At 72.1% G+C, this 57671-nt stretch carries 46 protein-coding genes and 5 pseudogenes (2 of these 51 cut by a window edge); 25 read left to right on the top strand and 26 right to left on the bottom strand.

Annotated features, from left to right (window positions below; all coding sequences use genetic code 11):
* Positions 1-8 carry the 3' portion of a MarR family winged helix-turn-helix transcriptional regulator gene (locus tag ACWEK3_RS12325; RefSeq protein WP_453249636.1) on the top strand. 451 nt of this gene lie to the left of the window's left edge, so the window shows 8 of its 459 coding nt (coding positions 452-459); its start codon lies off the left edge, out of view; its stop codon occupies positions 6-8.
* Positions 9-59: 51 nt separating this feature from the next.
* A complete protein-coding gene (locus ACWEK3_RS12320; RefSeq protein ID WP_453249635.1) occupies positions 60-1799 on the top strand; it encodes an MFS transporter in 1740 nt (579 codons plus the stop codon).
* 72 nt (positions 1800-1871) lie between these two features.
* On the opposite strand, the gene sbnA is transcribed toward ACWEK3_RS12320, so the two are convergent.
* From sbnA to ACWEK3_RS12295, 5 genes are read right to left on the bottom strand one after another with little or no spacing between them, the layout of a single operon-like run.
* Positions 1872-2924: a 2,3-diaminopropionate biosynthesis protein SbnA gene (gene sbnA / locus ACWEK3_RS12315; RefSeq protein WP_453249634.1), complete on the bottom strand. Its 1053-nt coding sequence runs from the start codon at positions 2922-2924 to the stop codon at positions 1872-1874.
* 37 nt (positions 2925-2961) lie between these two features.
* Positions 2962-4041 (bottom strand): 2,3-diaminopropionate biosynthesis protein SbnB, encoded by a 1080-nt coding sequence (gene sbnB, locus ACWEK3_RS12310; protein WP_453249633.1) that lies wholly within the window; start codon positions 4039-4041, stop codon positions 2962-2964.
* Entirely contained in the window at positions 4038-5042 is a 1005-nt protein-coding gene (locus ACWEK3_RS12305) for a TauD/TfdA family dioxygenase (RefSeq protein WP_450539792.1), read from the bottom strand. Before ACWEK3_RS12305 ends, sbnB begins: the two co-directional genes overlap by 4 nt.
* 53 nt (positions 5043-5095) lie before the next feature.
* On the bottom strand, positions 5096-8365 hold the full coding sequence (locus tag ACWEK3_RS12300; RefSeq protein ID WP_450539794.1) for a non-ribosomal peptide synthetase: 3270 nt from the start codon (positions 8363-8365) through the stop codon (positions 5096-5098).
* A 14-nt stretch (positions 8366-8379) separates the two neighbouring features.
* Positions 8380-10908, bottom strand: coding sequence for a Pls/PosA family non-ribosomal peptide synthetase (locus tag ACWEK3_RS12295; RefSeq protein WP_450539795.1), 2529 nt, complete (start codon positions 10906-10908; stop codon positions 8380-8382).
* 510 nt (positions 10909-11418) lie between these two features.
* Here ACWEK3_RS12295 and ACWEK3_RS12290 point away from each other — a divergent pair.
* Positions 11419-12363 carry an MIP/aquaporin family protein gene (locus tag ACWEK3_RS12290; protein WP_384091712.1) on the top strand — a complete coding sequence of 315 codons (945 nt, stop codon included), beginning with the start codon at positions 11419-11421 and terminating at the stop codon, positions 12361-12363.
* Positions 12364-12491: 128 nt separating this feature from the next.
* Here ACWEK3_RS12290 and ACWEK3_RS12285 read toward each other — a convergent pair whose 3' ends face one another.
* Positions 12492-12986, bottom strand: a complete 495-nt coding sequence (locus ACWEK3_RS12285; protein WP_453249632.1) for a lamin tail domain-containing protein — start codon at positions 12984-12986, stop codon at positions 12492-12494.
* A gap of 194 nt (positions 12987-13180) precedes the next feature.
* Between ACWEK3_RS12285 and ACWEK3_RS12280 the strand changes: the two genes are divergently transcribed.
* On the top strand, positions 13181-13831 hold the full coding sequence (locus ACWEK3_RS12280) for a class I SAM-dependent methyltransferase (RefSeq protein WP_453249631.1): 651 nt from the start codon (positions 13181-13183) through the stop codon (positions 13829-13831).
* A gap of 48 nt (positions 13832-13879) precedes the next feature.
* On the opposite strand, the gene ACWEK3_RS12275 is transcribed toward ACWEK3_RS12280, so the two are convergent.
* Entirely contained in the window at positions 13880-14905 is a 1026-nt protein-coding gene (locus ACWEK3_RS12275; RefSeq protein WP_453249630.1) for an alcohol dehydrogenase, read from the bottom strand.
* Between the two features lie 100 nt (positions 14906-15005).
* Positions 15006-15812, bottom strand: coding sequence for a thioesterase family protein (locus ACWEK3_RS12270; protein ID WP_453249629.1), 807 nt, complete (start codon positions 15810-15812; stop codon positions 15006-15008).
* Between the two features lie 132 nt (positions 15813-15944).
* Here ACWEK3_RS12270 and ACWEK3_RS12265 point away from each other — a divergent pair, with 132 nt between their 5' ends.
* Positions 15945-16460 carry a GNAT family N-acetyltransferase gene (locus ACWEK3_RS12265; RefSeq protein ID WP_450539803.1) on the top strand — a complete coding sequence of 172 codons (516 nt, stop codon included), beginning with the start codon at positions 15945-15947 and terminating at the stop codon, positions 16458-16460.
* Between the two features lie 11 nt (positions 16461-16471).
* Here the strand turns inward: ACWEK3_RS12265 and ACWEK3_RS12260 are convergent, their stop codons facing one another.
* A complete protein-coding gene (locus ACWEK3_RS12260; protein ID WP_450539804.1) occupies positions 16472-17626 on the bottom strand; it encodes a Gfo/Idh/MocA family protein in 1155 nt (384 codons plus the stop codon).
* A 159-nt stretch (positions 17627-17785) separates the two neighbouring features.
* Between ACWEK3_RS12260 and ACWEK3_RS12255 the strand changes: the two genes are divergently transcribed.
* From ACWEK3_RS12255 to ACWEK3_RS12245, 3 genes are all read left to right on the top strand, one after another.
* Positions 17786-18793 carry a LacI family DNA-binding transcriptional regulator gene (locus tag ACWEK3_RS12255; RefSeq protein ID WP_453249628.1) on the top strand — a complete coding sequence of 336 codons (1008 nt, stop codon included), beginning with the start codon at positions 17786-17788 and terminating at the stop codon, positions 18791-18793.
* A gap of 306 nt (positions 18794-19099) precedes the next feature.
* Complete coding sequence (locus ACWEK3_RS12250) at positions 19100-20191, top strand: PP2C family protein-serine/threonine phosphatase (RefSeq protein WP_450539895.1); 1092 nt, start codon at positions 19100-19102, stop codon at positions 20189-20191.
* A gap of 188 nt (positions 20192-20379) precedes the next feature.
* Entirely contained in the window at positions 20380-20787 is a 408-nt protein-coding gene (locus ACWEK3_RS12245) for an SseB family protein (RefSeq protein ID WP_141364137.1), read from the top strand.
* A gap of 61 nt (positions 20788-20848) precedes the next feature.
* Here ACWEK3_RS12245 and ACWEK3_RS12240 read toward each other — a convergent pair whose 3' ends face one another.
* Positions 20849-21193, bottom strand: coding sequence for a VOC family protein (locus ACWEK3_RS12240; RefSeq protein WP_225077712.1), 345 nt, complete (start codon positions 21191-21193; stop codon positions 20849-20851).
* A 348-nt stretch (positions 21194-21541) separates the two neighbouring features.
* Between ACWEK3_RS12240 and crcB (ACWEK3_RS12235) the strand changes: the two genes are divergently transcribed.
* From crcB (ACWEK3_RS12235) to ACWEK3_RS12215, 5 genes are all read left to right on the top strand, one after another.
* A complete protein-coding gene (crcB, locus tag ACWEK3_RS12235; RefSeq protein WP_450539808.1) occupies positions 21542-22003 on the top strand; it encodes a fluoride efflux transporter CrcB in 462 nt (153 codons plus the stop codon).
* Positions 22000-22380, top strand: coding sequence for a DUF190 domain-containing protein (locus tag ACWEK3_RS12230; RefSeq protein ID WP_361410956.1), 381 nt, complete (start codon positions 22000-22002; stop codon positions 22378-22380). Before crcB (ACWEK3_RS12235) ends, ACWEK3_RS12230 begins: the two co-directional genes overlap by 4 nt.
* Positions 22377-22742 carry a fluoride efflux transporter CrcB gene (gene crcB / locus ACWEK3_RS12225; protein WP_450539811.1) on the top strand — a complete coding sequence of 122 codons (366 nt, stop codon included), beginning with the start codon at positions 22377-22379 and terminating at the stop codon, positions 22740-22742. Before ACWEK3_RS12230 ends, crcB (ACWEK3_RS12225) begins: the two co-directional genes overlap by 4 nt.
* 98 nt (positions 22743-22840) lie before the next feature.
* Positions 22841-23677, top strand: a complete 837-nt coding sequence (locus ACWEK3_RS12220) for an undecaprenyl-diphosphate phosphatase (RefSeq protein WP_361410953.1) — start codon at positions 22841-22843, stop codon at positions 23675-23677.
* A gap of 87 nt (positions 23678-23764) precedes the next feature.
* The gene (locus ACWEK3_RS12215; protein WP_453249627.1) at positions 23765-24697 is read left to right on the top strand and encodes a glutaminase; all 933 of its coding nucleotides are present in this window, start codon (positions 23765-23767) and stop codon (positions 24695-24697) included.
* A 49-nt stretch (positions 24698-24746) separates the two neighbouring features.
* Here the strand turns inward: ACWEK3_RS12215 and ACWEK3_RS12210 are convergent, their stop codons facing one another.
* Both ACWEK3_RS12210 and rho read right to left on the bottom strand, forming a co-directional pair.
* On the bottom strand, positions 24747-25949 hold the full coding sequence (locus ACWEK3_RS12210; RefSeq protein WP_453249626.1) for a D-alanyl-D-alanine carboxypeptidase family protein: 1203 nt from the start codon (positions 25947-25949) through the stop codon (positions 24747-24749).
* 151 nt (positions 25950-26100) lie between these two features.
* A complete protein-coding gene (gene rho, locus ACWEK3_RS12205) occupies positions 26101-27249 on the bottom strand; it encodes a transcription termination factor Rho (RefSeq protein WP_453249625.1) in 1149 nt (382 codons plus the stop codon).
* Between the two features lie 509 nt (positions 27250-27758).
* Between rho and ACWEK3_RS12200 the strand changes: the two genes are divergently transcribed.
* A complete protein-coding gene (locus ACWEK3_RS12200) occupies positions 27759-29936 on the top strand; it encodes a peptidoglycan recognition protein family protein (RefSeq protein WP_450539819.1) in 2178 nt (725 codons plus the stop codon).
* A gap of 98 nt (positions 29937-30034) precedes the next feature.
* Here the strand turns inward: ACWEK3_RS12200 and ACWEK3_RS12195 are convergent, their stop codons facing one another.
* Both ACWEK3_RS12195 and ACWEK3_RS12190 read right to left on the bottom strand, forming a co-directional pair.
* Positions 30035-31003, bottom strand: a complete 969-nt coding sequence (locus ACWEK3_RS12195) for an acetylxylan esterase (RefSeq protein WP_450539821.1) — start codon at positions 31001-31003, stop codon at positions 30035-30037.
* A gap of 115 nt (positions 31004-31118) precedes the next feature.
* On the bottom strand, positions 31119-31607 hold the full coding sequence (locus ACWEK3_RS12190; protein ID WP_450539823.1) for a MarR family winged helix-turn-helix transcriptional regulator: 489 nt from the start codon (positions 31605-31607) through the stop codon (positions 31119-31121).
* Positions 31608-31878: 271 nt separating this feature from the next.
* Between ACWEK3_RS12190 and ACWEK3_RS12185 the strand changes: the two genes are divergently transcribed.
* Positions 31879-32706, top strand: coding sequence for a putative protein N(5)-glutamine methyltransferase (locus ACWEK3_RS12185; protein ID WP_450539824.1), 828 nt, complete (start codon positions 31879-31881; stop codon positions 32704-32706).
* Between the two features lie 254 nt (positions 32707-32960).
* Here the strand turns inward: ACWEK3_RS12185 and ACWEK3_RS12180 are convergent.
* A pseudogene (locus tag ACWEK3_RS12180) lies at positions 32961-33434 on the bottom strand (PAS domain S-box protein); the annotation flags it as partial.
* 306 nt (positions 33435-33740) lie between these two features.
* Here ACWEK3_RS12180 and ACWEK3_RS12175 point away from each other — a divergent pair.
* From ACWEK3_RS12175 to ACWEK3_RS12165, 3 genes are all read left to right on the top strand, one after another.
* Positions 33741-34112, top strand: coding sequence for a hypothetical protein (locus ACWEK3_RS12175; protein WP_361410936.1), 372 nt, complete (start codon positions 33741-33743; stop codon positions 34110-34112).
* A 78-nt stretch (positions 34113-34190) separates the two neighbouring features.
* Positions 34191-36206: an oxidoreductase gene (locus ACWEK3_RS12170; protein ID WP_453249624.1), complete on the top strand. Its 2016-nt coding sequence runs from the start codon at positions 34191-34193 to the stop codon at positions 36204-36206.
* A gap of 66 nt (positions 36207-36272) precedes the next feature.
* Positions 36273-36824, top strand: coding sequence for a PadR family transcriptional regulator (locus tag ACWEK3_RS12165; protein WP_453249623.1), 552 nt, complete (start codon positions 36273-36275; stop codon positions 36822-36824).
* A 52-nt stretch (positions 36825-36876) separates the two neighbouring features.
* On the opposite strand, the gene ACWEK3_RS12160 is transcribed toward ACWEK3_RS12165, so the two are convergent.
* Positions 36877-37521, bottom strand: a complete 645-nt coding sequence (locus ACWEK3_RS12160) for a hypothetical protein (RefSeq protein WP_453249622.1) — start codon at positions 37519-37521, stop codon at positions 36877-36879.
* Between the two features lie 382 nt (positions 37522-37903).
* Positions 37904-38914 (bottom strand): fibronectin type III domain-containing protein, encoded by a 1011-nt coding sequence (locus ACWEK3_RS12155; RefSeq protein WP_453249621.1) that lies wholly within the window; start codon positions 38912-38914, stop codon positions 37904-37906.
* A gap of 394 nt (positions 38915-39308) precedes the next feature.
* Here ACWEK3_RS12155 and ACWEK3_RS12150 point away from each other — a divergent pair, with 394 nt between their 5' ends.
* Positions 39309-40112: a glycoside hydrolase family 75 protein gene (locus tag ACWEK3_RS12150; protein ID WP_450539897.1), complete on the top strand. Its 804-nt coding sequence runs from the start codon at positions 39309-39311 to the stop codon at positions 40110-40112.
* Here ACWEK3_RS12150 and ACWEK3_RS12145 read toward each other — a convergent pair.
* The 4 genes from ACWEK3_RS12145 to ACWEK3_RS12130 form a co-directional block, all read right to left on the bottom strand.
* Complete coding sequence (locus ACWEK3_RS12145) at positions 40097-40507, bottom strand: PTS-dependent dihydroxyacetone kinase phosphotransferase subunit DhaM (protein WP_390874430.1); 411 nt, start codon at positions 40505-40507, stop codon at positions 40097-40099. The two genes, ACWEK3_RS12150 and ACWEK3_RS12145, sit on opposite strands and share 16 nt — an antisense overlap.
* A gap of 1 nt (position 40508) precedes the next feature.
* Complete coding sequence (gene dhaL, locus ACWEK3_RS12140; RefSeq protein ID WP_376401714.1) at positions 40509-41114, bottom strand: dihydroxyacetone kinase subunit DhaL; 606 nt, start codon at positions 41112-41114, stop codon at positions 40509-40511.
* Between the two features lie 44 nt (positions 41115-41158).
* Positions 41159-42151 (bottom strand): dihydroxyacetone kinase subunit DhaK, encoded by a 993-nt coding sequence (gene dhaK / locus ACWEK3_RS12135; RefSeq protein WP_450539836.1) that lies wholly within the window; start codon positions 42149-42151, stop codon positions 41159-41161.
* A 506-nt stretch (positions 42152-42657) separates the two neighbouring features.
* Positions 42658-43431 carry a polysaccharide deacetylase family protein gene (locus ACWEK3_RS12130; protein ID WP_453249620.1) on the bottom strand — a complete coding sequence of 258 codons (774 nt, stop codon included), beginning with the start codon at positions 43429-43431 and terminating at the stop codon, positions 42658-42660.
* Positions 43432-43827: 396 nt separating this feature from the next.
* On the opposite strand from ACWEK3_RS12130, the pseudogene ACWEK3_RS12125 reads away from it, so the two are divergent.
* Both ACWEK3_RS12125 and ACWEK3_RS12120 read left to right on the top strand, forming a co-directional pair.
* Positions 43828-44010: pseudogene (locus ACWEK3_RS12125) on the top strand (DUF5707 domain-containing protein); the annotation flags it as partial.
* Positions 44011-44117: 107 nt separating this feature from the next.
* The gene (locus ACWEK3_RS12120; protein WP_453249619.1) at positions 44118-44261 is read left to right on the top strand and encodes a DUF5707 domain-containing protein; all 144 of its coding nucleotides are present in this window, start codon (positions 44118-44120) and stop codon (positions 44259-44261) included.
* Between the two features lie 87 nt (positions 44262-44348).
* Here ACWEK3_RS12120 and ACWEK3_RS12115 read toward each other — a convergent pair.
* From ACWEK3_RS12115 to ACWEK3_RS12095, 5 genes and pseudogenes are all read right to left on the bottom strand, one after another.
* A pseudogene (locus ACWEK3_RS12115) lies at positions 44349-45849 on the bottom strand (catalase).
* 121 nt (positions 45850-45970) lie between these two features.
* Positions 45971-46242: pseudogene (locus ACWEK3_RS12110) on the bottom strand (alanine--tRNA ligase-related protein); the annotation flags it as partial.
* Positions 46243-46282: 40 nt separating this feature from the next.
* Positions 46283-46381: pseudogene (locus tag ACWEK3_RS12105) on the bottom strand (DUF2238 domain-containing protein); the annotation flags it as partial.
* A 282-nt stretch (positions 46382-46663) separates the two neighbouring features.
* A complete protein-coding gene (locus ACWEK3_RS12100) occupies positions 46664-48040 on the bottom strand; it encodes a glycosyltransferase (protein WP_453249618.1) in 1377 nt (458 codons plus the stop codon).
* Positions 48041-48249: 209 nt separating this feature from the next.
* On the bottom strand, positions 48250-50439 hold the full coding sequence (locus ACWEK3_RS12095; RefSeq protein ID WP_453249617.1) for a chorismate-binding protein: 2190 nt from the start codon (positions 50437-50439) through the stop codon (positions 48250-48252).
* 849 nt (positions 50440-51288) lie between these two features.
* On the opposite strand from ACWEK3_RS12095, the gene ACWEK3_RS12090 reads away from it, so the two are divergent.
* From ACWEK3_RS12090 to ACWEK3_RS12075, 4 genes are all read left to right on the top strand, one after another.
* A complete protein-coding gene (locus ACWEK3_RS12090) occupies positions 51289-51735 on the top strand; it encodes a MarR family winged helix-turn-helix transcriptional regulator (protein ID WP_453249616.1) in 447 nt (148 codons plus the stop codon).
* Positions 51732-54578, top strand: coding sequence for a helix-turn-helix transcriptional regulator (locus ACWEK3_RS12085; protein WP_453249615.1), 2847 nt, complete (start codon positions 51732-51734; stop codon positions 54576-54578). The genes ACWEK3_RS12090 and ACWEK3_RS12085 overlap by 4 nt, the downstream gene beginning before the upstream one ends.
* Before the next feature lie 70 nt (positions 54579-54648).
* Positions 54649-57426 (top strand): AAA family ATPase, encoded by a 2778-nt coding sequence (locus tag ACWEK3_RS12080; RefSeq protein ID WP_453249614.1) that lies wholly within the window; start codon positions 54649-54651, stop codon positions 57424-57426.
* A gap of 5 nt (positions 57427-57431) precedes the next feature.
* A protein-coding gene (locus ACWEK3_RS12075) for an ATP-binding protein (RefSeq protein ID WP_453249613.1) crosses the window boundary here: on the top strand, positions 57432-57671 show its start. Its footprint extends 2550 nt past the window's final position; only the first 240 of its 2790 coding nucleotides appear in the window; its start codon is at positions 57432-57434; the stop codon falls past the right edge of the window.

Below are 57671 nucleotides of genomic sequence, written 5' to 3'. Positions count from 1 at the left end.
GCTCCTGACCCGCCGCGCCGCCACCGCTCACCTCAGCCCACCTCACAGGAGAGGCGCACATGAGTGCACCGCACGGAAAGACCGCCGGTCACGGAAAGGTCGCCAGCCCTTTCAAGCAGCCCAAGGCCGTCTGGGCCGTCGCGTTCGCCTGCGTCATCTCGTTCATGGGCATCGGCCTGGTCGACCCGATCCTGCCCGCCCTGGCCGAGAGCCTGCACGCCACGCCCAGCCAGGTCTCCCTGCTGTTCAGCAGCTACCTGATCGTCACTGCGGTCGCGATGCTGATCGTCGGCTGGTTCTCCAGCCGCTTCGGGGCCAAGCGCACCCTCGTCACCGGCCTGGCCGTCATCGTCGTCTTCGCCGCCCTGGCCGGCTCGTCGGGCTCCATCAACGGCATCGTCGGCTTCCGCGCCGGCTGGGGGCTGGGCAACGCCCTGTTCATCGCCACCTCGCTGGCCGTCATCGTCGCCTCGGCCAGCGGCGGCTTCGGCGGCGCGATCATCCTCTACGAGACCGCGCTCGGCCTCGGCATCGCCGTGGGCCCGCTGCTCGGCGGCGAACTGGGCGCCATCAGCTGGCGCGGCCCCTTCTTCGGCGTCGCCGTCCTCATGGCCGTCGCCCTCATAGCCACCCTGGCCTTCGTCCCGACCCTGCCGAAACCCGAGCGTCGCACCTCGCCCCTCGCCCCCCTCAGGGCACTGCGCCACCGCGGCCTGCTGACGATGGGCATCATGGCCCTGCTGTACAACTGGGGCTTCTTCACCATGCTCGGCTACGCGCCGTACCCGATGGAGCTCAGCGCCCACCAGCTCGGGCTGGTCTTCACCGGATGGGGCCTGCTCGTGGCCGCCTTCAGCGTCTTCTTCGCCCCGCGCCTTCAGGCCCGCTACGGCACCGCCCCCGTGCTCTACGCCAACCTGCTCGGTCTGAGCATCGTGATGGCCGTCATCGCGGCCGGCGTCGCCACGCCCACTGTGGTCATCGTGGCGGTCGTCGCCAGCGGCGCCTTCATCGGCATCAACAACACCCTGACCACCCAGGCCGTCATGCTCGTCTCCCCGGTCGAGCGGCCCGTCGCCTCCTCCGCGTACGGCTTCCTGCGGTTCATCGGCGGCGGCCTGGCACCCTACGTCGCCGGCAAGCTCGCCGACGCCACCGACCTCAGCGTCCCGTTCTACCTGGGCGCCGCCACCTTCCTCCTCGCCATTCCGGTGCTGGCCTGCGGCCACCGGCTGCTGCGGGAGGCCGAGGCGCGCACCGGGGAAGGGGAGCCCGTCACACCGACGTTCACGCCCGTCGGCACGGCGGCGTCCACCGGCACGGCGCCCGTGGTCGTCGCCGTCGGCGCCCACGATGGTGCCGCCGTGATTGTCGACGCCGCGGCACGGCTCGCCCGGGACACCGGCAGCCCCCTGGAGGTCGTGCACGTCCAGCAGATCGCCGTCGTCGAGGAACAGGCGGCCGACGCAGAGGACTTCGCGCAGGCCCGCGCCACCGTCACCGCCCACCTCGACCGGCTCGCCGCCCATGGCGTCGTCGCGCGGGGCCAGATCCTCGGCAGCGTCGGCGACCACGCGGCGGCCGGCCGCGCCCTGGCCCGGCACGCCGCCGAGGTGGGCGCGCGTGCCGTGGCGGTGGGCCGTTCGCCGCGTGGCCCGCTCGCCCAGTTCGCCGACGGCAGTTTCACCGCGGCCCTGACCCACACCGCCACCTGCACCGTGGTCCTGGTCGACCCCGACAGCGAGCCGCGGCCGCTGACCGCGGCCGCGTTGTCCGAACTCCGGGGCGCGGCGGGCTGACCGGCGTCCGATGCACGGACGGGGACCGCGTGGCGAACGTCCGCCACGCGGTCCCCGTCCGTGCGGCGGGCGCTACCGGTCGCGGGGGGCGCGCCGCGTGTGCGAGCGGGGGTCGACGGCCAGGGAGCCCGCGGTGACCTCCTCGGGGTCGAGTTCCTGCCGGCCGTGCCGGTCGCCGCGGAACACGTCGCCGTACAGGTCCTCGAGCCAGGAGGACTGGTAGATCGTGTCGAGGTAGCGCTCCCCGAGGTCCGGGGCGATGGCCACGGCGGTCAGGTCGCGGGCGTCGTTGCGCGACAGCCAGTCCATCGCGCCGCTGACCACCGTCCCGGTGGAGCCGCCGAACAGGAAGCCGCGCTGGGCCAGCCGATGGCAGGCGCGGATGGTGTCCGCCTCCTCGACCCGGACCACCTCGTCGACGAAGGACTCGTCGAGCAGTGGCGGGCGCATGCTCATGCCCAGTCCGGGGATCATCCGCCGGCCCGGCTTGCCGCCGAAGGCCACCGAGCCGACGGTGTCCACCGCGACGATCCGCACCGGCCGGTGCCACTCGCGGAAGAAGCGGGCGCAGCCCATCAGTGTGCCCGTGGTGCCCGAGCCGACGAACAGCACGTCGAGACGGGGGAACTGGCGGGCGATCTCCGGCGCGGTCCTGCGGTAGTGGGCCCCCCAGTTGTTCGGGTTGGTGTACTGGCTGAGCCAGACGTACCGCTCGTCGGAGGCGCACAGCGCGCGGACGTAGTCGATCCGCGCGCCGAGGAAGCCGCCGTTGGCGTCCAGGTCGGCGATGACGTGCACCTCGCTGCCCAGCGCCTCCATCAGCAGCCGGGCGGACAGGTTGCAGCGGGAGTCCGTCACGCAGAGGAACCGGTAGCCCTTGCTGGCGGCGATCATGCTGAGCGCCACACCGAGGTTGCCGGACGAGGACTCGATGAGGATCGAGCGGGGCGTCAGGAGGCCGTCCCGTTCCGCGGCCTCCACCATCTCTGTCGCGGCCTTCATCTTGATCGAGCCGGCGAAGTTGAAGCCCTCGCACTTCAGGTAGAGCGAGCGCCCGAATATCGGCCGGAGATCAACATAGAGTTGGCCTTCGTTGAAGGCGTGGGGGGCTGAGATGACGGGCACGCTGGCCTCCTGATGCCTGGGCCGAGGGTAGGAACGTTCAGCCGTACCGGCGCAGCTCATGGAAGAAGTCGTCGATGACGTGCAGGTTTTTGGCGCGGGCCACCTCGTCGTAGACGTACTTGCCGACGGCGAGGTCGAGGACCCCCAGGCCGAACGGCGAGAAGATCACCGGCCGGTCGGCGGGCGGATCCACCCGCCCGGTCATGACGTCGTCGAGGGTGCCGTGCAGGAAGTCCCGGCCTCCGGTGAGCTGCTCGGTCAGGTGCGGCGAGGTGCCGGCCTTCAGGCAGTGCTCGACGTCGTCGACGAAGTTGGCGGCGGAGAGCAGCACCTGGGGGGCGAGGTCGCGCAGCGACACGTGCAGGACGACCGGATGGTGGGTGAACCAGGCCGGGTCGGTGACGTGCGGCTCGCCGGCGATCGTCGCGAAGACCACCAGGTCGCTGGAGCGGATCAGGTCCTCGCCGCTCTCGTGGACGGTGACCTTCGGGGCGTGCCCGGCGGCACCGCTCTGGCCCAGGTAGCCGCAGAACCCGGCGGAGCTGTCGGCGGAAACGTCGTAGACGCCGACGCTGTCGAAGCTGAAGCCGGTGCCGGTCAGGAAGGTGTGGATGTAGCGTGCGATCAGGCCGGTGCCGAAGAAGCCGACCCGGGTTGGGCGGGGCCGGTTGCGGGTGAGCCAGTCGGCGGCCAGCGCCGCGGACGCGGCGGTCCTGGTGGCGCTGATGATGGAGCTCTCCATGCAGGCGAACGGGTAGCCGGTGTCGTGGTCGTTGAGGATCAGGACCGCCGAGGCCCGGGGCAGGCCGGCGTCGACGTTGGCCGGGAAGCTGGAGATCCACTTCAGTCCGTCCACGCCCACCGACCCGCCGACGGAGGCCGGCAGCGCGATGATCCGCGCCGTGGGACGGTCGGGGAAGCGCAGGAAGTACGACGGCGGGTTCACTGTGCTGCCCGAGCCGTGCAGCCGGTACGTCGCCTCGACCAGTTCCGTGAGCTGCTTCTCGCGCCCTTCGAGCGCTTGCCGGACCTGGGCGCCGGAGATCACGGCGAAGGTCGGCACCGGGGCGGGCCGGAAGGTGGTCGGGTCGGTGGCGGGGGAGGTCACGGGAGTCATCGCCGGCTTCCCTTCGGGGTCGGGCCGTACTCGGCAAGGCGCTGGGGCTCGGCCATGGCGACGAGCACCTGCCGGTCACCGGTGAAGGCCTCCCTGCTGTGCGCCATGCGGATGTTGTCGACCAGCATCAGGTCGCCGGACTGCCAGGGCTCGCGTCGGGTGTGCGCCTCGTACGTCTCGTTGAGCAGCTGCACGACCTCCTCGCCGATCGGTGTGCCGTCGCCGAAGCGGGTGTTGAACGGCAGCCCGTCCTCGCCGTACTCGTCCACCAGGTACTCGCGCACCTCCGGGGCCAGCGTCCACTCGTTGAGGAAGGCGATCTGGTTGAACCAGCAGCGCCGGCCGGTGTCCGGGTGCCGCACCACGGCGCAGCGCCGCTGCCGGGTACGCAGGCCGCCGTCGGGCTGCCAGGCGAACTCGATGGCGTGGGCGCGGCAGTAGTTCTCGACGGTCTCGCGGTCGTCGGTGCCGAACGACTCCGCCAGGGACGCCCCGATCTCGTCGTTGTAGCTGCGGGTGAGCAGCCAGCCCTCGCGCTCGAAACGCTCGGTCAGCCCCGCGGGCAGCGCGTTCAGCACCGCCTCCGCGTCGGCGACCGCGGTCGCCCCGCCCTCGGTGGGCGCGGTCGGGCACGCGAACAGCATCAGACCGGGCACCTTGAGCGCGTAACTCAGCTCGTGGTGCATGCACATGGGCTGGTTGGCGGGCCAGGCGGTGGAGGAGTACAGACCGCGGCCGTAGGCCTCGCGGGGGGCGAAGGCCTCCCGTTCCGGCATCAGCGGGCCGGCCAGTTCCGTGAAGACGGCGGAGATCTGCTCGGGCTCCCGCAGCCCCAGGCCGCGTACGAGCACGGCTCCGTGCTCGGCGACCCGGGCCCGCAGTGCCTCGCGGTGCTCGGCCGCCCATCCGGTCGCGTCCGCAGAGGTCTCGACACGCAGGACGGGCGGTCTGCCCGGTCGCAGCTCCACCTCCAGTACCGAAGCCGGGGACGAGAACGACATCTCGGTTTCCTTTCGTTCGTCACCAACGAGGCCGGGGCGGGCCTCAGCGGTGTTCAGGAGGAGGCCAGCAGGTCGGCGGCGTCCAGTACGGCCGCCGCCACCGCGGCCGGGCGGGTGCGTGGGAAGTAGTGGCCGCCGTCGGTGAGTTCACGCAGGTCCACCTGTTCGGCGAGGAACTCCCAGTCCCGCCAGTGGTCCTGGAAGCCCGCGGTGCTCGGGTCGTCGGCGGCGACGACCACGGTGACCGGCGCGGCCAGTCTCACCGCCGGCGGGCTGTCGAGGGCGTCGGCGAAGCAGCGGTGCGCCGACACGCAGTCGTGCCGGTAGGCGGCCCCGACGCGCTCGGCGTGCTCCGCGTTCAGCTCGCCGAGTTCCAGGTGGCCGCCGTCCGCACCGAGCCGCGCGGCGATCTCGGCATCGCTGCGCTTGGTCAACTCGATGGCGGCGGCGCGTCGTTCGATGGCTGTGCCGGGCAACTGCGCGCCGAGGAACACCCGAGTCACCTCCACTCCGAGCGCGGAGAGCCTCCGGGCGGTCAGCAGGGCGGGCGCGGTGCCGGAGGAGTGGCCCCAGAGCATGACCCGCTTGAGGCCGCGCCCGGCGATCTCCGCGGCGACCCGCTCCACCACCTGTTCCAAGGGCGCGAACGGCTCCTCCCCGGCGGCCAGGTCGTGGCCGGGCAGGTCCACCGCGTGGACGGCGACGCCACTGCCGGCCAGGGCGCTCGCCAGCGGCTGGAAGTTGACCGCGTTGCCGCCCGCGTGGGGGAAGCACACCAGCGCGCACTCGGAGGAATCCTCGTCCGCCGACAACGGCTGGAGCAGCTCCGGCCGCTGCCGGGCCGTGCCGTCGAGGCACGCCGCGAGGTCGGCGAGTACCGGGTGCCGGGTGATGTCCTTGAGGGACACCGCGCGGTTCAGGGCGATGGTGAGCTTCACCGCCGACAGGGAGGTCGCGCCGAGGTCGAAGAAGTGGTCCCGCCGGCCGATCGTCTGCCCGGGCAGGCCCAGCAGTTCCGCCCAGGCGGCCGCCAGCCTCCGCTCGGCCGGGGTGCGCGGGGCGTCGTGGGACTCACCGGAAGCGGCTTCGTCCGCCGCCGGCGTGCCGCGTTCGGCCAGCGCGGTCAGCGCCTTGCGGTCGATCTTGCCGTTGGCGGTCAGCGGCAGCCCGTCCTGCCAGTGGAAGGCCGACGGGACCATGTACGCGGGGAGCACGGCACCGAGCGCGTCGCGCAACTCCTCCGGTTCGAGTCGCCGACCGGTGTGGAAGGCGATCAGATGCGTGCTGCGGCCCGCGAGTTCGGCGATGACCACCGCGCCGTCCCGGACCCCGGGAACGCGCAGCAGGGTGTTCTCGATCTCCCCGATCTCGATGCGGAACCCGCGGATCTTGACCTGGCTGTCCCGGCGGCCGAGGAACTCCAGCTTCCCGCCGGGGTGCCAGCGACCCCAGTCGCCCGCCAGATACAGCCGCTCGCCAGGCCGGTGCGGGTCCTCGCGGTAGGCCTCACGGGTCCGCTCGGGGTCGTTGACGTATCCGCGTCCCACGCACACGCCGGAGAAGGCGATCAGCCCGGGGGCGCCGAGCGGCACCGGAGAAAGGTGCTCGTCGACCACGTAGACGCGCACGTTGCCGACCGGGCGCCCCAGCAGCACCCGTTCCGGAACCGCGTCCATGACCTCGTGGTTGGTGTCGTCCGAAGTCTCCGTCAGCCCATAGGCGTTGACCAGCTTGATGCCGGGCTGGAGGGCGAACCAGCGCTGGACGAGTTCCCGCTTCAGCGCCTCGCCGGTCACCGAAACGCAGGCCAGGTCGGGCAGTTCGCGGGGGTGCCGCTCCAGGTACGAGGCCACCACCTCCAGATAGGAGGGCACGACCTGCGCCACGGCGACCCGGCCGCGCACCAGCGTGTCGACGAACCGCTCCACGTCCACGACGGCTTCCTGCTCGACCAGCAGGGTCCGCCCGCCCACCAGCAGCGCGGCCAGCAGCTGCCACAGGGAGATGTCGAAGCACTGCGGAGCCGTCTGTGCCACCACCCGCCCGGGACCGATCCCCAGATCGTCGATCTTGGCGTACAGGTGGTTGAGCATGCCGGCGTGCTCGCACATCGCTCCCTTGGGCTCGCCGGTGGAGCCGGAGGTGAAGTAGATGTACGCCAACTGGCCCGGGGAGACCTCCACCCGGAGGTCGTCGTCCGCGTGCTCCTCCGCGTACGCCGTTTCGATCAGCAGCTTCTCGGTCCCCGGCGGCAGTGCGGCCGGTGCCTCGTCCAGGGTGGCGGTGCTGCCCGGCTCGGTCAGCACCAGCCGGCAGCCGGCCCGGGCGAGCATCGCCCCGATGCGCTCGGCCGGGAAGTGCGGCTCGATCGGCAGATAGGCACCGCCGGCCTTGAACACCGCCAGCACCGCCGCCAGCCAGTCGAGGTTGCGCTCGGTGACCACGGCCACCACGTCCTCCCGGCCCAGACCGCGCGCCAGCAGCGCGCGGGCCAGCCGGTTGGCCCGCGCGTTCAGCTCCCCGTACGTCCACGAGCGGTCGCCGTGCACCGCGGCCACCGCCTCGGGGTCGGCCCGTACCCGCTCCTCGAAGAGTTCGTGCGCCCGCGCGGACGGCAGCTCCCGGTGGGGTCCGGCCAGCCCCTCCAACTGGTCGCGCGTCTCCTCGGGCGACAGCAGGCTCTGCCCGGTGTGCTCGGCGTCCACGTCGGCGGTCATCAGCCGCAGCGCGGTCAGGTGGTAGCCGCAGACCCGGGCCGCGGCCTCGGCGTCCAGCGCGTCCGTGCGGTACCGCAAGCGTGCCGTCAGCAGCCCGTCGCGCTCGCCGAAGGCCATCCGCAGCACCGCCTCGGCGGGCAGGGCGCCGCTCCCGGTGTCCGCCGGGTCGAAGACGGCCTCGAACAACGGTTCCGGGAGTCCCAGCTCCCGGCGCAGCTCGTCCACGGGGAAGTCCCGGTGCGCGATCAGGTCCGCCGCGACACGGTGGACGTCGAGCACCAGCCGGCGCCAGGACCCCGGTGCGACGGCAGGCCGGCAGGGCAGCGGGCCGGCGTCGGGGCCCGTGACCCAGCCCGTCACCACGTCCTGCTCACCGGACAGCGCGGCCAGCACCTTGGCGTGCGCGGCCAGCAGGACCGCGCTGGACGGCACCCCCAGCTCCGCCGCGAGGGCGCGCACCGCCCGCGCTGTCCCGGCCGGCACGGTCTCCTCGTGCTCGGCGTCACCGGCCACCGGCTCGGGTGCCCACCGCGGAACGGCGGTGAAGCCGCCGGCGGTGAGCACCTCGCTCCAGAACTCCCTGTCCGCTGCCACGCGCGCTCCCATTGAATGGCCCTTCCTCACTTCGCCGTCGGCGCGGCGGGATTTCCGCCCCATTCCGCCTTCGCGGGGACTTCCTCGCCCTTCATGAGGAAGGAATCGGGCGCCAGTACGGCCCCGTCGCCCACCGTCACGCCGTAGTGCACGTGCGCGCCGACCCCGAGCGTGCAGTCGGAGCCGAGCGTGGTGCGGTCCGACTTGAAGGTGCCGTCCTCCTGCGAGTGGCACTGGATCTTGCTGCCCGCGTTCAGCGTGCAGTCGTCCCCGATGACGGTGAGCGTCCGCTCCGTGATGTAGCAGCCGTCGTCGAAGACCCTGCGGCCGATGCGCACGCCCATCAGGCGCCAGACCAGGCTCTTGAACGGGGTCCCGTTGAACACCTCGAGCCATTCGTCGGGCACCTTCCACAGCCGCTCGTGCCACCAGAAGTACGGGTCGTAGATGGAGCACAGGCGGGGGCGGAGGGAGCGGAAGGCGGCGATGGCCCGCTCCACCAGGATGAAGTAGCCGGCCGTGATGGCGACGGTGAGGGCCAGGTAGCCGGCGATCACCACATGGCCCAGGGTGCCGTACAGGTCGACGCAGGCCAGAGCGATGCCCGTGAGCACGGCGGCGAGCACCCAGCGCAGCAGCAGGTGGAGCGCCATGGAACGCAGGTTGTAGCGATTCTTCGCGGCGAGGTTGCGGCGCAGGGCGTCGCCCGTCCTGAGGTGGTCGAAGCGGGTGTCGCGCTCCACCGAACGGGGGATCTCGAAGCACGGTGAGCCGAGCAGCCCGACCCCTTCGCGCAGTTCGCCGTCGAGGGGGACCATCACCTTCGTCGCGAGCAGGCAGTTGTCGCCCGTTCTGGCTCCCGCCGGATAGGCGATGTTGTTGCCGAGGAAGTTGCGCGCGCCGACCGTCGCCCGGCTCACCTTGAAGGAGGTGCTGGAGTAGTCGGCGTTGATGATGGAGAGCCCGTCGGCCACCATCGTCCCGCTGCCGACGGACACCAGGAACGGCGTCTCGTGCTGCACCTCGGTGCCGAAGTTCGAGCCGGTCTGCTCCACCTGGGACAGGTCGTATCCGAGCCGGCGCAGATAGGGGACGATGTAGGAGCTGTCGCCGACGAGCCAGGGGAAGAACTTGATGTTCGTCAGGCCGGCCACGGCCCGGTGCATCGCGTACTGGAAGCCGTAGAGCGGGTAGACCCGGTCGGGCTTGACGGCCAGGCTCAGCAGCCGGGGCACCGCGAACATCAGGGCCAGGCCCACGACGAGCCCGCCGAAGAACAGCACGGCGGACACGGCCAGGGTGTCGGTGAGGAACTCCGGCACCGTGGACAGGGTCGTCCCCGCGTCCAGACGGCCGCGCAGCGCCGGGACCTCCGCGAACAGCATGTAGATGCCGCCGAGGGCGAACGGCAGGTACAGCAGGAAGAGCTGGAGCAGGGAGGACACCCCGAAGACGGCCCGCCGCAGCGTGCCGCACCGGGTCGGCTCGACCCTGATGTGGTCGACCGACGTGGGCTGTGCCGGGGAGCCGTGCCGGCGTTCACCGGCCGGCACGTGCTGGCCCCGGTACAGGGCGGAGGCGTGGCCGAGCTGCGAGCCGTCGCCCATCGAGGTGTCGATGTCGAGCACCGACTTCTCGCCGACGAAGGCGTCCCGGCCGATGTCGATCCGGCCGGTCTGGATGTGCCCGGCGTGTGCCCGGTAGCACTGGAAGAACGCGTCCTTGCGGATCACCGTGCCCGCGCCGATGGTGAGCAGGTCGGTGCAGACCGGCACGGAGTGGGAGAGGATCGTGACGTCCTTGCCGATCCGCGCGCCCAGGGCCCGCAGGTACATCACGTACACAGGATTTCCGATGAAGAGGATCATCGGATTCGCGTGCAGGAGCACCTTGACGATCCAGAAGCGGAGATAGGCCGCACCCCACACCGGGAACTCGCCCGGCTTCCAGCGGCCGACGAGAATCCACTTCGCCGCGACCGGGAAGGCGCACAGCAGGAGAAAACCGCCGGTCCCGAACACCAGGGACCGGAGATAGATGTCGACGACACCCGATGCCGAGCCGATCCACTCGTAGGCCCGTGCGGTGGCCATTCCGGCGACGAACGAATATCCGAGGAAGATGAGCAACTGGGCGGCTCCGCACAGCACGTAGCGAGCCGTGCTCGGTGCCGCCCCGGCCGGTGCCGGCGTCCCGCCCGCGGGTGCCGCCGGGGCCGCTGGCGCGGGTGCGGCGGCGGGTGGTGGAGCGAGGCTCGCGAGGGCTTCCGCCAGGCTGCGGACCGTGGGGTTGCGGTAGATGTCCTTCATGGACACCGGCGGCAGGTCGGATCTCTTCCGGACCCGCGCACAGAATTGCGCCATGACCAGGGAGTTGGCGCCCAGGTCGTCGAAGAAATGACTTTCGGGCGGAACGTGTTCGGCGTGTACGACGTCCGCCAGGATTCCGGCGAGCTCCCCCTCGGTATCCGCCGCCGTCGGGAGGGTTCCTGCATGCCCGGCGATCACGGGTTCGTCCGGCCCGGGCATCAAGATGTCGGCAGACTTCTCCACCATGCGAGCTCCCTGAAGGAAAGGTCGAAAACCATCGGTCAACGGTGCCCGGTCTCCGGGACCGTGCGTTTTCGCCTGATCACGAAACCACTGATCAGTCTTGTTCGGTCGTCGCTCGGATGCCACTCGGATTCACTCGCGCCGAGGGAACCGGAACGTTCGACGCGCCTCTATTCCTCGGTTCTTCGCGCCGACGGCCTGAGTAATCTCACCCGTATGGGGGTTCACCTTCTGGAGGGCCCCGGCACACCGCGGGGGCGTATCGGCGCGGTGGCCGACGGGGCGTGGAACGCGCGTTCGTACGGGTATGAGGGGAAAGAAAAGAGGGGGGAAGGTACGGCACCGCGTGGCGGTGGGCCGGCGGTGTCCCGTGCCGGGCCGAGTGGCCTCGGTCCGGCCCCGCGCGCAGACTGTGCAGTGAGGCGGGGCCGCCCGGGGCTGGGCGGCAACGCGAGGCCGTCCTGTTCGGGGCTGTGCCGGCCGTTCGCCGGACCGTTCGTTGAGGGGGCCGATATGGCCGTGGAAATCCCGCCCCTGCTGAGCCCCTCACGGCTCAGGCGCCGTGGCGGGCTCTTGGGCGAATGCATGGCGGAGTTCCTGGGGACGCTGGTCCTCATCGCCTTCGGATGCGGCTCGGTGGCCATGGCGGTGGCGGCGCTGCCCGGCTCGGGACGCACCGAGGGGCCCACGACGTTCTTCATCAGTGCCGGTGACTGGCTGCTGGTCGGCTGGGGCTGGGCCTTCGCGGTGGCCTTCGGCGTGTACGTCGCCGGAGGCGTCAGCGGGGCGCACATCAACCCGGCGGTGACGCTGGCGTTCGCGGTGCGCCGCAAGTTCCCCTGGGTGAAGGTGGTTCCGTACTGGATCTCACAGGTGGCGGGCGCCTTCGTCGGCGCCGCGGTGGTGTACGCGGTCTATCACGACGCGATCAACACCTTCGACCAGGCGATGAAGGGACCGAAGACGCACGGGCACACCGTCGCCTCGTTCTCGATCTTCGCCACCTTCCCGGCGCCCTACTTCCACGGCGGTTACTGGGGGCCGCTCGTGGACCAGATCGTCGGCACCGCGTTCCTGGTCATGCTGATCGTGGCGGTCCTCGACCTGCGCAACACCGCCGTGAAGGCCAACCTCGGGCCGCTGGTCATCGGCTTCGTGGTGGCCGCCATCGGCATCTCCTACGGAGCGAACGCCGGGTACGCCATCAACCCGGCCCGTGACTTCGGTCCGCGCCTGTTCACCTTCTTCGCCGGGTGGGGAGACCTGGCTCTGCCCGGCAGCCTGGCCGGGTCGTTCAGCCATTACTGGTGGATCCCGATCGTCGGACCGCTCGTCGGCGGGGTCGTCGGCGTCCTGGTGTACGACCTGTTCGTCGGCGACGTACTGCACATCCGCGCCCAGGAGGGCCGGCTCCCGGAGCCCGGACGCACCCGCCCGACCGAGGAGAGCGACACCTAGGGCCTGCCGTCAGGAGTATGCCCAACGCGGTCGTCGCGGCTGGTGGTGCTGGTTCATGGCCCCCCTGGGCCCCGGTACGAGGGCCGGCCGCCTTGGCCTTCCCGGCGGCCGGCCGGATCGGCGCGGGCTCAGCCGTGGTAGCTGATGTAGCCGTCACCGTCGCGGTCGTCGCGGGCCTTGGTGTAGGAGTGGACGTCGGCGCGGGCACCGGAGGGCTTGAGCAGGTAAATGGTGTCCTTGTCGTTGTTCCAGATGAAGTTGCAGTTCTGGCGGTAGACGACGTTCTTGGCGTCGGAGTCCGTGCCCTTGCCCCCGCGCAGCTTCACGTAGTCGCCGGGCTCGAGTGTGTGGTTGGCGCGGAACGTGAACCGGTTGCCGGAGGCGTCCTTGACCACATAGCCCTTGAGGTTGACGGTCGCGGTGCGCGAGTAGTTCTTGATCGTCAGGTACTCGTCCTTGGTGTTGCCGGTACGGCAGTTGTTGGAGTCCCGTCCGGGCGCGTCGTACTGGACGCCCTTGACCTTCAGCGCGGACGAGTATTCGGCGGCCTGCGCCGGTGCGGCGGCGATGACGGCGATCGTCCCGGCCGTGGCGGCCACGGCCAGCGCGGAGCGTATACGCACGAGGTTCCCCCCTCAGTGGTGCCAATGGAGCCTCAGGAGCATACACAAGAAGTAAGAACAGGGTGACGGAGGGGTGGAGGGAGTGTGAAGATCACCGTGTCTCCTCGACACGTGAACCCCTCTCCATGCCGCGGTTGACGTGCTCTCCGGCGCTCCGAGCCCCGACGGGCCGGCTTTCGCCAGCCTCTGCCCGTGTGACCGAACCCACCAGCCTCACGCTCAGGGCGATCCGCGAGTCGTACGACACCGTCGCCGCCGCCTACGCCGAACAAGTCCCGAAACCGGCCGAGTTGGACCCGTTGTCGCGCGGGATGCTGGCGGCGTTCGCCGAGCAGGTGCGGCACGCCGGACTGGGACCGGTCGCGGATCTGGGCTGCGGGCCCGGCTATGTCACCGCCCACCTGCACGAGTCGGGGGTGCGCGCGATCGGCGTCGACCTGTCGGCCGGCATGGTGCGGCAGGCCCGGCACGCCCAGCCGGACCTGGCGTTCGCCCAGAGTTCGATGACCGCGCTGGGCCTGGCCGACGACGTGCTCGGCGGCATCCTCGCCTGGTACTCCACGCACCACACGCCCCCCGCGCTGCTGCCGGATGTCTTCGCCGAGTTCCACCGCACACTCGCGCCGGGAGGACGCCTGCTGTGGGGATGCCATGTCGGCGACGAACACCGGCGGCCCGCCCGGGGATACGGCCATCCCGTGTCCTACGAGTGGTACCTCCTCCCCGTGGAGCGGGTAGCCGAACTCCTGGAGCGGGCCGGGCTGGTCGTCACGGCCCGCCTGGTGCAGGAGCCCGCCGGGCGGCTGACGCGGCAGCACGCCTGCCTTCTGGCTCGGAAGGCCTGAGCGCTCCACCCGGTGCGGGACAACCGGCCGTGGTCCCGCGCCGGTTGGTCATCCGGTCGTCAGCACCATGCGGAACCGGGCGGCGCCGGCGAGCATCTTCCGGTACGCCTCGCCGGCCTGGTCCAGCGGCACCGCCTCGGTCATCGGACGAATCCCGTGCAGGGCGCTGAACGCCATCGTGTCCTGCACGTCCTGCGCGGTGCCCGACGGGTGCCCGCGGATGATCCGGGCGCCCGTGATCAGCTGGAGGGGGCTGATCCCCAGGGGCTCGGGCGCCGCCCCGATCACCACCAGCTCACCGCGGTGCGACAGTCCGTCGACGGTCGCCGCGATCGCATCGGAGCTGCCGGCCGTGGCCAGCACGACCTTGGCGCCGCCCAGCGATTGCAACGCGTCGGCGACGGGGGTGTCCGTCGTGCTGTCGACGTAGTGGTGCGCGCCGAGCTGCTTGGCGAAGTCGGCCTTGTCGGCCCCGCGCGCGATCGCCACCGTCTCGAAGCCCATGGCCACCGCGTACTGCACCCCCAGATGACCCAGGCCTCCGATGCCGAGCACGGCCACCAGATCACCCGGCTGCGCGGAGCTGCGCCGCAGTCCGTTGAACGTGGTCACGCCCGCGCACGCCATCGGCCCGGCGTCGGTCGCCGCCAGCGCGTCGGGGATCCGGGCCAGCGCGTCGACCGGCGCGATCACCCGCTCGGCGAAGCCGCCGTCGTAGGACCAGCCGGGGACCTTCAGATTCGGGCACACGATGAAGTCGCCCTGCCGGCACGGGGCGCAGTGGTGGCAGCTGCCGCCGAACCAGCCCACCGTCACCCGGTCGCCCACCTGCCAGCCCTGGTCCCGCGTCCCGTCGCCGAGCTGCTCGATCCGCCCGGCGATCTCGTGCCCGGCAACGACCGGGAAAGTGACCCCGGGCATCAGGGCGTCCACGAAGAAGCTGTCGCTGTGGCAGACTCCGCACGCCTCCACGGTGATCGCGACCTGGCCACGGCCCGGCTCCGCCGCCTCACGCTCGACGATCTCGAACGGACCGCCGGCGGTGGTCACCTGCGCGACTGTGTAGGTACTCATCTGTCTCTCCTGGAAGCGGGTACGACGGCCCCCGCAACCAGGACATCAGCTCCGCGCCGATCGCGCGCGTGGTACGGGCCCGCGAAGGGCCCGGCCACCGTCAGCCGCCCGGCATGGGGCGCACGGTCAGGATCTGCTGGGCGTGGCCGACCGGGCCGTGCAGATCGTGCAGGACCGTGCTGGTCAGGCCGACGCCGGTCGGGCCGAAAGCCACGGTGGTGTCCAGACCGGTCCAGGGGCCCTCCGGGCGGCGGTGCAGATGCACGGTCAGGTCGACGTTGGGAAACATCCACGCGGTGGGCGACTGGCGTATGGCGATGCCGTTCGCCGTGTCGACGAGGGAGAGGTAGGAGGCGAGCGGGCTGCTGGGCTCGCCGGCGACCAGGGTGAGCGGGGTGGAGACCCAGGCGGTGGTGCGGCCGGGGCTCGGCGGGGCGAGCGGACGCACGTCCAGGGACGCGATGAAACCGCCCGGCCAGGACTCGCTCATCGCCCAGGGTGCGAGCCGGTCGGGTGGGGTGAGCCGGTCGCCGGCACCCCCGGCGACGGCCGCGGTGTCCTGCGCCGACAGCAGCCAGACGCGGGCCCGGACCACCGGGCGGCCGGCGATGCGCACGACGGCTTCCAGGAGTTCGATGGTGCGGCCGGGGCGGAGGGTCTCCACCTCGATCTCGCACTCGTCCAGGGCCGGGCGGCCGAGGATGTCGTAGCTGATCCGGACCGGTATCAGGGCGCTGCCCCCACGCGCGGCCAAGTGGTCCTCGACCGCGTGGACGACCAGCCCGCCCAGCGGGCTGAAGTGCTGCTCATGCACGTCCCAGGCGCCACCGGCGTGTGCGGTGGGCTTGAAGCGGTGCTCGTCGATGCGCTCGTAGTAGCTGTCGGGAACCGGGGCGCCGATGTTCAACGGGTGCTTCTCCTCGGGCTGTTCACAGGAAAGCCGAGCAGGCACGGGTCTCTCGCGCCGTATCGGCCAGGCAGCCCCATCATGACCCAGCCCATACTTGGCACCTACACCGACCTGCCGTCAGGAGGCCCCGTGCTCTTGCGTGACGTCACCCCCGGCGACGTGGACGCGTACGTCCGGATGCGCTGCGACCCGGTCATGATGGCTGAGCTCGGCGGGCCCCTGCCGGCCGGCGGCATGGCGGACAAGGTGCGCCGGGACGCCCGGCAGGCGGCGGCCGGCGTCGCCTGGATCAAGATGATCGTCCCTGACCCGGCTACCCCCGAGGAGGTGGCCGGGACGGTGACCATCTGGACCCACGACGGCGACGGCGGCCCGATGTCGGAGATGGGCTGGATGGTACTGCCCCCGTACCAGGGCCGCGGTCTCGGCGGGCGCGCTGCCCGCGCGCTGCTGGAACGGGCGCGGGACGAGGACCGCTGGGGAGTGGTGCACGCCTTCCCGGCCACCACCAACGCGGCCTCGAACGGCATCTGCCGCTCGCTCGGCTTCCGGTTCGTCGCCGAGCGCGAGGTGGCGTTCGCCGGCCGGGTGCTGCGCACCAACCACTGGGCGATCACCCCGCGCACGGACCTGACGCCGGGGTGAGGCGGCACGGGTCAGCCGAGGCTCACCCACCCGTGCTCCTCGGCGGAGCGGGCCATCGCGTCCAGGGCCACCGCGGCGGCCACGGCGTCGTCGAGGGTGGCGCCGTGGACCCTGCCCTCCGTGACCGAGCGCAGGAAGTGGTACGCCTCGATGACCTTGAGGTCGTCGTAGCCCATGGCGTTGGCCGCACCCGGCTGGAAGGCCTCGTACTCGCCGTGGCCGGGACCCACGTAGACCGTGCTGACGGGCTGGTCCTGGTACGCGGTGCCGCGGCTGACGCCGAGTTCGCCCATGCGCCGGAAGTCCCACCAGAGCGCGCCCCTGGTGCCGTGGATCTCGAAGCCGTAGTTGTTCTGCTCGCCCACCGAGACCCGGCACGCCTCCAGGACGCCGCGCGCGCCGGAGGCGAAACGCAGCAGGCAGCTGACGTAGTCGTCGTTCTCGACCGGACCGAGTTCACCGCCCGCCGCCCGGGTGTGACCGGCGGTGGCTCCGGCGGGCCGGGCCCGCTCGGGTACGAACACGGCGGTGTCGGCGGCCAGCGACTCGATCTCGCCGAGCAGATGGCGGGCCAGGTCGACCCCGTGCGAAGCCAGGTCGCCCAGCACCCCGCTGCCGCCGCGTTCACGCTCGTAGCGCCAGGTCAGGGCACCCTCCGGGTGGGCCGCGTAGTCGCTGAACAGCCGGATGCGGACATGGGTGACCCTGCCGATCTCACCGGCCGCGATCATCTCGCGGGCGGCGGCGACGGCGGGGGCGTTGCGGTAGTTGAAGCCGACCGTGCCCCGCACACCGGCCCCGGCGGCGGCGTCGGCGACCGCGCGGGCGTCGTCGGCGCTCAGGCCCACCGGCTTCTCGATCCAGATGTGCTTGCCCGCCTCGGCCATGGCGAGACCGATCTCGCGGTGCAGGAAGTTCGGGGCGGTGATGCTGACCGCCCGCACCCGGGGGTCGGCGGCGATCTCCCGCCAGTCGCGGGTGGCGGAGTCGAAGCCGTACCGCCCGGCCGCCTCCTCGGCCCGGCCGGGCACCTCGTCGGCGACGGCGACCAGGTGCGGACGTACCGCGAGCCCCGGGAAGTGGTGGGGCACGCGGGCGTACGCCTGGGTGTGCACCCGTCCCATCCAGCCGAATCCGACGACGGCGACGCCGAGCGTAGGCACCATGAAAGCCCCTCGTTTGGACCGATCCAAAACCTGGTGGCTCACCATGAGGCCGCCTCCCGCCAGGTGTCAAGCCACCGGATGACGCACCCTGCGAGCACCACAGGACCCCGCCTTCCGGCCTCTTTACAAGGGGCCTGCCCTCATGGAACGGTCCACAGCGTGCGACCGCCCACCATCCGTGACGTCGCCGCGCGCGCCGGTGTGTCCAAGTCCCTGGTCTCGCTGGTGCTGCGCGGCTCCGGCAGCGTGCGCCCCGAGAAGCGGCAGGCGGTGCTCGCCGCCGTCGAGGAACTCGGCTACCGGCCCAACGCCGCCGCCCGCAGCCTCAGCGAGCGCCGCACCCGCACCGTCGGCGTGCTGCTGAACGACATGCGCAACCCCTGGTTCGTGGAACTCCTCGACGGACTGAACTCCCGCCTCTACGAGTCCGGTCTGCACATGCTGCTCGCCGACGGCCACCTCAACCGGCGCCTGGGGGAGGACCTCACCCGCACCTTCACCGAACTGCGCGTCGACGGCCTGGTCGCCGTCGGCACCCTGCGGGATCCGGGGGCGCTGCGCGTCGCGGCCGGCCGGGTGCCCACCGTCGTCGCCGGTGCCCGCGAACCCGAACTGCCCGCGGTGGACGTCGTCGCGGGCGACGACGAGCAGGGCGCCCGGCTGGCCACCGAGCACCTCATCGCCCTCGGCCACCGGCACATCGCCCACATCGCCGGCCGGGGCGCGGTCGGCGACCTGCGCCGCCGCGGCTTCGAGGCAGCCATGCGCGCACACGGGCCGACCGGTACGGCGGTCGTCGAGCAGGGCGACCTCACCGAGGAGGGCGGCTACCGGGCGACCGTACGGCTGCTCAGCCGTACCCCGCGGCCCACCGCCGTGTTCGCGGTCAACGACATGGCCTGCGTCGGCGCGCTGTCCGCCGCCGAGGAGAGCGGCCTCCGGGTCCCGCGGGACCTCTCCCTGGCCGGTTACGACAACACCTACCTGTCGCGCCTGCGCCACGTGTGGCTGACCACCGTGGACAACGCCAGCCACGACGTGGGCCGGCGCGCCGCCCAGCGGCTGCTCGACCGCATCGACGACCCGGACCTGCCCCGCACGGTGGACCTGACCAGCCCGGTCCTGGAGGTGCGTGGCACGACCGCACCACCTGCCGGAACCGGCTGACGGGCACCCCCGGGGCGCCCCGTCGGACCTGGGCCGGAACCGGCCGCGCGGATCCGGGAGCCCGGGTGGCGCGGCGGCCGAGCGGGTTCCACGGGCGGGCGGACCCGGCGAATCGCCCCCGGGCGGCTGGTTACCCGGACACCGGGGTTCGGAAGTGAGCCCCTCGGGGTCCTCCGCGCCTCGCGCGTCGCGGAGGGCCCGCGCCCCGGCGCCGTCCGCCGCGGCCACCGTCCCGAACCCCCGGCCTGCGGAAACCAGCGCCCTCGCCGGTCCGGGCCAGGGGTGAGAACATGACGTGTGTCGCTCATGGACCTACGGCGTTCACCATCGGGACGGGTACTGGTCCTCATCCCCCTGGTACTGATCGCTGTGGTGGGCGTCGTCGACGCCCTGACCCCGCCGGACGTGCACCTCGGCCCGCTGCTGGTCGCGGCTCCCGCGTTCACCGCCGCGTTCTCCGGGCCCTGGCTCACCGCCCTGATCGGTGCGCTGGCGGCCGGGACAGAACTCTTCATCGGGGGCGTCCAGGGCACGCTCGGGACCCAGAACCTCCAGGCCCAGGTCGCGTCGCTGATCATCGTCTCGAGTCTGATCGTGGTGTTCTGCCTGTTCCGGGACCGGCGCGAGCACCAGCTGAAGCAGAGCCGGGTCGTGGCACAGGCCGTCCAGGACGTGCTCTTCCCGCCCCTGCCCGAGCGCAGCGGCCCCCTGCGGATCGCCTGCCTGTACCTCGCCGCCCAGGACGAGGCCACCATGGGCGGGGACCTCTACGCCGCCGCCCGCACCGGACACAGCACCCGGCTGCTCATCGCCGACGTGCGGGGCAAGGGACTGCCCGCGATCAGCCATGCCGCACTGCTGCTCGGCGCCTTCCGCGCGGCCGCGCACCGCCGGCCCTCGCTGCCGCGTCTGGCCGTGCACCTGGACGGCGCCATGCGCTGGGAGTTCCGGCAGTGGCAGACCGCGCAGATGCTCGACACCGACGAGTCCTTCGCCACCGCCCTGCTCGTGGACATCCCCGACAGCGAGCCCGTGCTGCACCTCCTCAATTGCGGCCACCCCTCCCCGCTGCTCATCGGCGCGGAAACCGCCGACCCCCTGACCGCGCAGGTCGTCGCACCACCGCTGGGCCTGGGCGAACTGTCCGAAGCCTTGGACTACATGGTCGCCTCGTTCCCGTTCCTGCCCGGCGACACACTGCTCCTGCACACCGACGGCGTCCTGGAGGCGCGCAACGCGCGGGGTGACTTCTACCCCCTCGCCGACCGGGCCGGCGCCTGGGTCGCCGAACCGCCGGAGCTGGTCCTGCGCCGACTGCACGACGACCTCGTCGCCTACACCCGCGGCCACCTGGGCGACGACGCCGCGGCCGTCGCGATCCGCCGCGGCCCTTTTTAGGGCCCCTCGTTCAGTGACACCGCGCGGTGCGTCGCCGACCCTCGGCCACGGCGGTCGGCCGGACGGCTCGTGGAATCCCCGGGCGCCTCGCGATTGCGCCGAGTGCGATCGGGTACGCGTGCAGGGCCCGTGCCCGGCCGGTCACCTCCCGGGCGGGCCGCTCGACTGCCGCGACCAGGGAAACCGCCATGCAGACACCAGCCAACGACAACACCCCGACGCCCGCCCAGCAAGCGCTGGATGTGCTTGCCGAGAACGCCGAGGACACGGTGGCACTGGACACGCTCGCGAGCAGCGACGTGCTGGTCCCCGTGCCCGACGACGCGAGCGAGGAGGACGCCACCAACCCCACGGCGGTGGCCCTGCCCGTCCTCGAACAACCGGGCGGCGAGCCGGTGGTGCCCGTGTTCACCTCCGAACTGGAGATGTCCGACCTGCTGCCCTTCGTCTCCCGCTACCGCCTCGTGCCGCTCGGTGCGCTCGCCTCCCAGTGGCCGGCCGACGACCTGTCGCTGACCATAGACGCCAGCTCGCCGCACGGTCTGACGCTCACCTCGGAGGGAGTGCGCAACCTGCTGGCCCGGCCGCAGGGCTGAGCGGCGCCGCGAGGAACAGCCGGGCCGGCCGCCGGTCGGCGGCACCACGGCGGCGGCCGGCTCAGGCGTCCTGGAGAAGGCCGATGAGGTTGCCGTCGGCATCCTTCGCGGAGGCGATCAGCCGGCCGCCGCCGACGTCCTGCACGTCCTGAAGCACCTCGGCGCCCGCGGCCACCAGCGCCGCCAGCCGGGCCCTGATGTCGTCGACGTGCCAGTACGGCACCGGTCCGGTCATGCCCTTGGCGTGCCCGTTCGGGTCGAGGCCGACGTCCTGCCCGGCGGCCTTGAAGCCGACGTAGTAGGGCGCGTCGGCGTACGGCTCGACCTCCAGCAGCGCGCTGAACAGGGCCTTCGCCCGGTCGAGGTCCTTGACGGGGTAGATGATCGTCTGCAGGCCGGCAGTCATGGCCATGGCGTACTCCTCGGTATTCGGCGGTATGCGGCTTCGCGTTCCGCAGCGGGAAGGGCCGACGTGTGCGTCGGTGGTTCCACGCTAGGTCGGGCAGGCGCCGTGCGGCTTCTCCGATCCTGACCGGTTGCCGGGAAGTGTCACCCGCCTCGCCGTACACACCCCCGTCGTCGCGTGCGGTGCGGATCTGGTGGGGTTAGCCTGTAGCCCGGCCGCGACGGGTTCGCGGCGCGGCGGTGGGGCCCGCCGTACTTAACCGTGGCAGTGCTGCCGCCAACGGTCCCTACTCGCATCACAGGAGCGCTCCGGCATGTCCGGGCGCGGGCGAGCAGGAGACGTACGAGCATGACAGTCCCCGAAACCGACAGCCTTCGGGCGCGGAGCAGTCCCGCGCGGCGGCGTGCCTGGCGGACGCAGGCGCCGGTGGTCGCGGTGGTGGCACTCGGCGGAGCGCTCGGGGCCACCACCCGGTACGCAGTCTCGCAGTGGCTGCCGACGCCGGCCGGGGGTTTTCCCTGGGCGATCTTCTGGGTCAACGCCTTCGGCTGCGCGGTGATCGGCGTCTTCATGGTGGTCATCACCGACGTGTGGGGCGCCCACCGCCTGGTCCGCCCGTTCTTCGGCACCGGCGTGCTCGGCGGCTTCACCACCTTCTCCACCTACGCCGTCGACATCCAGCGGCTGGTGGACTCCGGCCATGCCCGCACCGGGCTGGCGTACCTCGCCGCGACCCCGTGCGCGGCCCTCGCGGCGGTGTGGCTGGCCATGACGGCGGCCCGCCGCGTTCTGAAGTGGAGGCAGCGATGACCAGGCTCACCGGCAGCGCGCTGCGCGTGACCGTCTTCGTCGGAGAGAACGACACCTGGCACCACCGGCCCCTGTACTCCGAGATCGTCCACCGGGCCCATGCGGCGGGCCTCGCCGGCGCCAGCGTCTTCCGCGGTATCGAGGGGTTCGGCGCGACCTCCCTGATCCACACCTCGCGGCTGCTGTCGATGAGCGAGGACCTGCCGGTGGCGGTGGTGATCGTGGACACCGAGGAGCGGGTGCGGGCGTTCCTTCCGCAGCTGGACGAACTGGTCGCCGAGGGGCTGGTGATACTCGACGACTGCGAGGTGATCCGGTACGTCGGCCGCGCGGCCGGCTCCGGCGGCGCGGGCGCGAAGGGCGGGAAGCCGTCGTGAACTGGCTGCTTGTGGTCCTCGGGGCCGCGGTCGGGGCGCCCCTGCGCTACCTCACCGACCGAGCGGTGCAGTCCCGGCACGACTCGGTGTTCCCCTGGGGCACCCTCGTGGTGAACGTCACCGGCTGCCTGATCCTCGGCCTGCTGACCGGCGCGGCCGCGGGCGTCGCCGGACCGCACCTGCAACTGCTCCTGGGCACCGGTCTGTGCGGCGCCCTGACCACGTACTCGACCTTCTCCTACGAGACGCTGCGACTCACCGAGACCGGTGCGGGCTCCTACGCCCTCGCCAACGTCGTCGCCAGTGTCGCGGCGGGCCTCGGCGCGGCTTTCGCCGGAGTGTGGATCGCCGGAAGCCTCTGACGGTCGCCGCGGATTCCGGTGCCGGTCACCTGGCCGTCACCTCAGCACCGTAAGAGTGTCTACACCACTGTCGACCAACGTCCCCAGAACTGGATCCCATGAGCGCCATCTCCGTCGGTCAGGCCGTCGTCCTCGGAGTCGTCGAGGGGGTGACCGAGTTCCTCCCCGTGTCCTCCACCGGCCATCTGAAGATCACCGAGGGGCTCATGGGCATCCCCGTCGACGACAAGTCGGTCGTCGCGTTCTCCGCCGTCATCCAGGTCGGTGCCATCGCCGCCGTGCTGGTGTACTTCTTCAAGGACATCGTGCGGATCATGTCCGCCTGGTTCCGCGGGCTGGCCAACCGCGAGGAGCGCTACCACCACGACTACAAGTTCGCCTGGTGGGTCATCTTCGCGACCATTCCGATCGTCGTGGTGGGCCTGGCCGCCAAGCCCTTCATCGAAGGGCCGCTCGGCTCCCTGTGGGTGGTCGCCGGCTCGCTGATCGCGGGCAGCGTCGTGATGTGGTGCGCGGACCAGATGGGCCGGCACAAGCGCGGTGAGGACGACACCTCCTTCAAGGACGCGATGCTGGTCGGCAGCTCGCAGATCCTGGCCCTGCTCTTCCCCGGCTTCTCCCGCTCCGGCGCCACCATGTCCACCGCGCTCATCCTGGACCTGGATCGCGTCGCCGCCACCCGCCTGTCCTTCTTCCTCGGCCTCCCGGCCCTGACCGGCGCCGGCATCTACGAGCTCAAGGACGCACTCGGCGCCAGCGTGGGCGCCGTCCCGCTGGCCGTCGGCACCGTCGTGTCGTTCGTGGTCGCCTACGCCTCCATCGCCTGGCTGCTGAAGTTCGTCGCCAAGCACTCCTTCAACGCGTTCGTCGTCTACCGGATCCTGATCGGGCTGCTGCTGTTCGGCCTGCTCGGCACGGGTGTCCTCAGCAGCTGAGCACCGGGTGGCGGGCGAGGCCCGTCGCCCTGACGCGCCCGCCCCCGACCCACCGACGCGACGTACCGGCACCGGCCGGGAGGCAGAATGACGATCATGACGTCGTCCCCGACCTACCTGCCGGTCCTGGAGCGCATCGCCGAGGAGATCGAGCACACGCCCGGCCGCGGGCGCCCCGCCGACTACATCCCGGCGCTCGCGGCCCGTGACGCCCGCGCCTTCGGCATGGCCGTCGCCGAGCTGGACGGCACGGTGTACGGGGTGGGGGACTGGCAGGAGCCGTTCTCCGCGCAGTCCATCACCAAGGTGTTCACCCTCGCCCTCGACCTGTCGCGCGAGGGCGACGAACTGTGGGAGCACGTGGGCCGCGAGCCCTCCGGCAACCCCTTCAACTCCCTGGTGCAGCTGGAGTACGAGAACGGCATCCCGCGCAACCCGTTCATCAACGCCGGCGCCCTGGTGGTCACCGACCGGCTCCAGACCCGTACCGGCGACGCGGCGGGCGAGCTGCTCGGCTTCCTGCGCGCCGAGAGCGGCAACCCCGAGCTGGACTTCGACGAGGACGTCGCCGCGTCCGAGACCGCGCACGGCGACCGCAACGCCGCCCTCGCCCACTTCATGGCGTCCTACGGCAACGTCGACAACCCGGTGCCGGTCCTGCTGGACCAGTACTTCCGCCAGTGCTCGATCGCGGCCTCCTGCGCCGACCTGGCGCTGGCCGCCACGTTCCTCGCCCGGCACGGCATAAGGGCGGACGGCACCCGGCTGCTCGCCAGCAGCCAGGCCAAGCAGGTCAACGCGGTCATGCTGACCTGCGGGACGTACGACGCGGCCGGCGACTTCGCCTACCGCGTGGGCCTGCCCGGCAAGAGCGGTGTGGGCGGCGGCATCATCGCCGTCGTGCCGGGCCGGTGCGCGCTGTGCGTGTGGAGCCCCGGACTGGACGAGCGGGGCAACTCGGTGGCCGGCGTGGCGGCCCTGGACCGCTTCACGACCCTCACCGGCCTGTCGGTGTTCTGAGGGGCGCCTGCGGCGACGTGGTGCGGACCGTGCCCGGATCGTCGGCCGGTCAGACGCGCGAGGCCCGCTTGTGCCTGAACCGCAGGCCGAGCAGAAGGACCCCCGCGCCCAGGCCGACGGCGCCCGCGATGGTCCCCGCTTCCGGCCAGTCCGACTCGGCCGGCCGGTGCGCCCCCGCGGATGCCACGACGGCCGCTCCCGGCTTCGTCCCGGGCTTCGTTCCGGTCGGCATGTCGTGCGAGACGGGCCGCAGGGCGTCGAGCGAGCCCACCGGATCGACGTGCCCGGCGGCGCCGAATCCCCAGTCCAGCAGCGCGCGCGCCTCCTCGTAGACGGCGTGGGCCACACCCTTCTGCGGGTTCATCACCGTCACCACGAGGGTGCGCCCGTTCCGGTGGGCCGCGGCGACGAGCGTGTTGCCCGCGTTGGTGGTGTAGCCGTTCTTGATGCCGATCAGACCCGGATACGGCGCCACGCCGTCGGCGCCGGTCAGCAGGCGGTTGGTGTTCGCGATCTGGAACGTGCCGCCGGCGCCGGGGAAGGCGGCGCGCGCGGTGGAGCAGTACCGCGCGAAGTCGGGGTTGCGCAGCCCGGCCCGCCCGAACACGGCCAGGTCGTACGCCGAGGAGTCCTGCCCGACGGCGTCGTAGCCGTCGGGGGAGACGACCGTGGTGTCCAGGGCGCCCAGGGAGCGGGCCTTGGCCTCCATCAGCCGGGACGTGTGCTCCCAGCCGCCGTTGAGCGCGGCGAGCACGTGCACGGCGTCGTTGCCGGAGTTGAGGAACACCCCGCGCCACAGATCGGCCACCTGGTACGTGTGGCCCTCGACGACCCCCACCAGGCTGCTGCCCTCGCCGATGCCCGTCAGCTCCCTGGCACTGACGGTGTGCCGGATGCCTCCGGGGAAGGACGGCAGCACGGTCAGGGCGAACAGTGTCTTCAGCGTGCTCGCGGGCGGAAGCCTGCGGTGCGCATCGTGCGCGGCCATCACCTCGCCGGATTCGGCGTCGGCCACCACCCAGGACAGCGCGGAGACGTCCGGAACCTGGGGTGCCCCGCTGCGGAGCCGGACCTGTGTGCCCTCGTCGTCCAGCACGGCCGGCTGCGGCACCGTCGCCTTCGGCTGCACTATCGCGCCCGGACCCCCGCCGGTCGGACCGACGGCCGCGACCGGAGGGGCCAGCGCCAGGACGGTCGCGGCGCAGAGTGCGCAGCCCGATACCGTGGTGCGCGTAGAAAATCTGATCTTCATATCGCAAACCTAGGGACAAAACGGTGCAGGCGGGGCGCTGCCCAGAGCCGAACGGGGTTCGCGAGCACCCGGATGTCCTAGCGCGTGCCCTGACGGAGGCGCAGCGGGTGCGGTGGTGAGGGAGTGCCGAGCGCTCGGCCGGCCGGCGGGCTTAGCCGGCGGGCAGGGTCGGCTGGACGCGGCGCAGGAACGTGGCGTTGTCGGGCGTGTCGCGCAGCCGTTCCAGCAGTGTCTCCAGACCGGCCTTGCCCTCGCGGCTGCGCAGGGCGCGTCGCAGACCGCGAACCGCCGTCAACTCGGCGGGGCTGTACAGGAGTTCCTCACGACGGGTGCCTGAGGGGTCGATGTCGACGGCCGGGAAGACGCGGCGGGCGGCGAGTTCGCGGCTGAGCCGCAGCTCCATGTTGCCGGTGCCCTTCAGCTCCTCGAAGAAGAAGTCGTCGGCGCGGGACCCGGTCTCCACCAGCGCGGTGGCCAGGATGGTGAGCGAGCCGCCCTCCTCGGCCGACCGCGCGGCACCGAAGAGCCGCTTGGGTCCCTGGAGCGCGCCCGCGTCGACACCGCCGCTGAGAGTGCGGCCGCCCGCCGCGGCCGCGTTGTTGTGGGCCCGGCACAGCCGGGTGAGCGAGTCGAGGAGGATGACCACGTCCTCGCCGGCCTCGACGAGCCGTTTGGCCCGCTCGACGACGAGTTCGGCGAGCGCGATGTGCTGCCTCGGGGACCGGTCGAAGGTGGAGGCGTATACCTCGCCGCGCACGCGGCGCCGCATGTCGGTCACCTCCTCGGGGCGTTCGTCGAGCAGCACCACCATCAGCCGGCACTCGGGGTGGTTGCCGGCGACGGCGGCGGCGATCTGCTGGATCAGCACGGTCTTCCCGGTCTTGGGCGGCGCCACGACGAGCCCGCGCTGCCCCCTGCCGACGGGCGCGATCAGGTCGGCGACGCGGCCGGTGAGCCCGGCGGCGGGGTGTTCGAGGCGCAGCCGCTGGCGCGGGTGCAGCGGAGTGAGGTCGTGGAAGCGGCGACGGGCCCGGGCCTCGTCCGGCGAGCTACCACCCACGCTGGTGATCTCGGTGACGGTGTGCTGCTGCCCGAGCACGCCGGCGACGGCATCGCCCTTGCGCAGGCCGTGGTGGCGGATCAGCGCGGGGGAGACCCGCGGGTCGGTGGGGGTGGGCAGGAAGCCCTCGCCGCGCAGATGACCCTTGCCGGTCGCGTCGATGTCCAGGACACCGGTGGCCGAGCGGGGGGCCGCGGACGGCTGCCGCGGTGCGGCGGGGCGTTCGAGCGTGATGGTCATGGATGAAGGTCCTTTCGCGGACGGACGGCACGGGGCGTGCGAGGGGAAGGAGAAGCCGCGACAGGGAGGCGTGGAGCACGACCTCCGGCGGAAGACACCACCTCGGTCGCGGCGCGCTGCCCGACAGGGCGGAGAGCGCCGCTCGCGGAGAGGGCGAGAAGAACCAGATCGCGCCGACCGCAAAAGATGCGGTGACCCGGCGAGCTGATGAAGAACGGCACCGGAGCCCACAACAGGGCGTACACAAGTGCTGACGTAAGGATACCACTCGGGTCGCGTCCGGTGACAGTTCCGCCGGCGGAAGAGCACGCCGACGCACGCCGGCCGTAGTGATCTATGCCACCTTCGCTCGTTTGCCCGTGACGTTCGCCGACGGCGAAGCGCTGAAAGAACCGTCCACCCCTGTGACGGGTGTGACCTTCCGACTTTCTTCTTCGGGCCGTTTCGGGCCCTGTGGGGGTGGATTCGCCGTGAGCCGTCGTACGTCGCATGCGTACCGACCGCTGAGTATGAAGAGACGGGCGTGGTTGACGCTCGGTGCCGTCGTCCTCGGGGGCGGGGGCATCGTGACGTATGCCGTCGCCAGCCCTTCGGGCGACCACGGCGCCACGGGCCAGGCCAAGCGTTCGCCGAAGGTCTACGACCTGACGCTGAAGGGCGCCGAGACCGGCAAGGCGGAGCTGCCGCAGACGGACACCAAGCAGTTCTCGCTGCTCGGTGTCACCTGGGACAGTGCCACCAAGCGGCTCCACGGTACGGCTCAGGTGCGCACCCACAGCCTGAAGACCGGCGAGTGGAGCGCCTGGCGGGACCTTGAGGTGAACACCGACCCGTTGGAGGACCCGAAGGAAAGGGCCACCACGCGCGGCGCGTCCGAGCCGCTGTGGGTCGGCCCCTCCGACGGCGTCCAGGTACAGGTCGTCCGCAAGAACGGCACCACCAGCTCCAACCTGCCCAAGGGGCTCTCGGTCAGCCTCGTCGACCCCGGTGTGGTGACGGAGGCCGAGACCAAGGCCCCCACCGGGAGCGAGCCGGCCGCCTTCGTCGCCGGGACCACTCCCGAGCCGACGAGCACCGACACCACGCCGCCGCCCGCCACCACGCCCACCGCGCCGACCACGCCGCCGGCGCGGCCGTCCACGGTGCCGCAACCGCCGATCGTCTCGCGTGCCGACTGGGGCGCCGACGAGTCGCGCAGCCCCGACCCGTCGGAGTACAACGACGATGTGAAGGCCGTGTTCGTGCACCACACGGACACGGCGGTCGACTACACGTGCGACCAGTCAGCGGCGCAGGTGCGCGGCATTTACCTGTACCACACGAGCCCCAAGAAGGACTCGAAGGGCAACGTGATCGAGGAGGCCTGGAACGACGTCGGCTACAACTTCCTGGTCGACAAGTGCGGCACGATCTTCGAGGGCCGTAAGGGCGGTGTCGACCAGCCGGTGCTCGGCGCCCACACCTACGGCTCGAACCGGGAGTCCACGGGCATCGCGGTGCTCGGTACCTACACCACCACCGGCGCCTCCAACGCCGCGCTGGCCTCGGTCGCCCGTATCGCGGCCTGGAAGCTCGGCCAGTACGGCGCCGACCCCGCCGGGACCGTCCAGCTCACCGCCGGCGCCACCCAGACGAACTACTCCCGCACCAGCTTCGTCGCGGGCAACAAGTACACCTTCAACCGGATCTCCGGCCACCGCGACGGCTACGCCACCGAGTGCCCCGGCAACTCCCTCTACGCCCAGCTGCCGACCATCCGCTCCTGGGCGGCCGGTCCGGTGCAGGGCCTGAAGGTCGCCTCGGTCACCGGCGCGACCCTCTCAGGCTCGACGTATTACACCAAGGGCGGCATCACCGTGAAGTGGTCGGCCACGACGCCGACCTCGCTCATCAAGAACTTCCAACTGCTGGTGGACGGCAATGCGGTCGCCACCACGTCCGGCACCGCCACTTCCGCCGCCGCTACGCTGGCCGCGGGCAAGCACACCGTCGCCGTGCGGGCCGTACACCAGTCCGGGAAGACCGTGACCAGTGCCGCGCTGAACGTCACGGCGGAGACGACCGCCCCGACCTTCACCACCACGCCGAAGCTCGCCCTGCGCGGCGGCACCGTCAACACCACCGCCGTACCGGTCACGCTCAGCTGGAAGGCAACGGACGACACGGCCCTGCGCTCCGTGGAACTGCTGTCTCCGACCACGGCCACCTTCGGCCCGACCACCACCAGCTCCAGCCGCACCGCCAAGTCCGGCGCCGCCTCCACCTGGTCCATGCGCGCCAACGACTACGCCGGCAACTCCCGCACGTCGTCCCCGTCGTACACGCCCCTGATCCTCCAGGAGAGCTCCGCCGTCAAGTCCGGCAGCTGGACCACCCGCTCGTCGAGCAGCTACCTCGGCGGCAAGTCGTACTCCAGCGGCTCCAAGGGCGCCAGTCTCACCTGGACCTTCACCGGCCGCTCCGCCGCCTGGGTGGTCTCCCGCGCCTCGACGTCCGGCCAGGCCTACGTCTACGTCGACGGCGCCAAGGTCGCCACGGTGGACCTGAAGTCCTCCGCGACGCAGTACCGGCAGGCCATCTGGACCAAGACCTGGTCCAGCAGTGCCAAGCACACTGTCAAGATCGTCGTGGTCGGCACCTCCGGCCGCCCCACCATCACGACGGACGGCCTCGTCTACATCAAGTAGCCGTCCCGCGCCCACACACCCGGTGCGGGCAACACCCGAGCCCGGCAGCCGCCCACCAGCGGCTGCCGGGCTCGGCGTTTCAGGGACGCCCCGGCGCGTCAGGCGTACGACCGCAGCCAGCGGAGCTTGGCCGCCTCCTGGTAGGGGCCGCCGCCCTCGTGGTCGTTGAAGTCGTACACCTCGATCCGCTTGTCCTCCTGCGCCCAGGCGTTGAACGCGGCGAACACCGTGGAGGGCGGGCAGGTCTGGTCCTCCAGGGCCGCCGAGAAGAACGCGGGCGCACGGCCGCGGGCGGCGAAGTGGACGCCGTCGAAGTACGACAGCGTGCGCAGGGCGTCCTCGGTGCGGCCCCGGTGGGTCTTGAGGTAGAGGCCGATCTCGCGGTACGGGTGGCGGTCGGTGAGCGTGGTCCCGCGCGGGTAGTCGCACAGGAACGGCACGTCCGGCGCGATCGCGACCAGGTCCGGCACCAGACCTCCCACCGCGATCGTGATGCCGCCGCCCTGGCTCTCGCCGATCGCCACGGTCCGCCCCGCGTCGGTCAGCGGGTGCGAGCGCGCCGCCTCGACCGCCCGCACCGCGTCGGTGAACACGCGGCGGTAGTAGTAGTTCTCCGGCGCGTCCAGACCGCGGGTCATGAAGCCGGGGTACGCCGGAGCGCCGCCGACCGGGTCGGGGGTGCCGCCCCCGCCGCCCCAGGCGCTGCCCTGCCCGCGCGTGTCCATCACGAAGTGCGCGCGGCCCGTCGACGCCCACAGCAGGTGTTCGTGCGGCAGTCCGCGCCCGCCGCCGTAGCCGACGAACTCCACGACCAGCGGCAGCGGCGCGTCGACCCGCGCGGGCAGCGTCAGCCAGCCCTTGACCGGGTGCCCGCCGAAGCCGGCGAAGGTCACGTCGTACACCTTGACCGTCGCCAGTCCCGCGTCCACCAGGTCGAACCGGGCGTCCAGGTCGTGCTCGCGGGCCTCCTGGAGCGTCTTGGACCAGAAGGCGTCGAAGCCCTCGGGTTCGACGGACGAACTGCGGTACTCGCGGAGCTCGTCGAGGGGAAGGTCGAACAGGGCCATCAACAACCGCCTTCGCGAAGAGACTGTGGAGGTGACACCGTACGGCCCCGGTGCGGCCCGCCGTCAGTCCAGGTGTTCGATCCCGATGCGGTTCCGGGGGCGGCCTCCGGACGCGTCAGGCGCCGTCCTCGTCCCGGCCGTGCCAGGCGTTGTAGCGGGTCAGGTAGCCCGCGAACCGTTCGAGGTCGTCCTCCGGCCAGCCGGCCAGACGCTCACGGAAGGCCGCACGGCGGCTCTCGGTGACCTGGGCGAGGATGCGCCGGCCGGCGGCCGTCAGGTGGAGCACCTGGACGCGGTGGTCGCCGGGGTCGGTACGGCGCTCGACGAGGCCGGCGCGTTCCAGGGCGGACACCTGCCGGCTGACGGTGGACTTGTCCAGCGCGTAGTGGGCGGCCAGGTCGGTGGCCCGGCAGCCGCCGCTCTCCTCCAGATGCCCGAGCAGCGTGTACGACACCAGCGACAGCTCGGGGTGCATGCGTCCCGCCGAGGCCCGGGCCCGGCGGGCGAAGACCGTCATCTCGCGGTGGATGGTCTCGACGGCCGTGTCCCCGGCGGGCGTCCGCCGCGTGACGGCGCTCTCGTCCCGTTCTCTCGCTGCGGTCACCGAATGCCTCCCCTGCTCTTCCGGTTGCATACTACAACTGACCTGGAGTGATGCCGGCCGGCCGCCGGAGGGGGCGAAGAGGGGGCCGGTGCCCGAGCGTTGGGGTAGGGTGACCTGCGGCCGTGGAGGGTCCCGGTCGCAGGAAGCCGAGGAGGTGAGACCCATTACCGCTGTGTCAGGTCGGGTGCTCTCCCCTCGCGACGGCGCGGATCACCGTCGGTAGGTGACCGCGGGAGCGCCCTCTTCGGCTCCCGAAAGGCCCCGGCATTCCATGCCCGTACTCCCTCCCTCGTCTCCTTCTTCCGCCTCTTCCGCTTTCCCGCCTGCCGGTACCCCGCGCGCCGGGGTGGTCGCCGCGCTGCGCGCCGCCGGCTGCGTGTTCGCCGAGGAGGAGGCGGAACTGATCCTCACCGGCGCGCGCACACCACGGGAACTCGCTGCCCTGGTGGAGCGGCGCGTCGCCGGATTCCCCCTCGAACAGGTCCTCGGCTGGGCCGGGTTCCACGGTCTGCGGATCGCCGTGGAACCGGGTGTCTTCGTACCGCGGCGCCGTACCGAGTTCCTGGTCGACCGGGCGCTGGCCCGGTCCCCGGAGGCGTCCGTCGTCGTGGACCTGTGCTGCGGCTCGGGCGCGGTGGGCGCGGCGCTGGCCGCCGCGCTCGGCCCGGTGGAACTGCACGCCGCCGACATCGACCCGGCCGCGGTGCGCTGCGCCCGGCGCAACGTCGTCCCCAGGGGCGGCACGGTGCACGAGGGGGACCTGTTCGACGCGCTCCCCGGCAGTGTGCGGGGCCGTGTCGACATCCTCGCCGCCAACGTGCCCTACGTCCCCACGGGTGAGGTCGGCCTTCTGCCGTCCGAGGCCCGCGACCACGAACCGCTGGTCGCCCTGGACGGTGGCGCCGACGGCCTCGACGTCCTGCGCCGTGTCACCGCCGAGGCCCCCGACTGGCTCGCGCCCGGCGGCTGCCTCCTCGTCGAGACCAGCGAACACCAGGCCCCACAAGCCCTCGCCACCTTCACCCGAGCCGGCCTGACCGCCCACCTGGCCGTATCGGAAGACCTCAGCGCAAACGTGGTGACAGGCACCAAGCACTGACCGCGCCACGCGGCCGCGGCGCCCGCCGGCTCGGTGGGCCGCCAGGCCGCGGCGCCCAGCCGTGCAGGCTGGGCTGCCCGTCGGTGGCCTGCCGGGTTCCTGCGCCCGTCGGCTGGCGGGCTCCGGGTGCGTAGTGCGGTTGCGGCCGTGTGCGTTGTGTGACTGGCTCCGGCGGGCCCGGGCCGGCGGGCCGGCATGGTGCGCGGGGCCGGTGGTGGGTTCCGGCTTCGTGCGTGGCCGGGTGGGGGCCGGTTGTCCAGCACGGCCAGGCCGATCGGGGACTGCGAGACGATCCGCTCCGACAGTGCCACGTCCCGCTCCAGCCGCCGTACGGTCGACTGGTCGGCGGCGAGCCCGAGCGCGTAGGCCTCCCCGCGGTCGTCCAGCAGCCGCATGTTGCGGAACTCCACCAGGCGGGTGCTGCCGTCCTTGTGCCGGACGGGAAAGGCGCCCGCCCAGCCCCGGCCGGTCCGCAGCACGTCCGAGAACAGCCCGACCACCAGGTCGAGGTGCTGCTCGTGGACCATGAGCCGGGCCGCGTACCGCCCCAGCGCCTCCTGCGCCGAGTAGCCGAAGAGCTCCGCGGCCTGTGGGCTCCACAGCACGATGCGTCCCTGGGCGTCGAGGACCACCGAGGCGACGCCCAGTACGTCGAGCAGTCCGCTCGGCCGTGCCGGACGGACCGCCGGCTCCTCGCCCTCGGCCGAGGGAGTCCTGGAAGCAGTCATCCCACGCACCGCCTTCGCCCGTCCGCGCGGCTCCCGCCCCGGTGCCGGCGCCTCTGCCGTACCGCGCCCGCGCCCGTCTCCGAGGCGGCCCGTCGCTTCCCTCCACCATCCCCCACCGCAAGGGCTCCTTCGCGCCGAATCGGCCGGAAGGACCGATGCCCGGGCAGGCGGGCAGGCAGGTGAGCAGGCAGGCGGCAGGCCACGGTGGTGTTCTGCCGGGAAACGGTGCTTTGCTGGTTTTTGCGAGTGGAGGGCCGCGCGGAGTGAACTTCGTGCGGTACCCCGGCCACGAGAGGAGTGATCGTGATGGTGAGCGAGCCGGTGCACCCTGAATCCGTCTCGGTGGAGCTGAGCGGATGCAGTAAGGAAGACGCCCGGACCGTGTTCGACGCACTGTGTGCCTGCTTCTCCTCCGATCGGTGCGCGGACGACGTGCCCCGCGACTACGACGAGGTGCGCCCGACTGTATGGCTCGGCACGTTCGACGTGGCCGAGGAGCACGGGGCGGACCGCGGGCCCAGTCGGCTCGATGCGTCCGTCACGGCCGACGTGCAGGGCGGCTACTGGGCGATCGACCGTTTCCGCACCACCCTGGACTCCCTGTTCACCGTCCAGGACCTGTGCATGGCCTCCGGTGACCAGGAGCGCGAACTCCACGTCCGTTTGGAAAGCCGCTGACGCCGGCCGCCGAGGAGGCCCCGAGGGGTTTATGCAACTAGTTGCATAAACCCCTCGGGGTCCTCTACAACTACGGACATGAGCCGTTACCCCCATCTGCTGCGCCCGCTCGAGCTGGGCTTCACCACGCTGCCGAACCGCGTCCTCATGGGCTCGATGCACGTCGGCCTGGAGGAGGCCGACCGTGGATTCGAGCGGATGGCGGAGTTCTACGCCGCCCGGGCCCGCGGCGGAGTGGGGCTCATCGTCACCGGCGGCATCGCCCCCAACGAGGAAGGGCGGCAGTACGAGGGCGGCGCGAAGCTCACCACCGAGCAGGAGGCCGAGCGGCACGCGACCGTCACGGCCGCCGTGCACCGCGAGGGCGGCCGGATCGCCCTGCAGATCCTGCACTTCGGCCGCTACGCCTACCACCGCGACCTGGTCGCCCCCAGCCCCCTCAAGGCTCCCATCAGCCCGTTCATGCCCCGCGAGCTCACCGACGCCGACGTCGAGCGGACCATCGACGACTACACCCGCACCGCCCGCCTCGCCCGCCGGGCCGGCTACGACGGCGTCGAGATCATGGGCTCCGAGGGCTACCTCGTCAACGAGTTCATCGCCGCGCGGACCAACCACCGCACCGACCGCTGGGGCGGCTCCTACGAGAACCGGATGCGCTTCCCGGTCGAGATCGTGCGCCGGGTGCGCGAGGCCGTCGGCGAGGACTTCGTCATCATCTACCGGCTGTCGATGCTGGATCTCGTGCCCGACGGCTCGACCCTGGACGAGGTCGTCACGCTCGCCGGGGCCGTCGAGACCGCCGGGGCGACCCTCATCAACACCGGCATCGGCTGGCACGAGGCCCGCATCCCCACCATCGCCACCTCCGTACCGCGCGGCGCCTACGCGTTCGCCACCAAGAAGCTGATGGGCCGGGTCTCCATCCCTCTCGTCACCACCAACCGCATCAACACCCCCGAAGTCGCCGAGCAGTTGCTCGCCGACGGGTACGCCGACATGGTCTCCGTGGCCCGTCCGATGCTCGCCGACCCCGACTTCGTCGCCAAGGCCGCCGCCGGCCGCCCCGAGGCCATCAACACCTGCATCGGCTGCAACCAGGCCTGCCTCGACCACACCTTCAGCGGCCAGATCACCTCCTGTCTGGTCAACCCGCGCGCCTGCCACGAGACCGAGCTGGTGCTGTCCCCGACCCGGCGGCGCAAGCGGGTCGCCGTGGTCGGCGCCGGACCCGCCGGGCTCGCCTGCGCGGTCTCGGCCGCCGAACGCGGCCACCTGGTCACCCTGTTCGACGGGGCGGGCGAGATCGGCGGACAGCTCAACGTGGCCCGCAAGGTCCCCGGCAAGCAGGAGTTCGGCGAGACGCTGCGCTACTTCCGCCACCAGCTCGACGCACACGGCGTGGACGTACGGCTGAACACCCGGGTGAGCGCGGACGATCTCGCGGAGTACGACGAGACCGTCGTCGCCACCGGCGTCACCCCGCGCACCCCCGACATCCCCGGCGTCGGCCATCCGCGCGTCCTCGGCTACCTCGACGTGCTGCGCGACGGCGCACCCGTCGGCGACCGGGTGGCGATCCTCGGCGCCGGCGGCATCGGCTTCGACGTGGCCGAGTACCTCACCGACGGCGGTGACAGGGCGAGCGAGGACCCGGCGGCGTACTTCCGGCTCTGGGGAGTCGACATGGACCAGCGCGCGCCCGGCGGACTCACCGCGCCGCAGCGGCCCGCGCCGCCGCGCACGGTGCACCTGCTCCAGCGCAGGACCACCAAGGTCGGTGCCGGGCTGGGCAGGACGACCGGCTGGATCCACCGCACCGAACTCAGGCACCGCGGGGTCACCATGGTGCCCGGTGTGCGCTACGACCGGATCGACGACCGGGGCCTGCACATCACCGTCGACGGCGTGAGCACGGTCCTGGAGGTGGACACGATCGTGCTGTGCACCGGGCAGGAGCCGCGACGCGACCTGTACGAGGAACTGGTCGCCGCCGGGCACCGCGCGCACCTGATCGGCGGCGCGGACGAGGCCGTCGAACTCGACGCCAAGCGCGCCATCAAACAGGGCACGGAACTGGCGGCGGCCCTGTAGGAGGCAACCGGTAGCGGCCCCGGCGGGGCCGGGGCGGACGTGCCTCCTGTTCCTAGGATGATCCCCATGTCACTTCCGCACGCGATCCTCACCGCCCTGCTCGAAAAGCCGTCGTCGGGGCTCGAGCTGACGCGCCGCTTCGACAAGTCGATCGGCTACTTCTGGTCGGCGACGCATCAGCAGATCTATCGCGAGCTGGGAAGACTGGAGGCCGACGGCCTCATCCGCGGCCTGCCGGCGAAGGAGCCGACCCGTGGGCAGAAGAAGGACTACGAGGTACTGCCGGCGGGCCGCGCGGAACTGGCCCGCTGGACCGCCGCCTCCCAGGAGCCGAAGCGGCACCGCGACGCCCTGCTGCTGCGGCTGCGCGCGGCGGCCGTGGTGGGCACCGCGGGCCTTCGGGCCGACCTGGGGCGCCATCTGGAGCTGCACGAGCGGCAGTTGGCGGAGTACCGGGAGATCGAGGAACGCGACTTCCCGCCCGGCAAGGACAGTCCCGAGGACCGGTTGCGGCACCTGGTCCTGCGGGCCGGTATCGACCTGGAGACCTTCTGGACGCAGTGGTTCCGGCACGCGCTGGACGAGTTCACCGAACTGCCGGGCCAGGACCTGGAGTGAGGGCGGTCGGCCCCGGTGGGGCGGTCGGAACCGGTGCGGCCGGGAGGGGCGGTCAGAACCGGGACGGCTTCGAACGGCGGCGCAGCACCCACCCGGTGGCGAGCACGGCCGCCCCGACCAGGGTCCCGCCGACCGCTAGCGTGAGGGGACCGTAGTCCTTGACGCCCCCGCCCAGGCCGCCCAGCACGCCCCGGGTCGGCACCGCCGTGGGTGCGATGTTCGGCGCGTAAGGTCCGACATTCGGCGCGTAAGGTCCGACATTCGGCGCGTACGTGGGCACGGCATTCGGCGCGTACGTCTGCCGGGACTTGGGAGCGGCCGTCGCGGTGGCGCGGCCGCCGGTGACGGCGATGGTCTGCGTGCCCGCCATGATGTTGTTCGCGCAGACGACGGCCACGGTGTAGGTGCCCGGGCTCACGCTCTGCCAGGCGGCGGACTGGCCGCCGGCCGTCCCGGTGAGCGCCACTTGACGCCCCTGGGTGAAGTTCGTCTGGCCCGGGGTGAGCAGCGAGGCCGCGCCCCAACGGCCGCTGACCTGGCTGCACACGCTGGTCGTCACGGACACTGTCGAGCCGTTGGCGGTGACGGATATCCCGGTACCGGCGGCGTCGGCTGGGCCGGCGGCGAGACCGAGTGCGAGTACGGCGGCCGTCGTGGCGACGGCTGCGGAAAGGGAGGGTGGCTGAGTGTGGCTCATGGGACTGTCCTCCGACGGCACGGTCGGCGGACCATCCCATGTGCCGCCGGAGATAGGGGATTCGCCCGTGCCGCCTCGGGGACAGCCAACGTCCCGCGGAGGCCGCCCGCATGCGGGGCGCGTCCGTACGGGTGGGCGCCGCCCGGCCGGTCGACGCCCGGTCGGGTGCTTCGGGCCGATCGATGGTTAGCGCGCTGTCGTATGCCCGGGGCTGCCGGTCGTCGTCGCGTGGTCGGGTGCTCCGGGCTGGCCGGTCGTCATCGTCCGGACGGGTCTTGGGGCTGGCCGGTCGTCATCGCCCGGACGGCTTTTGGGGCTGCCCGTTCGTCGCCGCCCGGGCGCGTCTTGGGGCTGCCCCGTTCGTCAGCGCCCGGACGGGTGCTCACGGCTGCCCGGTCGTTACCGAGCACTCGGGTGAGAAGCCGCCCCAGGTGCCGTCCGGGAGCATCGCCCGGATCCGCACCCGGTGGCCGACCCCGGCCTCACGCCCCAGGTAGAAGCTGTACGAGGCCTTCTCGCGCGGTGCCGTGCCGCCCCAGACGAGTGACGTGGCCGGCTGTCCGTCCAGCTGGATCTGGTACTGCGTCACTACACCGTCCGTGCGCGGCGGCACCCAGGTCAGATCGAGGTAGTACGCCCCGTCCGCCTGGTGGGTGGTGGCGCGGAAGGAGGACGGTGCGGTGGCCCGGCCGTCGTCGGAGCCCGGCGCGGTGGTGAGCCGGACGGCGGCGCCGGCGGGGGAGAGGTTGTCGGCCGCGTCGCGGGCCCGCACGGTGAACGCGTAGGAGGTGCCCGGCCGCAGGCCGGTGACCACCGCGGCGGTCTGGCTGCCGCCGACACTGTGGATCTTCGCTCCGCCCTGGTAGACGTCGTAGGACACCACGCCCCGGTCGTCCGTCGAGCGGGACCAGGACAGTTGGACGGCCCGGCTGCCCACCGCCCGGCCGCGCACGTCGAGCGGGCGGCTGGGAGCCGAGTGGTCGGCCGCGGCGGCGGCCGGTGTCGTCGCCCGCACAGACCGGCTGCGCGGGCCGAGCCGGCCGTCGGTGCCCCGCGCCCGTACGGTGAAGACATACGTGGTCGACGGGCTGAGCCGGGTGACGTCCACCATGTTCTCCCGGGCCGGTACGGCCTTCACCTTCGTGGTGCCGCGGTACACCTCGTACCCGCCGATGTCCGAGGCCGCGGGCAGCCCGTTCCACATCACGTGCACGCTGGTGGCGCTCCCCGCGGCGGCGGTGACGCCGGTCGGCGCGCCGGGCAGCCGGCCGCCCTCCCCGTCGTCCGCGACACTCCGGCCGCAGGCGGCGAGCAGCGCCAGCGCGCCGCACAGCACCACGACACGCCCGGGCGCGCGGAGACGGCGGGAAGCGGGAGCGGGAACGCGTCGCACGGGTCTGCCTCCCGGGAACGGCGGCGTGGACGGCCCGGACGCCGCACGGACAATGGTCCGGACCAATATGGCGCGTTGACGGGAGCGCATCAAGGGGGCCGCGGTTGGTGGGAGTCGCGGGGCGTTACGTATGCTGAAGTTCCTTCCGGGCTGAACCACCCTGTACAGCAGGGGAGTTCATGCTGTGGCGCGGGCAGCTGTCGTCGCTGCCTCCCGCGTCGTCACGGGCGGCCCGGGGGCCGGTTCGGCATGGATCCAGGTCCCCGGCCGTCCGATGGGCGGTGCGGGCCATGCGCCGTCCGTTCCCCTAACGTGGGCCGCGCGACGGTTTTCTCCGCAATTCACCCCCTTGGGGTGAATGCCTGCCAATGTCCCCGAGGAGAGGGGCCCCATGGTGCGTGCCCAGTCGCTGACGCTCGTTGCGGCGAGTGCCGCCCTGCTCGCTCCCACGACGCTCCCGACCCCGACCGTGCCGTACGCGTACCGCATCCGGGGGGAGCCCGCGGCGCGCACCCGGGCGGAGCCCGCGGCGCACGGCGAGCGCGCTGTCCAGGCCGCCGACCTGCTGGCCAGGGTGCGGGACTGCACACGGGTCTCCCGCGGCCGCTACCGCCTCGACGCCGGGCGGCCCGCCACCGTCCCGGTGTGCGGGCTGCCCGGCGCCGTCTTCTGGAAGGCCGACATGGACATCGACTGCGACGGACAGCCCACCGTCCGCTGCAACCGCCGCACCGACCGGCAGTTCTCCCCGACCGCGGCCTACGAGCAGTCCAACGGCCGCCGCCTGGACGCCGCACGGCTGCCGTATGTCGTCCTGCCCGCCCCGAGCGGCATCTGGGACCACCGCGCCCACGACGTGGGCGGGGGATCGGTCGCGGCCGTCGTCTACCGGGACCGCGTGCAGTACGCGGTCGTCGGCGACATCGGGCCACGCGAGATCATCGGCGAGGCCTCCTACGCCACCGCTCGGCGCCTCGGCATCCCCGCCGACCCCAACGGCGGCGGGGTCCGCTCCGGCGTGACCTACATCGTCTTCGAGCACTCCCGGATCAGCTCCATCGAGGACCACGCGGCCGCCGTGGCCACCGGCGAGAGGCTGGCACGCCGACTGGTGAACGGCGGGACAGCTGCGGCACAGGCGGACGACCCGCGCCTTCCGCCCCGCGCCGCCCCGGACGCTCCTCACACCTTCCGGTAGCCGTACGCCTCCGAGGCCGCCGCCTCCACGGCGTCCAGGTCGGCTCCCGCCGCCGCCGTGACCACCGCGGCGACCGCGCCCTCGACGAACGGGGCGTCCAGCAGCCGTGTGTTCCCGGGCAGTTCGTCACCCTCGGCGAGCAGCGCCTTCACGGTGAGCACCGCGCTGCCGAGGTCGGTCAGCACGGCCACCCCGGCACCCCGGTCCACGGACGCCGCCGCGGCGGAGACCAGTTCCGCACTGGTGCCCAGCCCGCCGTCCTCCCGGCCGCCGGCCGCGGCCACCGGAACGCCCGCCGCCCCGCCCGCCAGCCCTCTCGCCAGCTCGACCACCGAGGACGCCACCTCGGCGCTGTGCGACACCAGCACGATCCCGACCACCTTCTCGCCGCTCACGTCACGCCTCCGCCGCGGCGGCGTCGGCCAGTGCCGCGATCAGCAGGGCGGACGAGGTGGCCCCCGGGTCCTGGTGCCCGATGCTGCGCTCACCCAGATAGCTCGCCCGGCCCTTGCGGGCCAGCAGGGGTGTGGTCGCCTCGGCACCCGCCTCGGCGGCGGCGCGGGCCGCCGCGAAACCGTCACCGAGCGCGTCCACCGCCGGAACCAGCGCGTCGATCATGGTCTTGTCGCCCGGCGCGGCCCCGCCCAGCGTCATGACCCCGTCCACCCCGGCCCGCAGCGCCTCGGCGAGCTGCTTCTCGCTCACCTCGGCGGCGTCCCCGAGCGCCTTGCCGGTGCGCCGCAGCAGCGTCCCGTACAGCGGCCCCGACGCGCCGCCGACCGTCGAGATCAGCTGCCGCCCGGCGAGGACCAGGATCGCGCCGGGCGTCTGCGGAGCCTCCTTCTCCAGCGCGGCCCGCACGGCGGTGAACCCGCGCTGAAGATTGCTGCCGTGGTCGGCGTCCCCGATGGGCGAGTCGAGGGCGGTGAGCCATTCCGCCTCACGGGCCACGGACGCGGCGGTCGCCGTCATCCAGCGGCGGAAGAAGTCGGCGTCGAGCACTGGATCTCCCTTGCGTGGTAGGTACGGTCGATGGGTTCGCCGACTCACCGGCCCCAGCGCAGGCCCGGTGTGCTCACCGGCGCGTCCCACAGCCGCAGCAGTTCCTCGTCGATCTGGCACAGGGTGACCGAGGCGCCGGCCATGTCCAGGGAGGTGACGTAGTTGCCCACCAGACAGCGGGCGACGGCCACACCGCGCTCGGCGAGCACCCGGTGCACCTCCGCGTTGAAGCCGTACAGCTCCAGCAGCGGGGTCGCACCCATGCCGTTGACCAGCAGCAGCACGGGATTGCGCGGGCTCATGTCCTCCAGGATCGCGTGCACCGCGAAGTCGGCGATCTCACCCGAGGTCATCATCGGCCGCCGCTCCCGGCCCGGCTCGCCGTGGATGCCGATGCCGAGCTCCAGCTCGCCGGCCGGCAGGTCGAAGGTGGGACTGCCCTTGGCCGGGGTGGTGCCGGCACTCAGCGCGACGCCGAAGCTGCGGGAGTTCTCGTTGACCTGCCGGCCGATCGACTCCACCCGCTCCAGCGGCTGCCCCTCGTCGGCGGCGGCGCCCGCGATCTTCTCCACGAACAGGGTCGCGCCGGTGCCGCGCCGCCCGGCCGTGTACAGGCTGTCGGTCACCGCAACGTCATCGTTGACCAGCACCTTCGCGATCTGGATGCCCTCGTCCTCGGCGAGTTCGGCCGCCATGTCGAAGTTGAGCACGTCGCCGGTGTAGTTCTTCACGATGAACAGCACGCCCGCCCCGCTGTCCACGGCCGCCGCCGCCCGCAGCATCTGGTCCGGCACCGGCGAGGTGAAGACCTCCCCCGGACAGGCCGCCGAGAGCATCCCGGGCCCGACGAACCCGCCGTGCAGCGGCTCGTGCCCCGATCCGCCACCGGAGACCAGGGCGACCTTCCCCGCCACGGGCGCGTCCCGCCGCACGATCACCCGGTTCTCCACGTCGACCGTCAGCTCCGGGTGAGCCGCCGCCATACCACGCAGCGCGTCCGCCACCACGGTCTCGGCGACGTTGATGAGCATCCTCATGGGTACCTCCTGGTGATCTTAACAAGTGTGGCCGCGACCTGCGTTTTTGCTGGTCAGAGCGCATACAGGCTGTTGTTGATCTTGGCGGTCCGTGGCGGTCGAAAGCGGTGTACGGCGGTACCGGCGCTGACTCGGTGCTGACTTTGCTGACGGGGCATCAGGAGACCCGGACGGGCGGACATGGGGAAGCCGGAGCGCTCCTACCGGCAGTATCGGCCTTGCGGCAGCGAAGGTCACCTGTGGCGACCAGTCAGGCGAACGAGAGAACGGGTGCCTACGGGCTTACCGGCCGTTTCTCAGGATCGGCCCGCACCTGCCGACCGGGGCAGGCGGAGCCTGGTCGAGCGCTGAACCTCGGTGCAGCGGCTCTTCCCCCGGGTGGCGTCCGAGTCGTGGCCTGCCGCCTGCTGGCGACGGACTGGCCCGCGAGGTGCCGGCTGCGATGATCTACGCCGCCGCCTCCGGCTGCACCGACCTCGAACGCCGTGGCCGGCCAGGGCCGGGGCTCAGCGCACCGGGAAGCCGCAGGAGTAGCCCTGCTCTTTCAGCCAGGGGAGGATCCGGCGCAGGGTCTCGACGGTCTGGGAGCGGTCGCCGCCCGCGTCGTGGAAGAGGAGCGTCGGCCCGTTGGGCACCTCCCGCTCGACGGTGGCGACGATGGCGTCCGTGCCCGGCCGCTCGAAGTCCCTGGAGTCCACGTTCCAGCCCAGCGGGCGCATGCCCCGGGAGGCCGCCAGCTTGCGGCTGTAGGGGGTGAAGGCCCCGCCGGGCGCCCGGTAGTACATCGGCCGTACGCCCCCGGACGCCTCGGTGATCATGCGTTCGGCGTCGAGTATCTGCTGTGACTGGTAAGCCTGGGACTTGGTGTCCATGGTGGTGTCGTGCGACAGCGTGTGGTCGCACAGCCGGTGCCCGGCCGCGACCACCTTTCTCACGAGATCCGGGTGGGCCTGCGCCTGTGTCCCCACCATGCAGAACGTGGCTTTCACGCCGTACTCCCGCAGCACGTCGAGCACCTGAGGGGTCCACACGGGGTCGGGGCCGTCGTCGATGGTGATGTTGACGCCACGCTCCCCCTTGTCCGAGGCGTGCGCGATGGTCACCTCCACTTGATTGACGTCACTGCCCGGTGTGGCCGACGCGGCCGTCCGAGGCGACGAGCCGCCCACGGCACGGGCCTGCGCGGTCCACACCGAGGCACCGGCGGCCAGTACCGTCACCCCGAGCGCCGCCCCGACCACCTTGCCGTACCAGCCCCGCCCGCCGCCGTGCCGTGCCATGTCCGCCCCGCTTTCTCGCAGTTCCTCGCCGATCCTTGGTCGTCTTCCGACCACTTGGCAGGACGAGGGGCGGCGGCCACGGGATGCGTCCGTTACCGATCACGGACACTTCCGGGGGAGTTCGCGGACAACTGGGCGAGCAGCGGCCAAAAATGGGACCCGGCTGCTCATCGAGCGACCAGCGGTATTGACCGCTGCGGTCGGCTGCTTGCGGAGGCGTCTATCCGCATCAACATGTCTTTTTTCCGGTGGCCGTGCTTGCCACCACGTCGGCGCTGCGCGCGAGTTGGCTGTGGTGGCGAGACCTCGCGCGGCGAGTATCGGCGCAGCGGCGTAGTCGCGTGACACCGACCCGATCCACTGTTGAGACAGCTACGGAGATTTCCATGTCCCGACGTGTTGCCTCTGTCCGTCGTCGCCGGTGTCGTTCTCCTCGGTGGCGCCGGTCCCTTCGCTCTCGCCCAGGCCGGGGAGCAGACTCCGGCGCTGGCGCACAGCACTGCCCGCTACTCCGCTCCCGACGGGGACCGCGATGGCTCGCTGGTCTTCGTCACCGACGTCACGGCGTCCTCCGGTCTCAAGAACGTGAAGGTGCTGGCTTGGCCGCAGCACTCGTCCTTCGCCGAGAAGGGGCTGACTGGATCTCTTGAGAGCCAGCCGTCTGCAAGCCCTCCGGGCCGGACACCGTGCGCTGCACTTACACCGCCGAGGTCACCGGTGCCGACGCCGAGTCGTCCTCGCGCGGTGCCTGGCACGTCGCCGTCCTGGTCACCGCGCAGGACGGCACCACGACCTTGGACATCGAGGCAGCCGACTTCACCGTCCGGTGACCCGGACACGGACAAGGGGTGGCCCCACTGGCCTCGGTCCGGACGCAGCCCAGCAAGGCTGCGTCCTGGACGGAGAGTCGCCCGACGTCATGCCTTGTGCCGCGTGCTGCGCCGTGCGGGGCCTCCCTGTTCAGCGGCCCTTGGACCGCACGCCGTCGGCAATGCGCTTGCCGATCGCCTCGTCGATGTTCGACCAATACGTGAAGGCCCGCTCCAGGACCGGTTCGCTGACCCCGTTGAGGAGGTGCCCGACGACGTTGTCGACAAGACGGTCCCGGGCGGCGTCGTCCAGGACCTGCCGGACCAGTGTGCCGGGCTGCCCCCAGTCGTCGTCCTCGTCGTGGGAGACGTATGCGGCACGGGTGATCTCGCCGTCGGCCGCCCAGCTGGGCGGCGGGCCGAAGCGGGCAGGTTCGGCGGCGGGACCGCCCTTGGAGTTCGGGGCGTACACCGGATCAGTCGTCTTCCGGTATGCCATCGCCCCGTCCTTCGAGTAGCTGTGGACGTCGACGATGGGCGCGTTCACGGGAAGCTGCTGGTAGTTGGCGCCGATGCGGTGCCGGTGGGCGTCCGCGTAGGAGAACAGCCGGGCCAGCAGCATGCGGTCCGGACTCGGCCCGATCCCGGGGATGAAGTTGTTGGGCTGGAACGCCGCCTGCTCGATCTCCGCGTGGTTGTCGGTCGGATTGCGGTCCAGGGTCATCCGGCCGACCGGTATGAGCGGATAGTCACCATGCGGCCACACTTTGGTGAGATCGAACGGGTTGAAGCGGTAGTGCACGGCCTCCGCGTACGGCATGACCTGCACGTACAGCGTCCAACTGGGGAAGTCGCCGTCACGGATGTGCTCGAAGAGATCGCGCATGTGGTAGTCCGTGTCGACGGCGGCCATCTGGTCACCCTCGTGCTGGGTGAAGAACTCAATCCCCTGGTCGGTCTTGAAGTGGTATTTGACCCAGAACCGCTCGCCCTTGGCGTTGAGCCACATGTAGGTGTGGGAGGTGTAACCGTTCATGTGGCGCCAGGTGCGGGGGATGCCACGGTCGCCCATCAGCCAGGTCACCTGATGCGCGGACTCCGGCGAGAGCGTCCAGAAGTCCCACTGCATGTCGTTGTCCCGCAGGTTGTTGTCCGCGCGGCGCTTCTGAGAGCGGATGAAATGCTGGAACTTCATCGGGTCCTTCATGAAGAACACCGGCGTGTTGTTACCGACCATGTCGTAGTTGCCCACGGTGGTGTAGAACTTCACCGCGAAGCCGCGAGGGTCACGCCAGGTGTCGGGGCTGCCCCGCTCGCCGGCGACCGTCGAGAAGCGAATGACCAGGTCAGTGTGGGTGCCCGGTTGGAATACGGCTGCCATGGTGTAGGCGCTGATGTCCTCGATCACCTCGAAGTGGCCGAAGGCGCCGCTCCCCTTGGCATGCGGCTGGCGCTCGGGAATCCGCTCCCGGTTGAACTGGGCCATCTGCTCGATCAGGTAGGCGTCCTGCAGCAGGACCGGCCCGCCCGGGCCCAGGGTGAGAGAGTGCTCATCACTCTCCACCGGCGCGCCGGAGTCCGTCGTGGTGGCGGGATGGAACTCCGTCATAGGTCTGCCCTTTCGCTGTGCCGGTCTTCCACGCCCTTCCATTCGCGTGACCGTAGGAACCTGCACTAAACGCCTCAAGTCGCACTTTATGAACACCGTCGGATTCGGCACGGAGGGTGAGTCGTCCTCCGGCGAGTGGGGCTCGGAGCGTCGGGTCACCGTGGCCGAGCTGGTGCATAGAACGGACCGATCGGCGCAGGATGTAGCCCCGGCCTTCGTTCCTGGGGGAGGCGCCGTCGGCCGGGAACATGAGGGCGGTACGGAAGTGGTCGGCGATCATGCGCAGCCGTACGTCTGCCTCCGCGTCCGCGCCGCACCGGATCCCGGCCGGCGTGGCGGCCCGTCCAGGATCGGGCGGGTCTCGTCGATCTCGTACAGGTTGTCGACGCCCTGAGCAGGGGGCCATGCTCCGAGCGACCCGTCGGACATGCCCTTAGCGCGCCGGGGCCTCCAGTGCCGCCATCCGGCGGTCGTGGAAGTGGCTGAGCACCAGCACCGAGACGGTGGCCCCGATCAGCGCGCAGAACATGTCCGCGATGCGCACGAGGGATGTGCATCTGACCAGACCGGAGCAACAGGAGCTGGTCCGGCTGGCGGCTAAGTCCGGGACGCCGACTGCTTGCCGTCCGGCGCCGCCCCAACTGGGCCAAGGGGTCAAGGGCATCACCCAGTCCGGCGACGTACGCGCCGCGGGACTGGGCGTCGGCCGCCATCCGCTGCCGGCGGCGGCCGAGTCCATCGCCGACTCCGACAGGCGACGCTGTACTCGGCGCCGTTGTAGCCGGCGGACAGGGATACCCGAAGGCGCTCCCCGTCAGACCAGGGCCGGAAGGCCGAGGATGAGATCGGCGGCGGCCGTCCGGCCGCCCGCGGCGCGCTGGAGCGCGCCGATCCGTTCCGCGTTCTCGTGGAAGGACGGTTCGCTCAGAACCCGAGTGAGTTTGTCCACGACGTCGTCGACGACGATGGTCTCCGGGTGGTCGAGGGTCAGGCTCACCCTGGAGTCCCGGCCGCGTACCGCCTGGTCGTAGCAGTGCGCCCACAGGGGGCGCACGACCAGCGGCTTGCCGAAGTAGAGGCCTTCGTGGAAGCTGTTGCCGCCGCCGTGGGTGAAGAACACCTTGACGCCGGGGTGGGCGAGGACGTCGAGCTGGGAGGGTACCCAGCTCTCGATGCGCAGGTTGCCCGGCAGCTCATCGGCGGTCGGCAGCAGATGCTGCTGTTCCGCCGGCAGCTTCCACAGCACCTGGTGCTCGCCCGCCAGCCGGCGGGCCACCTCCACCAGGCAGCCCACCTGCTCCCGGGTCAGCCGGGTGATGGTGCCGAAGCCCATGTAGACGACGGACGACTGGTCGTCGAGCCACTTGCGCACCGGATCGTCTCCGGTGGTCTCCGGCAGTGGCGGCAGCACCGCGCCGACGAGGCGCATTTTCTCCGGGATGTCGAACGGATAGTCAAGCTCCGCCACCGAGTTGCACAGCACCAGCTCGGCCTTGTCGATCCGCGTCATCGGGTTGGGCGGTGGAAGCCCCAGCTCCTTGCGGAGACGGGCGTCCTTCGACAGCACCTTGCCCATGACCGGGTTGAAGAACATGGCCAGGGTACGGAACTTGAACAGCTCGTTGGCCACCCGCTGCGCCAGGTTCATCCGGCGCGGCAGCCCCGAGTGCGGGACGGGGAAGTCACGCGGGGTGAGCCCCTTGGCGAAGGGACTGTGCGAGGTCAGCACGTTGCTGGGCAGGAACGGCACACTCAGCACGAAGGGGATGCCCCGGGAGACCGCCAGGTCCACGGCGAAACCGCTCATGCAGTCGACGACCATGAGCGTCGGCCGGACCCTGTCGACGATCTTCTGGAGCCGGTGGAACTTCTCGGCCTGGAGGGCGGGCTTGTAGGACTGCTTGATGACGGCGCGGTGGGCCCGGAAGCGGGAGCACTGCGTGACGTCCCGGTAGACGTCGTCGGGCCAGGTCACGGCCGACAGCTCGGGAATCACATCGCCGAGGGAGGCGAACCGCACCGATGTGTGTTCCGCCGTTCTGCGCACGTCCTCCCTGCGGTGCTCGTCGGTGGCGAACCACAGGTCCTCCACGCCCTGGCGGGAGAGTTCACCGGCCAGCACCAACAGCGGGTTCAGCAGGCCGCTCTCGGGAAGACTGACGAACAGGATCGGCCGTCGGGCGGAATCCATGAAGTGCCTTGTGCCTTTCATCGGTGGCCGGCAGGACGGGGGAGCACCTCCCCGGGCGATCCGCATCGCCCGGCACTGTGATCTCACGCCGGATGCCGGAAGATCCTTAGACCTCCTGTTGGAGCGGGTGCGCACCTTCCCGGGCGCGGGACCGGATCTGCCGACGGAGCCCGTCGCCCCGTGCTCACAGCGCGGTGTCCGGGGAAGCCCTACAGCCGACGCCCGCGCGAGCCCGGCAGGGCGACACCCGGGGCCTCGGGCGTGCCGTGGCCCGGGAACCGGGCGCCCAGCAGGGACAGCAGTGGCTCGGCCTCGCGCGCCGTCTCCTCGAACACGGCGTCCGGGTCGCACGGCGCGGTGACGGCGCCGCCGACGCCGTACCGCAGACGCCGGCCGCTCAGCACCGCGGTGCGGGTGGCGAGGCCGAAGTCGGCCGCTCCCGAAAGGGAGAAGTAACCGATCGCTCCCGTGTGGACGCCGCGCGGCCCGCTCTCCAGCCGGTCCAGGGCCCGCATCGACCGCGGCTTGGGAGCGCCCGTCACGGAGCCGCCCGGGAACGCCGAACGCAACGCCGCCACGGCTGTCGTGTCTTGGCGCAGCCGCGCCCTGACCGTGCTCACCAGGCGGTGCCCGCCGGGGCACGTCACCACGTCGAACAGCGGATCGGCCGTGACGGCGCCGGCCTCGGCGCCGGAACCCAGGTCGTGTCGCGCCAGGTCGAGGAGCGTGAGATGCGCGGCCCGCTCCCGCTCACTGGTGGCGAGATCCGCGATCAGCAGGGCGTCCTCCTCCGGCGTGCTCCCGCGGGGGCGGGAGCCCTCGGTGACCGTCGACTCCGCCCAGCCCTCCCGGTCGACGCGCAGGAAACGCTCGGAGGCGGAGCTGAGCACGGACTGCGCGCCGAATCCCAGGAACGCCCCGAACGGCGCCGGGGCCAGCCGCCGCAGGGTGCGGTACGCCTGCCACGGGTCGAGGTCCGTCCTGGTCTCGATCATGTTGGCGAGATACAGCCCATGGGTGTGGCCGGCGGTCAGCTCGTCCTGGCCGGCGGCGACGAGCTTGAGGTACCGCTCGCGCTCATGACGCAGCCGCAGCCGTGCCGGCCGGGTCGGTGACGGGATGCGGGCGGACGGAACGGGCAGCGGCGGCACGGCGGCAAGCCGCGTCGAGGCGGCGGTGAGCCAGGACCGGGCCGGACCCTCGTCCCCCTCCTCGGCCAGGGCGAGCAGAGACGCGGTGCCCGTGCCGTGGTCCAGGACGACGGCGCGGTCGGCGAAGACCATGACGGCGTCCGGTGCCGGTGACCGGTGCGCCCTCGCGCCGCCGCACTCGGCCTTCAACTCGTAGCCCAGGCAGCCGACCCAGCCGAGCGAGAAGTCGAACGGCAGCTCCGGGACCTCTACCGCCAGGGATCGCAGGTCCTCGTCGAGCCAGCGCAGGAACGGACTGCGGACCACCTCGGCGGGCCCCGCGGCCCGGACGGACACGCTGCCCCTGACCACGTGCGCGGTGGCGACCCGGGCGAGCGGCCCGTCCGCGTTGCCGAGGACGGACACCCGGCCCGGACCGCCGTCCGTCCGGCCGCCGTCCAGCCAGAAGGGATGGTCACCGGAGCGGAACAGGCGGTCGAAGACCGTCTCCGCATCCCAGCTCGTTTCCAGCCGTTCGGCCAGCACCCGCAGCCGGCGGCGCGGCGGCCGCGCACGATCACCGGCGCCCGGGAGCCGCTTCGGCGCCTTCCCCGCACCGGTGGCGGTGACCACCGGTGCCCGCCGTGGCAGGGCACCGGCGAACAGGGACGGGACGGGGCGGGATCTCCGGTGCTCTTCCGTCAGTTCGCGGAAGCGGGAGAGCAGTTGACGGCCTGTGTCCGTCCCGGCGGACTCGGGGTGGAACTGCACTCCCCACAGCGGCAGGCTCCGGTGGCGCAGCGCCATGACCACGCCGTCGTCCGTCGCCCAGGCGGTGGGCTCCAGGGCGGGGGAGAGACCGGTGACCGCCAGCGAGTGGTAGCGGACGACCTCGAGGGGGTTGGGCAGTTGGCGATGGAGCCCGGTACCGGTGTGCCGCACGGGGGAGACGCGTCCGTGGCACGGCCAGGGCGCACGGCCCACAGTGCCGCCGTGCACCAGCGCGATCGTCTGGTGGCCGAGACCCACGCCGAGCACGGGCAGCCGGTCCTGACGGCAGACCTCGGCGCAGATCGCCGTGCCGGCGCGGTCGTGCGGGGTGCCCGGCCCCGGGCAGAGCACCACGTTGTCGAAGCCCCGCAGCAGGCCGGGGCGCCAGGAGGGGTCGTCGTGGCGGACGACCTCGGGCTCCCGGCCGTTCACCTCGGCGAGGCGGTGGAACAGGTTGTGGGTGAAGGAGTCGTCGTTGTCGACGAGCAGAGTGCGCATCGCGGGTCCTCGCTCCGCAGGTGCGGGGACCGGAACCAGGGCGTCGGAGGAGGAGCGTCGTCAGCCGGAACCGGGGGCATGCGTCGGTCCCCGTGCTGCGGATTGGGTGGCTCGGTTTCCGAAAGGCGGGAGAAGTGTGTTGATTCCGGCCAACTGTATTTCGGTCATGAAGCGGGCATTGCTCGCCGGATCCCTATTCTCGGCATCACGACTGGGCGCTTCCTCTGTCTGGAGAGGAACCGAATTGGCACATTGCCTGATTTCGTCCGAGGCTATTTGCTGACGGGAACCCGCGGGTTCGGCCGGGCTCGTGCTCCTCGGACGTGGATGTGTGCGGAAGCGCGAATGCGGTGGGGGTGGGCCGACGTTCCGTGGTTCTCATCGGACTCCCGCTCCTTCCGGTCGGAGTGCGCATCGCCTCCCTAAGTGATCTCATGCGGGACACCGGAAATTCCCTAGTGTCGAGCGCACCGGCGGTGGGCGGCCAGGTGGCGGGCCTTGAACGCCGATGTTCGCGGACGGCGGGGTCGTGTGGCGCGGCACGGTCCGGGGCGGTCGGCGAGGTGTGGGGACGGCGCGTCCGGGGGCGGGCGGGCTCCGGCTTGCCCGCTTGGGCGCCGTGCCGGTCCGATTGCCGCCCGCGGTCCGTACGCACCGGGTGGCATCCAGTCGCCGGTCCGGCGCATGTGTGTTAGCTATGGCAAAGCCAGGCGTCAGGCGCGAGGGTTCGACTCGCGCGTAGGCAGCCCTCGGAGAGCAATCATATTCGGCCGACCAGTCGCACGTTGAACCCATGCCTCTGACTCGACAATAGCTGACTGGACAAGTGTTCTGGCTTAGAATCCGGGTGTGCCTTCCTCGAACCCGATCGACCACCCTCTCATCACGACGTTCGGCCGCCTGGTGGAGACCCACAGTCACCTCGAGCGGCGCCTGGGCACGGCCATGCAGTCGGAAGTCGGCCTGCCGCACGTCTGGTTCGAGGTCCTGATCCGGCTCGCCCGCTCGGAGGGAGGGCAGTTGACCATGAGCGCCCTGGCCGACCAGATCGCCCTGACCACCAGCGGGGTCACCCGGCTGATCGACCGGATCCAGGCGGCCGGCTACGTCGAACGCTGCCCCTGCGTCAGGGACCGACGGATCGCCTACGCCGCCATCACCGACGCCGGGCACGACGTCCTCTCCCGGGCGGCGGCCGGACACGTACGCAATCTGCGGGACACCTTCGCCCAGTTCAGCGAGGACGACCTGGCCACCCTGGACGACCTGCTCGACCGCCTCCGGAGTACGACGTGATACATGGCCGCGACAACGAGTCGACCGCACTCGCCGCCCGGACGGCCGCCGCATGCCGCGGTGAGACGGGGTGCGTGGTGCTGACCGCACCGCCCGGCTACGGCAAGAGCGTTCTCCTCGACGCCCTGCTGCGGGCTTCGGCCTGCCGGGACATGACGGTGCTGCGGGCGCACTGCGGAGAGGCGGCCGGCGGCGCCGGAGCCTACGCGGGACTGAGGGCGCTGTTCGCGCCGGCGGGCGCCCCGGCTCCGGACCGCCTGGAGCCGGAGCCGGGCGAGGACAGCCCCGCCACGTTCCTGCCCGGCCCCGGGGATGCGCAGCGGTTCACCCTCACCTCCGCCTATCCGGTGTTCCGCCGGCTCCTCGGGCACGTGCTGCGGCTCACCGCGGACCGGCCGCTGCTGCTCGTACTCGACGACGCCCACCACTGCGACGAACACTCCCTGCGCTGGCTGGAGTTCCTGCTGCGGCGGGCGGCCGGGCAGCCGCTGCTGGTGGTCCTCGGCCGGAGTTCCGGCACCGACCCGCGCGCTCCCCGGGCCTGGGCGGACCTCCTCGCCCACCCCGCGGTGTCCGTGCTGCCCCTCAGGCCACTCGGCACCGACGCCGTCGGCGGCCTCGCCGAGGAGGTCTTCGGCACGCCGGCGCACTCCCGACTCGCCGAGCGCGTCGCCGCGGTGACCGTCGGCAACCCGCGCACCGCCGTCCGACTGCTGCGCGAGCTGAGAAGACGCGGGGCGGCTCCGGACGAGGCCGGAGCACAGCAGGCGTGGGAACTCGGCGGCGGCATGGCCGCCCGGTCGGTGCGGCGTGCGGTCGACCGCGAGTCCGCCGCCGTCCGGTGCGTCGCCACGGCGATCGCGTTGCTCGGGAGCACACAGTCCCCGGAGAGCGTCGCGGTGCTGGCGCAGGTGGACCGTGCGCAGGCAGAGGAGGCGATCGCCGTGCTGCGCCACGCGGGAGCCCTCACTCCCGACGGCACCGCTCTGGTGCACGAAGCCGTACGTTCCGCGCTGCTCGAACCGCTCGGCGCCGCGCGGACGGCCGAACTGCACGCCCGCGCCGCGCTGTTGCTCAGCGACGCCGGCCGGCCCGTCGAAGAGGTGGCCCGGCATCTGATGCGGATGCCTCGCACCCGGGAACCCTGGATGACCGCGGTCCTGCGGGACGCCGCAGCCCGGGCCGAGCAACGCGGCGCCTTCGCCGAAGCCGCCGGCTGCCTGCGCCGGGTGCTGGAGGCCGAGCCCGACGACATCGAGGCCCGACTACGGCTGGCGCTCGCCGTGGCACCCGACGATCCCCTGAGCGCCGTTCCGCTGTTCCGCGCGGCGCTCGCCGGCACGGCGGACACACGCGCGCGGGCCGCCATCGCGGTCCAGTACGCCATGGCATGCCTGTCCGTACCGCTCCCGGCCGCCTGCCGGGCGGAGATCCTGGGAGCCCTGGAGACCGCCTGGGACGCCCTGGCGTCCGGCCCCGAGCGCGCCCCGCAACTGCGCGACCAGGTGGCGACCGTGCTGCTGCTCATGGGACGGCGCGGGACCGGTGTGGCGGCCCGGGAGCACCGCGGCACGGTGACGGCGTCGTACCGGCTGCGCACCGACCGGCAGCAGACGGAGGCGCTCGCCGCCCTGCGTACCGCGCTGGCCGGCCACTCCCGGGAGGCGGCCGTGAAAGGCGCCCGGCGCGCGCTGGCCAGTCCCTCCCTCCAGCAGCCGCCGTGGCTGCTGTTCACCGCCGCCGCCACACTCGGCCTCGCGGACGAGACGACGGAGGCGCACACCGCACTGGACACCATGCTGCGGCGCGAGGGCGACGAACCGACGGCCTGGGTGCGGGTGCTCGCCGGGTCCCTGAGGTCCCACCTGCTGCACCGTGACGGTGCCGTGCTCGACGCCGCCGCGGAAGCCCGCTCGACGATCGCCGCGGCGGGCCGGACCAACTGCGAGGCACGGCTGGTGACGGCACGAGCGGTGCTGGCGTCGGTGCTCGTCGACCGCGGCGAGCCGCAGCAGGCCGAGCGGCTCCTCGACCGGATCGGCCGCTCCGAGCCGAGCGGCTCGGCCCTCGCCTACCTGCTGTATCTGCACACCCGCGCCCGCACCCGCTGGGCGACCGGCAACCCGCGGCAGGCGCTGCGGTTGCTGCGTGAGTGCGGCGCGGTGCAGGAGACCGCCGGTGTGCTGAGCCCGGTGCTCACCTCCTGGTGGGTGGACACCTGCCTGATCCTCGCGGCCATCCGGCCCGCGGAAGGCAGGGAGTTGGCCGAACAAGGAGCCGAACGCGCGCGGCGCTGGGGAACGCCGCGCGCCCTCGGGCTCGCCGCGCTCGCCACGGGCGTCCTCACCCCGGGCCGGGCCGGGCTCGACCTGCTCGCCGAGTCGGCCCACCAGATGTCCCGGTCGCCGGCGGTCGCCGCGTACGCCCGTGCCGAATACGCGCTGGGCCGGGCCCTCCTGCTGCACGGCGACGAGGCCGGTGCCCGGGAGAGGCTGCGCAAGGCGGCCGGCATCGCGGGTGGCTGCGGGGCGCTCGCGCTGGCGGAGTCGGCCCGCAGCCTGCTGGTCTCCGCCGGCGGGCGCATGGGCCACGCCGCCGACGCGCCGACCGGGGGCCTGCTCACCACCACGGAGCTGAAAGTGGCCGGACTGGCGGTGTCCGGGGCCAGCAACCGCCAGATCGCACAACGGCTGTTCGTCACGGTGCGCACCGTCGAGTCACATCTGACCAATGTGTACCGGAAGCTCGGGGTGCGCCGACGGGACCAGCTCACGGACGCCCTGCGCGCCGTGCACGGCCGCTCATGGCCTCTGCCGGGCTGGTCGGTGCTGGAAGGGGCGTAAGGGTCCGACCTGTCGGGGACTCACACGCCGCACAACACGAACGGGGGCAGGAAGACAGGGTGAGCGACGAATGACGGGGTCAACTCCCTTTCACCAGCCGCAGCACGCGCGGTCGGCGACGGCCACCGAGGACCCGCCGTCCCGCGTCCGGGAGCGGGCCATGATGGCAGCAGTCGTCGATGGGCTCGACACCTCGGGACCGGTGCTCGTCACGCTGTCGGGCAGAAGCGGGCTGGGCCAGTCCGCTCTGGTGCGCTGGGCCGCCGACCGGGCCCGCGAGTCGGGCCAGCGGGTGCTGCGCGCCCGAGCGGCGCTGTCGGAGTCCGAACTGCCCTACGGAGTGGTCACGCAGCTGCTCGAACCGCTCGGCGTCCCACCGATCGGCATGCGCGCGACGCCACCGGGGCCGACGCGGCGCGAGCCCTTTCCGGGGCTGGCCGGGCTGCTGCGCGCGGCGCGCGAGTGCCCGACCGTCCTGGCCGTCGAGGACGCGCACTGGCTCGACCGGGAGTCGCTGCACTGGCTCCAGGCGCTGCTGCGCAGATCCGCCGGGGCACCGCTCGCGGTGGTGTGCGGCGGCGACGACGCGGCGGCGGCCGACCCCGGCTGGCCGGGCGAACTCGGCTCCGCACCCGGTCCGGTCGCCCATCACCTGACGCTGGCACCGCTGCCCCCGGACGAGGTCGCCGCCGAGGTGGCCCGGGTCTGCGGACCCGCGGACAAGGCGTTCACGGCCGAGGCCGCCCGGATCAGCGGCGGGCATCCCGAGGTGCTGCACGACCTGTTGCAGCGGTTCGCCGCGCTCGGACACCGGCCGGCCGCGGCCCGGCTCCCGGCCCTCCGGGCGACCGGCTCCGCCGTGCTCGGCGACCACCTGATGAGCGCCGTGCGGGGACTCGGCGCCGAAGCGGGCGAGGTGGTGCGGGTGCTGGCGGTCTGCGGACACCTGCTCGACTTCCCCCTCGTGCGCACGCTCGCTCGCGCGGGCTCGCTCAACGAACACCGGCTCCGGGCGACCCTCGCCCGGACGGCCGGCATCCGCGCCCTGCCCGACGGCCGCCTGAGGGTCGAACCGGCTTTACGAGTCCGCGTGTTGCAGGACATGGCAGCCGACGACCGGACCGATCTGCACGTTCGGGCCGCCGAACTCGCCCACCGCGCCGGGGCCGAGGACCGGGCCGTGGCCGACCTGCTGCTCGCCGCGCGCCCGACCGGGGCCGCCTGGGCGATCCGCACACTGCGCCGCGACGCGGACCACGCCCTGCGGGAGGGCGAGCACGACCGCGCCGCCGTACTCCTCGCGCGGGCGGCGGAGGAGGAACGGGATCCCGCCGAGCGCGCCCGCCTCGGCCTCGAACTGGCCGCCGTTCACCTGGTCACCGAGCCCGAGGCCGGGGACGTGCGCATAGAGCGGCTGATCCGTACGCCCGAGAACCCCGCCGCCGTGCGCCTGCACGCCGCCGACCTGGGCCTCACCGGGGGCGGTACCGAGGTGGTGCGCCGGTCGCTCGCGGACGCGCTGACGGTCGCGACCGGGGCCGAACGGGACGACCTGCTTGCGCTCTTCTGGGCCGCCGACCCGACCGGCCAGGGAAGCGGCATACCGTCCGTGCCCACGGTGCCACCCCTGCCGCAGCGCCCGGCCACCCGCGCGCAGGCCGCCGTGCGCGCCTGGCAACTCGCGCTGTACGGGGAGAGCCTGCACGAGGTCAGGAGCCTGGCCCAGGCCGCCCTCACCGATGACCAGCGGCCGGGCGGCCCGCTCATCCAGCCCGCCCTGGCGGCGTGCAGGGCCCTGTGCCTCACCGACGTGCTGGACGACGCGGAGTCCGGCCTGAACCGGCTGCTCGGCGCACTCGACGGCAGCCGGCTCCGGCTCGCCGCTCCCCAGATCCTCGCCCTGCGCGGCGAACTCAACATACGCAGAGGCCGGCACGCCCAGGCGGAGCGGGACCTGGAGGCCGCCGAGCGGGGAGCGCACCTGCTCGGCAGATCGGCCGCCCTCCTGCCCCATCTGTACGGCATCCGCATCGTCGTGGACGTGGAGAGCGGCCGTGAGGACGCGGCACGCGAGCGTGCCGCCATGCCCCTGCCGCCCGCCGCGGAGGACAGCGAGCACTGGCCCCGCCTGCTGTTCGCACGGGGAGTGGTCGCGCTGCGCGGCGGCAACCCCGTGGAGGCGCGCGACCAGTTCCGGGAGTGCGGCCGCCGGCTGCTGAGCCGCCATCACCTCAACCCCGTGCTGGTGCCGTGGCGTTCGCTGACGGCACTGACCTGCCACACCCTCGGTGAGTCGGCCGAGGCCCGGCGACTGAGCGAACAGGAACTGGCGCTCGCCCGGCGCTGGGGCGCGGGCAGCACCCTCGCCTGGGCCAAGCTGACCGCGGTGCTCGTGGCCGGGCGGGAGGACCGCCTGGCGGGCATCCGCTCGGCCATGGGAGTGGTGCGCTCGGCGCCTACCGGTCCGGAGTACACCCGCGTCCTGGCGGAATACACGGCCCTGGAGATGACGGAGAGCGGCGGCGACCGGCGGATGGCCGCTCTGTCGCTCGCCGAACTGTGCGCGCTGACCGCCGCCCACCCGTCCGCCCCCATGGCGGTCAAAGCCCGTGCGCTCGCCGGGGCGGCCACCGGCACGGTGTCGGTTCCGGGCTGGGGCGACCTCTCGGAGGCCGAGCGGCAGTCCGCGCTCCTCGCCGGCCGCGGCCGCAGCAACCGGGACATCGCCGCGCTGCTGGAGATATCCAGCCGTGCGGTCGAACTCCGGCTCGCCCGCGTCTACCGCAAGCTGCGCATCAACGGGCGCCAGGAACTGCGTGAACTCGTCCGCGCGATGGAAGGACACTGAACGCGATGCTGCTCGAACGAGGAGCCGAACTGGCGGCGGTGCGGCAGGCCCTGCGCGCCGCCGCCGAGGGGCGCTCCTCCCACATGGTGCTGGCCGGCCCCCTCGGCATCGGTCGTTCGGCGCTGCTGAACGCACTGCCTCGCTGCGCCGACGAGGGCGCGGTACACGTGCTGCGGGCCAACGCCGCGCCGACGGAGCAAGGCCTCGCCTGCGGTGTGGTGCGTCAGTTGTTCGACAGCCTGCTC

Source organism: Streptomyces sp. NPDC004721 (assembly GCF_053601495.1).
The sequence above is the reverse complement of the archived record's forward strand: the minus strand, read 5'-3'. Positions and strand labels throughout refer to the sequence as shown.

What these genes read in the sequence shown, in the direction of transcription:
- ACWEK3_RS12320 (WP_453249635.1), top strand. Translation starts at nt 60, where the DNA reads ATGAGTGCACCGCACGGAAAGACCGCCGGTCACGGAAAGGTCGCCAGC.
- sbnB (WP_453249633.1), bottom strand. Translation starts at nt 4,041, where the DNA reads ATGACTCCCGTGACCTCCCCCGCCACCGACCCGACCACCTTCCGGCCC.
- ACWEK3_RS12305 (WP_450539792.1), bottom strand. Translation starts at nt 5,042, where the DNA reads ATGTCGTTCTCGTCCCCGGCTTCGGTACTGGAGGTGGAGCTGCGACCG.
- ACWEK3_RS12300 (WP_450539794.1), bottom strand. Translation starts at nt 8,365, where the DNA reads ATGGGAGCGCGCGTGGCAGCGGACAGGGAGTTCTGGAGCGAGGTGCTC.
- ACWEK3_RS12295 (WP_450539795.1), bottom strand. Translation starts at nt 10,908, where the DNA reads ATGGTGGAGAAGTCTGCCGACATCTTGATGCCCGGGCCGGACGAACCC.
- ACWEK3_RS12290 (WP_384091712.1), top strand. Translation starts at nt 11,419, where the DNA reads ATGGCCGTGGAAATCCCGCCCCTGCTGAGCCCCTCACGGCTCAGGCGC.
- ACWEK3_RS12275 (WP_453249630.1), bottom strand. Translation starts at nt 14,905, where the DNA reads ATGAGTACCTACACAGTCGCGCAGGTGACCACCGCCGGCGGTCCGTTC.
- ACWEK3_RS12260 (WP_450539804.1), bottom strand. Translation starts at nt 17,626, where the DNA reads ATGGTGCCTACGCTCGGCGTCGCCGTCGTCGGATTCGGCTGGATGGGA.
- ACWEK3_RS12250 (WP_450539895.1), top strand. Translation starts at nt 19,100, where the DNA reads ATGGACCTACGGCGTTCACCATCGGGACGGGTACTGGTCCTCATCCCC.
- ACWEK3_RS12245 (WP_141364137.1), top strand. Translation starts at nt 20,380, where the DNA reads ATGCAGACACCAGCCAACGACAACACCCCGACGCCCGCCCAGCAAGCG.
- ACWEK3_RS12240 (WP_225077712.1), bottom strand. Translation starts at nt 21,193, where the DNA reads ATGACTGCCGGCCTGCAGACGATCATCTACCCCGTCAAGGACCTCGAC.
- crcB (WP_450539808.1), top strand. Translation starts at nt 21,542, where the DNA reads ATGACAGTCCCCGAAACCGACAGCCTTCGGGCGCGGAGCAGTCCCGCG.
- ACWEK3_RS12230 (WP_361410956.1), top strand. Translation starts at nt 22,000, where the DNA reads ATGACCAGGCTCACCGGCAGCGCGCTGCGCGTGACCGTCTTCGTCGGA.
- ACWEK3_RS12220 (WP_361410953.1), top strand. Translation starts at nt 22,841, where the DNA reads ATGAGCGCCATCTCCGTCGGTCAGGCCGTCGTCCTCGGAGTCGTCGAG.
- ACWEK3_RS12215 (WP_453249627.1), top strand. Translation starts at nt 23,765, where the DNA reads ATGACGATCATGACGTCGTCCCCGACCTACCTGCCGGTCCTGGAGCGC.
- ACWEK3_RS12210 (WP_453249626.1), bottom strand. Translation starts at nt 25,949, where the DNA reads ATGAAGATCAGATTTTCTACGCGCACCACGGTATCGGGCTGCGCACTC.
- rho (WP_453249625.1), bottom strand. Translation starts at nt 27,249, where the DNA reads ATGACCATCACGCTCGAACGCCCCGCCGCACCGCGGCAGCCGTCCGCG.
- ACWEK3_RS12200 (WP_450539819.1), top strand. Translation starts at nt 27,759, where the DNA reads ATGAAGAGACGGGCGTGGTTGACGCTCGGTGCCGTCGTCCTCGGGGGC.
- ACWEK3_RS12195 (WP_450539821.1), bottom strand. Translation starts at nt 31,003, where the DNA reads ATGGCCCTGTTCGACCTTCCCCTCGACGAGCTCCGCGAGTACCGCAGT.
- ACWEK3_RS12185 (WP_450539824.1), top strand. Translation starts at nt 31,879, where the DNA reads ATGCCCGTACTCCCTCCCTCGTCTCCTTCTTCCGCCTCTTCCGCTTTC.
- ACWEK3_RS12175 (WP_361410936.1), top strand. Translation starts at nt 33,741, where the DNA reads ATGGTGAGCGAGCCGGTGCACCCTGAATCCGTCTCGGTGGAGCTGAGC.
- ACWEK3_RS12170 (WP_453249624.1), top strand. Translation starts at nt 34,191, where the DNA reads ATGAGCCGTTACCCCCATCTGCTGCGCCCGCTCGAGCTGGGCTTCACC.
- ACWEK3_RS12165 (WP_453249623.1), top strand. Translation starts at nt 36,273, where the DNA reads ATGTCACTTCCGCACGCGATCCTCACCGCCCTGCTCGAAAAGCCGTCG.
- ACWEK3_RS12160 (WP_453249622.1), bottom strand. Translation starts at nt 37,521, where the DNA reads ATGAGCCACACTCAGCCACCCTCCCTTTCCGCAGCCGTCGCCACGACG.
- dhaK (WP_450539836.1), bottom strand. Translation starts at nt 42,151, where the DNA reads ATGAGGATGCTCATCAACGTCGCCGAGACCGTGGTGGCGGACGCGCTG.
- ACWEK3_RS12130 (WP_453249620.1), bottom strand. Translation starts at nt 43,431, where the DNA reads ATGGCACGGCACGGCGGCGGGCGGGGCTGGTACGGCAAGGTGGTCGGG.
- ACWEK3_RS12100 (WP_453249618.1), bottom strand. Translation starts at nt 48,040, where the DNA reads ATGGATTCCGCCCGACGGCCGATCCTGTTCGTCAGTCTTCCCGAGAGC.
- ACWEK3_RS12095 (WP_453249617.1), bottom strand. Translation starts at nt 50,439, where the DNA reads ATGCGCACTCTGCTCGTCGACAACGACGACTCCTTCACCCACAACCTG.
- ACWEK3_RS12080 (WP_453249614.1), top strand. Translation starts at nt 54,649, where the DNA reads ATGACGGGGTCAACTCCCTTTCACCAGCCGCAGCACGCGCGGTCGGCG.